The organism is Ruegeria denitrificans (assembly GCF_001458295.1).
Classification (GTDB): domain Bacteria; phylum Pseudomonadota; class Alphaproteobacteria; order Rhodobacterales; family Rhodobacteraceae; genus Ruegeria; species Ruegeria denitrificans.
The window spans coordinates 1-57,671 of sequence record NZ_CYUD01000018.1 but is presented as its reverse complement, the minus strand read 5'-3'; the positions used below and the strand labels follow the sequence as shown (position 1 = coordinate 57,671).

The 57,671-nt window shown below is 57.2% G+C and carries 33 protein-coding genes, 1 pseudogene and 1 riboswitch (1 of these 35 running past the window's edge); of the genes and pseudogenes, 15 read left to right on the top strand and 19 right to left on the bottom strand.

Annotation, left to right across the window (positions count from 1 at the left end):
- From RUE5091_RS22760 to RUE5091_RS20435, 8 genes and pseudogenes are all read right to left on the bottom strand, one after another.
- A pseudogene (locus RUE5091_RS22760) lies at positions 1 to 318 on the bottom strand (integrase core domain-containing protein) (its annotated part extends 446 nt beyond the left edge of the window); the annotation flags it as partial.
- Between the two features lie 244 nt (positions 319 to 562).
- Positions 563 to 2,446, bottom strand: coding sequence for an SLC13 family permease (locus tag RUE5091_RS20465; protein WP_370732536.1), 1,884 nt, complete (start codon positions 2,444 to 2,446; stop codon positions 563 to 565).
- A gap of 134 nt (positions 2,447 to 2,580) precedes the next feature.
- The gene (locus RUE5091_RS20460) at positions 2,581 to 4,638 is read right to left on the bottom strand and encodes an adenylate/guanylate cyclase domain-containing protein (RefSeq protein WP_058283800.1); all 2,058 of its coding nucleotides are present in this window, start codon (positions 4,636 to 4,638) and stop codon (positions 2,581 to 2,583) included.
- Positions 4,639 to 4,941: 303 nt separating this feature from the next.
- Complete coding sequence (locus tag RUE5091_RS20455) at positions 4,942 to 5,682, bottom strand: maleate cis-trans isomerase family protein (RefSeq protein ID WP_058283799.1); 741 nt, start codon at positions 5,680 to 5,682, stop codon at positions 4,942 to 4,944.
- Positions 5,679 to 6,746, bottom strand: a complete 1,068-nt coding sequence (locus tag RUE5091_RS20450; protein ID WP_058283798.1) for a pyridoxal phosphate-dependent aminotransferase — start codon at positions 6,744 to 6,746, stop codon at positions 5,679 to 5,681. Before RUE5091_RS20450 ends, RUE5091_RS20455 begins: the two co-directional genes overlap by 4 nt.
- A complete protein-coding gene (locus tag RUE5091_RS20445; RefSeq protein WP_207383755.1) occupies positions 6,743 to 8,395 on the bottom strand; it encodes a hydantoinase B/oxoprolinase family protein in 1,653 nt (550 codons plus the stop codon). Before RUE5091_RS20445 ends, RUE5091_RS20450 begins: the two co-directional genes overlap by 4 nt.
- Positions 8,395 to 10,488 (bottom strand): hydantoinase/oxoprolinase family protein, encoded by a 2,094-nt coding sequence (locus RUE5091_RS20440; RefSeq protein ID WP_058283796.1) that lies wholly within the window; start codon positions 10,486 to 10,488, stop codon positions 8,395 to 8,397. The genes RUE5091_RS20445 and RUE5091_RS20440 overlap by 1 nt, the downstream gene beginning before the upstream one ends.
- A gap of 262 nt (positions 10,489 to 10,750) precedes the next feature.
- Positions 10,751 to 11,665, bottom strand: coding sequence for a LysR family transcriptional regulator (locus tag RUE5091_RS20435; RefSeq protein ID WP_058283795.1), 915 nt, complete (start codon positions 11,663 to 11,665; stop codon positions 10,751 to 10,753).
- Between the two features lie 115 nt (positions 11,666 to 11,780).
- On the opposite strand from RUE5091_RS20435, the gene RUE5091_RS20430 reads away from it, so the two are divergent.
- From RUE5091_RS20430 to queF, 5 genes are all read left to right on the top strand, one after another.
- The gene (locus tag RUE5091_RS20430) at positions 11,781 to 12,674 is read left to right on the top strand and encodes a dimethylarginine dimethylaminohydrolase family protein (protein ID WP_058283794.1); all 894 of its coding nucleotides are present in this window, start codon (positions 11,781 to 11,783) and stop codon (positions 12,672 to 12,674) included.
- Positions 12,675 to 12,925: 251 nt separating this feature from the next.
- Positions 12,926 to 13,627: a 7-cyano-7-deazaguanine synthase QueC gene (gene queC / locus RUE5091_RS20425; RefSeq protein ID WP_058283793.1), complete on the top strand. Its 702-nt coding sequence runs from the start codon at positions 12,926 to 12,928 to the stop codon at positions 13,625 to 13,627.
- Positions 13,627 to 13,980: a 6-carboxytetrahydropterin synthase QueD gene (gene queD, locus RUE5091_RS20420; RefSeq protein ID WP_058283792.1), complete on the top strand. Its 354-nt coding sequence runs from the start codon at positions 13,627 to 13,629 to the stop codon at positions 13,978 to 13,980. The genes queC and queD overlap by 1 nt, the downstream gene beginning before the upstream one ends.
- Positions 13,977 to 14,687, top strand: coding sequence for a 7-carboxy-7-deazaguanine synthase QueE (queE, locus tag RUE5091_RS20415; protein ID WP_058283791.1), 711 nt, complete (start codon positions 13,977 to 13,979; stop codon positions 14,685 to 14,687). Before queD ends, queE begins: the two co-directional genes overlap by 4 nt.
- Before the next feature lie 16 nt (positions 14,688 to 14,703).
- On the top strand, positions 14,704 to 15,168 hold the full coding sequence (queF, locus tag RUE5091_RS20410; protein ID WP_058283790.1) for a preQ(1) synthase: 465 nt from the start codon (positions 14,704 to 14,706) through the stop codon (positions 15,166 to 15,168).
- A 60-nt stretch (positions 15,169 to 15,228) separates the two neighbouring features.
- Here the strand turns inward: queF and RUE5091_RS20405 are convergent, their stop codons facing one another.
- The gene (locus RUE5091_RS20405; protein WP_058283789.1) at positions 15,229 to 18,795 is read right to left on the bottom strand and encodes a PA14 domain-containing protein; all 3,567 of its coding nucleotides are present in this window, start codon (positions 18,793 to 18,795) and stop codon (positions 15,229 to 15,231) included.
- 174 nt (positions 18,796 to 18,969) lie between these two features.
- Here RUE5091_RS20405 and RUE5091_RS20400 point away from each other — a divergent pair, with 174 nt between their 5' ends.
- The 3 genes from RUE5091_RS20400 to RUE5091_RS20390 are packed head-to-tail and all read left to right on the top strand — an operon-like array spanning position 18,970 to position 24,092.
- Positions 18,970 to 20,673 carry an ABC transporter transmembrane domain-containing protein gene (locus RUE5091_RS20400; RefSeq protein ID WP_165590810.1) on the top strand — a complete coding sequence of 568 codons (1,704 nt, stop codon included), beginning with the start codon at positions 18,970 to 18,972 and terminating at the stop codon, positions 20,671 to 20,673.
- Positions 20,670 to 22,760, top strand: a complete 2,091-nt coding sequence (locus tag RUE5091_RS20395; protein ID WP_058283787.1) for an ABC transporter transmembrane domain-containing protein — start codon at positions 20,670 to 20,672, stop codon at positions 22,758 to 22,760. The genes RUE5091_RS20400 and RUE5091_RS20395 overlap by 4 nt, the downstream gene beginning before the upstream one ends.
- A gap of 3 nt (positions 22,761 to 22,763) precedes the next feature.
- Positions 22,764 to 24,092, top strand: coding sequence for an HlyD family type I secretion periplasmic adaptor subunit (locus RUE5091_RS20390; protein ID WP_058283786.1), 1,329 nt, complete (start codon positions 22,764 to 22,766; stop codon positions 24,090 to 24,092).
- A gap of 18 nt (positions 24,093 to 24,110) precedes the next feature.
- On the opposite strand, the gene RUE5091_RS20385 is transcribed toward RUE5091_RS20390, so the two are convergent.
- Together RUE5091_RS20385 and RUE5091_RS20380 are read right to left on the bottom strand one after the other, a co-directional pair.
- On the bottom strand, positions 24,111 to 26,579 hold the full coding sequence (locus RUE5091_RS20385) for a GcvT family protein (RefSeq protein ID WP_058283785.1): 2,469 nt from the start codon (positions 26,577 to 26,579) through the stop codon (positions 24,111 to 24,113).
- Between the two features lie 45 nt (positions 26,580 to 26,624).
- Complete coding sequence (locus RUE5091_RS20380; protein WP_058283784.1) at positions 26,625 to 28,145, bottom strand: trimethylamine methyltransferase family protein; 1,521 nt, start codon at positions 28,143 to 28,145, stop codon at positions 26,625 to 26,627.
- 95 nt (positions 28,146 to 28,240) lie between these two features.
- On the opposite strand from RUE5091_RS20380, the gene RUE5091_RS20375 reads away from it, so the two are divergent.
- Positions 28,241 to 29,149 carry a LysR substrate-binding domain-containing protein gene (locus RUE5091_RS20375; RefSeq protein ID WP_058283783.1) on the top strand — a complete coding sequence of 303 codons (909 nt, stop codon included), beginning with the start codon at positions 28,241 to 28,243 and terminating at the stop codon, positions 29,147 to 29,149.
- A 130-nt stretch (positions 29,150 to 29,279) separates the two neighbouring features.
- Here the strand turns inward: RUE5091_RS20375 and RUE5091_RS20370 are convergent, their stop codons facing one another.
- The 4 genes from RUE5091_RS20370 to RUE5091_RS20355 form a co-directional block, all read right to left on the bottom strand.
- Positions 29,280 to 30,059, bottom strand: coding sequence for a hypothetical protein (locus RUE5091_RS20370; RefSeq protein ID WP_131726348.1), 780 nt, complete (start codon positions 30,057 to 30,059; stop codon positions 29,280 to 29,282).
- Entirely contained in the window at positions 29,971 to 31,275 is a 1,305-nt protein-coding gene (locus RUE5091_RS20365) for a hypothetical protein (protein ID WP_058283781.1), read from the bottom strand. Before RUE5091_RS20365 ends, RUE5091_RS20370 begins: the two co-directional genes overlap by 89 nt.
- Before the next feature lie 355 nt (positions 31,276 to 31,630).
- Positions 31,631 to 31,807 (bottom strand): hypothetical protein, encoded by a 177-nt coding sequence (locus tag RUE5091_RS20360; protein WP_306347879.1) that lies wholly within the window; start codon positions 31,805 to 31,807, stop codon positions 31,631 to 31,633.
- A 242-nt stretch (positions 31,808 to 32,049) separates the two neighbouring features.
- The gene (locus tag RUE5091_RS20355) at positions 32,050 to 34,836 is read right to left on the bottom strand and encodes a bifunctional aconitate hydratase 2/2-methylisocitrate dehydratase (protein ID WP_058283779.1); all 2,787 of its coding nucleotides are present in this window, start codon (positions 34,834 to 34,836) and stop codon (positions 32,050 to 32,052) included.
- A 312-nt stretch (positions 34,837 to 35,148) separates the two neighbouring features.
- Here RUE5091_RS20355 and RUE5091_RS23450 point away from each other — a divergent pair, with 312 nt between their 5' ends.
- Both RUE5091_RS23450 and thiC read left to right on the top strand, forming a co-directional pair.
- Positions 35,149 to 35,292, top strand: a complete 144-nt coding sequence (locus tag RUE5091_RS23450; protein ID WP_207383756.1) for a hypothetical protein — start codon at positions 35,149 to 35,151, stop codon at positions 35,290 to 35,292.
- Positions 35,293 to 35,544: 252 nt separating this feature from the next.
- Positions 35,545 to 35,664: riboswitch (TPP riboswitch) on the top strand.
- Positions 35,665 to 35,772: 108 nt separating this feature from the next.
- Positions 35,773 to 37,563 carry a phosphomethylpyrimidine synthase ThiC gene (gene thiC, locus RUE5091_RS20350; protein ID WP_058283778.1) on the top strand — a complete coding sequence of 597 codons (1,791 nt, stop codon included), beginning with the start codon at positions 35,773 to 35,775 and terminating at the stop codon, positions 37,561 to 37,563.
- A 92-nt stretch (positions 37,564 to 37,655) separates the two neighbouring features.
- On the opposite strand, the gene RUE5091_RS20345 is transcribed toward thiC, so the two are convergent.
- The 4 genes from RUE5091_RS20345 to RUE5091_RS20330 form a co-directional block, all read right to left on the bottom strand.
- Complete coding sequence (locus RUE5091_RS20345; protein ID WP_058283777.1) at positions 37,656 to 38,135, bottom strand: invasion associated locus B family protein; 480 nt, start codon at positions 38,133 to 38,135, stop codon at positions 37,656 to 37,658.
- Between the two features lie 18 nt (positions 38,136 to 38,153).
- Positions 38,154 to 51,035, bottom strand: coding sequence for an autotransporter outer membrane beta-barrel domain-containing protein (locus tag RUE5091_RS20340; protein WP_131726347.1), 12,882 nt, complete (start codon positions 51,033 to 51,035; stop codon positions 38,154 to 38,156).
- Between the two features lie 715 nt (positions 51,036 to 51,750).
- Complete coding sequence (thpR, locus tag RUE5091_RS23880) at positions 51,751 to 52,233, bottom strand: RNA 2',3'-cyclic phosphodiesterase (protein WP_058283775.1); 483 nt, start codon at positions 52,231 to 52,233, stop codon at positions 51,751 to 51,753.
- A gap of 157 nt (positions 52,234 to 52,390) precedes the next feature.
- Positions 52,391 to 53,020, bottom strand: coding sequence for a response regulator transcription factor (locus RUE5091_RS20330; RefSeq protein ID WP_243470834.1), 630 nt, complete (start codon positions 53,018 to 53,020; stop codon positions 52,391 to 52,393).
- A 220-nt stretch (positions 53,021 to 53,240) separates the two neighbouring features.
- Between RUE5091_RS20330 and RUE5091_RS20325 the strand changes: the two genes are divergently transcribed.
- The 4 genes from RUE5091_RS20325 to RUE5091_RS20310 are packed head-to-tail and all read left to right on the top strand — an operon-like array spanning position 53,241 to position 57,552.
- Complete coding sequence (locus RUE5091_RS20325; protein WP_058283774.1) at positions 53,241 to 54,482, top strand: pyridoxal-phosphate-dependent aminotransferase family protein; 1,242 nt, start codon at positions 53,241 to 53,243, stop codon at positions 54,480 to 54,482.
- A gap of 15 nt (positions 54,483 to 54,497) precedes the next feature.
- Positions 54,498 to 55,694: a malate--CoA ligase subunit beta gene (locus tag RUE5091_RS20320; RefSeq protein WP_058283773.1), complete on the top strand. Its 1,197-nt coding sequence runs from the start codon at positions 54,498 to 54,500 to the stop codon at positions 55,692 to 55,694.
- Positions 55,694 to 56,581: a succinate--CoA ligase subunit alpha gene (gene sucD / locus RUE5091_RS20315; RefSeq protein WP_058283772.1), complete on the top strand. Its 888-nt coding sequence runs from the start codon at positions 55,694 to 55,696 to the stop codon at positions 56,579 to 56,581. The genes RUE5091_RS20320 and sucD overlap by 1 nt, the downstream gene beginning before the upstream one ends.
- A complete protein-coding gene (locus tag RUE5091_RS20310; protein WP_058283771.1) occupies positions 56,581 to 57,552 on the top strand; it encodes a 2-hydroxyacid dehydrogenase in 972 nt (323 codons plus the stop codon). The genes sucD and RUE5091_RS20310 overlap by 1 nt, the downstream gene beginning before the upstream one ends.
- Positions 57,553 to 57,671: the final 119 nt, after the last annotated feature.

The window sequence follows — 57,671 nt, the reverse complement described above, 5'->3', positions numbered from 1 at the left end:
AACCGCAGTTCAAGAGCATGTTCGGCAATCGCGTCCTTCAGATAGCGCGCCTCGCGGCGCAGACCTCTGACCTCGGTTGGTGCCGCCGCGAGCGGTTTCACCGGCAAGGCGCTTCTTAGCGGCTTCAGGGAACTCTTTGGACCAATTGTCGTACAAACTCTGTGCAGTACCTTCACGGCGGCACCGCTCTGCAATGCTGTCCTCGCCCTTCAGGCCGTCCAGCACAATCCTGATGTTCTCTTCTGCTGAATATTGCTTGTACGTGGCCCGGTGGAGGTCTTTTGCAACTTTCGCACCGCGGCTCCGCTTGGTTCCGGTCCTGCGCTACGTTTGATCCGCTGGATCAACGCTTAACGCTTTGACCAATCTCATCTCCACTCCTTGGCGTTTACGATGAGCCAGAAACCCTCCCTTATCAATTCGGTCTAAGCTGTCTCAATGGCGCTGACAGCAGAAACGTTGCACGGGAGCGGGATAGAAAACCAGCGAAAGTTTGATACATCCATCATGCCGCGCGTCACGTCGGTCAACACGAATTCACTGCCATCAGCCAGCGAGCAAATCAGTAGATTGCGTTCAGCATCACCAATGAAACAACCAGGAACAGAATTGTCATAACCCCGCCCGAGCGCACAAAATCCATAACCTTGTAACCCGCAGGGCCCATGATCAGCGCGTTGACCTGATGGGTTGGAATAATAAAGCTGTTCGAAGTTGAAATTGCCACGGTAAGCGCAAAAACAGCCGGGTTGCCACCAGCCGCAACAGCGATTGAAATCGCAAGCGGTACAAGCAGAACGGTTGCCCCGACATTTGACATCACTAGCGAAAAGGCAGTGGCCAGTATCGCAACCCCGGCCTGTAGCGCCCAAATCGGCCAGCCGTTCAAAAGGACCATGATCTGCTGCGCTATCCATGCCGCAGTTCCGGTGTTTTGCACCGCCTGCCCCAGAGGGATGAGACAGGCCAACAGAAACACCGTGTTCCATCCGACTGCGCGATACGCCTCGTCGACGCTTAGCACCTGCGTGAGCATCATTCCGGCCGCTCCGGTCAGCAGGCACAGCGACAATCTAACGTCGGTGAACAAAATCAACGATAGGGAAATGGCGAAAAAGGCCAAGGCCCAGCCGACTTTCTGTGGGCGTAATTCATCCTGCGGAAAATCAGTTGTGACGACAACAAAGTCCGGATCTCGCTTGATCCGCATCAGGTTGTCCCAACGTGTGTGGGCAACCAGCATGTCACCTGCGTGAAATTCCTCGAGCCCGATTTGGGTGGATTCGTGCGTGTCAGTCTCAACATGGCTGAGCGTTTCTTCGCCTCGGTGAATGGCCAGCAATGACATGCCATAGGTTTTGCGGAACAAAAGCTCGCGCGGGCATTTTCCGATCAGTTTGCTGTCGGGGGTCACAACAACCTCGGCAATCCCGGCATTAGTCGGGGCGAATTCTTCTACAAAGATGTCCAATTGCGGTAGAACGGTCAGCCCGTATTTTTCCGCAAATTGCTCGACCACAAAGCGATTTCCTATGATAGCCAGCCTGCAGGGCGCAGCGATTTCGGCGGTCAGAACCTGAACCATCGAGGTTTTGCCACGATAGAAGGTCGAGATGATGTAAAGATGGCTTTCGTGGTTGATATCAGCCAGAATCTGCCCCACAAGCGGGCTTTTCTCTGGTACGATCACCTCAAAAACATCTGCCTGAAGCCCATACACCCGTTGCAAGTACTCCTGCGTACCTTGCCCTGTGCCAGTGCTGTCAGATCCGGTAACACCCGGAAGTACCCACCGCCCAAGCAACAGAAAGTACGCGATCCCGGTCAGGATCAATGCCGCACCAATTGGTGTGACCGAGAAAAGACCAAAGGGTTCGATTTTCTGGCCTTCGGGCAGCCCTTCATTCGCAGTCAGGATCAGGTCGTTAAGCAAAATCAGCGGTGATGAGCCAACCATGGTCATGGTGCCACCCAAGATTGCACAAAACCCCATAGGCATCAGCAGGCGCGACAGCGGAATGCCGGATCTTGACGAAATGCGGCTGACAACGGGTAAAAACAGGGCCGCCGCGCCGACATTTTGCATGAATGATGAAATAACACCGACAGTGCCCGAAATGATCGGCAGCACCCGGCCCTCGGCAGAGCCGCCATATTTCAGGATGACCGCCGCGACTTTGTTCATGATGCCGGTTTTATCCAACCCGGCACCTACGATCATAACGGCGATAATTGAAATAACCGCGTTTGACGCAAACCCGTCAAACAATTGCGAAACGTTTGCAAGGTTCTCCAGGCCTGGCGCATAGCTGAGCAGACCAACAAGAACCAGGACTACTATGGCAGAAAGGTCAATTCTTACGATTTCAGATACGAACAGGAAGACGGTAAAAGCCAACAGAGCGCAAACCACTCCCATCTCAAAAGTAAAGGTCACATGTTCCACAAATTCACCGAGGCATTGTCTTATTTTTAAAGTAAATTACTAGACCATCCCGTTCTCGCTGTCATGATGTTTCAGCAGTTGACCGAAAAACGAAACAAAGTTTCGCGCACTGTTTTCCAATGACGCAACAAATCCTATTTTTCATCCATGTATGCGACACCTGACCAATCGTCTGATATCGGGCTCTCCTGCGCTACAGTAGCCCTTTCTATCATCAATGCAGACGCAAGATCACCACCCCGGATTTTGTCTGCAGTCTCAAAGGCCGCTATAGCCTCGGGCATTCGTCTGGCCCGGTAATGAGCAAGCCCCGTCTCATACTTCTCAATCCATGGTGGCGCCTCACCAATGCTATCGGCCATGGCGATCAGTTCAAAAACAATCAGCTCTTCGGACCGGCCCGCGATTTCAAGCGTGTCCAGTTCCCGCACGATAATCGCATCCCCTGCTTCCCGCCGGGTTTCGGGGCCAATCAGGATCGCACTGCCATAGGCTTTGTTGGCCACCTCCAGACGGCTTGCCACGTTCACGACGTCCCCAATCGCAGTGTAATTCAATCGCTGCTCAGAGCCGATATTGCCAACCAGCGCCTCACCACTGTTCAGACCGACCCGGACATGCAGGGTATCGTTAGTCTCGCTGTGCAGGCCGGCGCTTTCAACCATATCCACCAGCTCCAGCGCAGCGCGACAGGCATCTTCAGCGTGGTTAGGGTTCTCTCGTGGTGCCCCCCAGAACGCCATCACCGCATCACCGATAAACTTGTCGATTGTTCCATGATGCCGTTCAATGGTCGACGACGCGGCGCTAAAGAATGGTGCCATCAACTCGACAATCTTCGGGCCATGCTTTTCAGTCAAGCCGGTGAAACCTGAGACATCACAAAACAATACAGAGATTGTCTTTGTTTCCCCTCCGGGCTGTGTCTTGATGCCTGCCGCAACCAGCATTCTAACCAGATCGGTTGGCACGTATTTGCGAAAAGCTGACAAACCTGCCGCCATATTCGCCGTCGCGGCAGACAGATTGTTGAGCTCTTTCAACCGCGAGGGGCGACTTGAAACCTGCTCGACGTCAAAGCGCTCGATCCGACTCAGGTCCTCGGCGACGCGCGCCAAGGGATTTGCAACCACCCTGCGCACAAACCAGATAGCAAGACCGGTTGCCACCACCACCACCGCAAGAAGCGCGTAAAGAAGATTGACCAGGGTTTTGTCGATACTCGACAGGAAGGCAGACTCGGGGATAACCGTAGCAACCCGCCAACCGTAAAACCCAAGTGGGGTCAATGCCACTGCATAAGGCACGTCGTCATACACCACACGGGTTGTCAAAGTACCCGCGACATTCGTATCAGAGACAGCCAGTAAGGTTTCCCCCGACATCTTTGCCACATCATATAATTCTCCCTCGCCCATCCGCGCCGGAGTGACCTCATCGGCTTCGGGGTCTGGCACGGCGATCACCTTGCCATCCGCGCTCAGAACAAAGGCCGCACCAAACTCACCTGGCCGCAATGACCCCAGAAACCGAGACAACCGGTCTGTTTCGATGGCCACAGTCAGCACGCCCTGCCGTCGACGGTTCACGTCAATTGCACCGGCAAAGGCGTAAACTGTTTTATCACTGCCCGGTAGATCACGAACTTCAATCCAGTCCGGCGTATCGCGGTGAATGAAGTTCTCGTACCACGCATGGTCCCGCGGGTCATATTCTGTTGGAAAAAACGACCGGTTTTCGAATTGGATGTCTCCGGGGATAAATTTGTATCGGTCCTTGCGCAGGCTCCGATCCTGAATCTCGTCGTTGATTTCCATCATCTCCAACCCGTTGTCACCCAGCCGGTGTGCGGCAAAGAAATTACCGTCGGGCCACCCAAAGGTAATCCACGAGATGTTAGGTTGAGCCTGCAACTGCGACAGGAAAACGAACTCACGCTTGTCGGCTTGCCGAGTCTGAATGACATTCTGGATAAAGATCGTCCTGACCGCAGCCCAGGCCGCTTCGGCGGACCTAAGGGTCACGCCCACCTCGATCCGGACTGTGTTAGCGATCTGGCTGTTGATCTCGGCCGCCAGCATACGGCTGTTTTCCCGCGCGGTCGTCCACCACAGTGAATGCACCACAAAGGTCGACACGCCGATCGAAAGCGCGACAAGTATTGAAACGGCAATTCCTACGCTGACTCGCACTTGTGTTCCAAAACGGCTGTTGGCGGCAAAAACTCGGGTCTGACCGGCCAGAGCTTAGAGTGTGCAATTCCTTGTTTCCAGATGGTTGCAAGAAACATCCCAATTTGTTTACCCGGATTTGAATACAAACGAAGGTCGCTCGCCTACCAAGCCACACCGCCGTGGCGCAACAGTGATCACGCGTGGACAAACATAGAGATTCAAAAAACCGCTGTTGGACGGGCAACTGCGATGCAGCAGCAAGACCTGCAAGACCATGAAGTATTGTAGAAAACAAGTCGGGCCACGAACCCCGGCCTTTACTTACAGAAATTCAAACAGCCGCCCAGGCACATTGCCCTGCCAAGATAGACCCAAAGCCCGCATCAGCGCAAACATCATCGCCTGATTGGATGTCACCACAGGTTTGCCCAGGGCAGCTTCGATCCGGTCGATGGCTTCGACCGCGCGCATGTCGGTACAGCTAAGGACAATGGCTTCGGCTTCGGGGTGGTCGGCCCGACATGCAAGGTCGAAAACCTCATCCGGGGTCAGTTCGCCTTGCCCGTAATTCCCCAGCTCACGACCGATATCAGCACATTTGACCGTTGTGATCTGGTTTTGAGCCAGGAAATCGACGGCCTGCGTGTTGATTTCACCCAGATAGGGTGAAGAAAACCCGATCTTGGTCACACCCAGAACCTTGATCGCACCCACCAACGCCCCAGCAGCAGTGATAGACAACGCGCCTGAACCGGCCTTGATGTCCTGTGCCAGCTGTTCGTCAAACGACGGACCATGCGTCAAGGTCGCCGAAGTGCAGCCATACAACACCACATCAGGACGTATGCCCGAGATCATCTTCAGGTCGTGACTGATATCAGATGCTCCAAGGCCCGCCATCTGGTCAGAGCCCGGGATTTCATCCACATCATATCCGCCCATACGCTGGAAATGCACCGTCGTGTCAGGACATCGCATCAGTATCATGTCTGCTTCGAGATTGGTGTTGGTAAAAGGCACCAAGACGCCAATTTTTGCCCGTCTGCGGGTTTCATAGATCATGATGTCACCTCTTTCAGAACGGCCAGACAGCGATCCATGATGTCTTGCGCACAGATCGTGGCACGCAGGCAATCAGCCAAGCCATATCCACCCATACCGCGCATCAGAAGCCCTTGGGCACGCAGGGCAGTATCCGCCTTTTGTGCCGCTTCAACATTGGCGAAGCGGATCAGCACAAAGTTGGTGTGGCTGGGCGCAACCGTCAGCCCCAGCGCGCGGCATTCCTCGGCAAACTGATCGCGGATGACAGCTGTTTTTGTCACCGTATCGCACATATGAGCCTGATCCTGCATCGCGGCGGTTGCCATGGCTTGCGACGGGATCGAAACATTGTTGGGGTTTAGGATCTTGCGCACCTCTCGTTCAATTACAGGCGGGAACAGGCCCCAACCCACGCGTGCACCGGCCAGACCAAAAGCCTTGGAAAAGGTGCGCATGACCACCGTATCGCCCCGATCCACCAGCTCAAAGATTTCAGTGGGGTTCTGATCCTGATCTGCGAATTCCGCATAGGCCTGATCAACCACCAACAGGACGCCCTCGGGCAGAGCGTCTTGCAGACGGATGACCTCGGTATTCGGGATCAGGGTCCCCGTCGGGTTGCCCGGGTTGCAGACAAATACGATCCGTGTTTGGGGCGTGACGGCGGTTAGAATGTCATCAACCGATACTGACAGATCAACTTCACGCGCCTTGACGTAGTCCGCCTGCACCTGCGCCGTGGCTGAGGCCACATAGGCGTAGCCGTAATCCGTACCCAAAACCCGATCGCCAGGCCCGGAAAAAGCGCGGATGAGACAGCCGATCAGCTCCATCGAACCCGCACCACACAGGATATTTTCAGCCTTCACGCCATGCGTTTCGGCAATCGCCGCGCGTAGTTCGGGCCAGTCAGGATCAGGATAGAGAGGCATCTGCGTCAAGGCCGCCTGCCCCGCGGCGATTGCTGCCGGACTGGCTGGAAAGGCGCTTTCGTTCTGGGCCAACGAAACGGTCTCTGACCCGCCCAAATCAGCCAAAGCATAGGCCGCCATGGACCGAACGTGATCGACCGCCCGGATCATGACGCACCGCCATACGCTTTTGCGCCAGATTCAGTGACCAGTCCGCGTCTCAGGTCCAGTTCCAGCGCCTCGGGGTCTCGTTCTGCCGGATCGCCAAATCCGCCGCCGCCGGGCGTGTCGAAAATCAGATAGTCACCACCTTCAACCCGCAGTTCGCCCTTGCCCGGGATGTCGCTGTCACCATCGCGGAACCGGATGCGCCCCGGCGCTCCGGGCTGCCCGCCCATTCGACCCAGAGCCGGGAATTTTAGCCGCTCGACCGACAGGAAAACGATAAACGGCGCGTCGTTCGACGAGGTCATCTCGATCCTCTGCCCAAGCCCGCCGCGATACTTGCCCGCCCCACCGGAATCCGGCAGCAACTCGCGCCGCCACATCACCACAGGCGCAACGCTTTCGGTGATTTCAACCTGAGACCCGAAGACGCCCGAAGGATAGGCCGTCGCCGACAACCCATCCGCATGGGGCCGCGCACCGGTGCCGCCGTTATGGACAGGTTCAATAGCAAACTCACGCCCACCATTGGCCGCAACTTCCGGCGCATGACGCATGGGCAGGTCGAACATGCACGAGGCACCCTCGGCCGGGACTTGATCCGGCAGCGCCTGATGCAGGCAACCCAGCACAAGATCGGGGGTCACCTGCCCCAGCGTATGTCGCATTGCCACCGGCACCGGACGTTGGGCGTTTAGGATACAGCCCTTGGGGCCGTCAACTGTGAACGGTTCCAGCGAGCCCGCGTTATTGGGAATGTCCGGCCCGACGATGCAGCGCAATGCGAAAACCGTATAAGCGGTGGCATAGTTGAGGGGCACGTTGATGCCCTTTTTCGAACAGCCTGATGTTCCGGTGAAATCCACATGCATCCCGTCTTTGGTTACGGTCAGGGTCGCGTGCAATTCCAGCTCATTCTCATAGCCGTCCATGCGCAGCACGTTCTTGAAGACGCCTTCAGGCACCTCGGCGATGGCCTGTAACGCCCCTTTGCGCGAGGTGTCGATGATATAGCTGCCCAGCATATCCAGATCGTCGATCCCGAACTCGTCCATCATCGCCACCAGACGGGTTACCCCGGCCTCGCAACAGGCGATCAGAGCGTAAATGTCACCCTCATTGGCGATCGGCTCGCGCGAGTTGGCACGGATGATATCCATCAGCAGCGCATTGGGTGTTCCGGCCTCAACCAATTTACATGGCGGAATCAAAAGCCCTTCGTCATAAATGTCCGATCCTTCGGGTCCCATGCCCAAACCGCCCAGATCCACCAGATGCGACGTACAAGAAGTAAAGCCCACCACCTTGCCATCCTTGAAAGCGGGCATCATCAACAGGAAGTCATTCAAATGACCCGAGGCCAGCCATGGGTCATTGGTCATGTAGATGTCGCCGGGCTTCATGTCCTGCAGCGAGAATTGCCCACGCAGATACAGCACAGCCTCGGCCATGGTGTTGATATGACCGGGCGTGCCGGTTACGGCCTGCGCCAGCATCCGGCCATTCACGTCAAAAATTCCGGCCGAGATATCACCGCATTCACGCACGATGGGTGAAAATGCGGCGCGGATCAGGGTCTGACCCTGTTCCTCGACCACCGCCAGCAGACGGTTCCACATCACTTGCAGGCGGGCGGGGGAAAGCTCACCGGTCATCATGCGCCTCCTTTCTGGTCTTGGGTCAGGACAAGGTTGCCGATGGCATCCATATGGGCCGAGAAATCAGCGGATACGAGCGTGGTGGTCTGAGGTTCATGGATCAGCGCAGGCCCCGGTACATGGTCTCCGGGTTTCATATCGGCGCGGGCAACAAAAGCCGCGTCCCTCGCTTTGCCGTCCACATCACAGATGATGGGGCGCGTCTCGGTAACGTTGAACACTGTGTGCTCACGGGTTTCGGGCACAGACGGAATCGCCTCATCCAGCGTCGCCACGCGCACGGCCCAGTTCAGGATCTCGATCTCCATCCCTGGCACAGGTCGCGAGAATTGCTTACGGTATTCCTCTTCAAACGCAGCGGTCAGAGGGGCAATATCTTCGGCAGTCAACGCGCGATCCGGCAGAGAGATCTCGATCTCATGCCCCTGCCCGTTATAGCGCATGAAGGCAGTGCGGAGGGTTTCGGTCAGCGCACCGTCCGCGCCTTGCGCCACAACTTGTTTCGCCTCGGCGATCATGGCGCCGAACAACCCGTTCACGCCGTTCATATCCATAGTTTCCAACAGCGAATAGCGCGAGCGGACGATCTCGAACGACACTGGCGCGAACAGGAACCCTACCGCCGATCCAACGCCCGGATTGGGCGGGATCACGATCCGCGACACTCCGGCCGAGCGGGCAACCCGGCTGGCATGCAACGGTCCGTTACCCCCAAAGGCGATCATCGTACGCGAACCCAGATCCTTGCCCGATTCAACAGCGTGCATCCGCCCGGCGCTGGCCATGCTTTCATCCACGATCCGGCTGATCCCGTCTGCCGATCCTACCGCGTCCAGGGCCAACCTTTCACCGATTACACGGGTCAACGCGGTCTTGGAGTCTTCGGGGTTCAGCTTAATATGCCCTTCGGCAAAAGTATCCGGTACGATATAGCCCAGCGTGATATCGCTGTCCGTCACGGTGGGTTCAGTGCCGCCGCGCATAAAGGCCACCGGCCCCGGCTCGGACCCTGCGGATTTCGGTCCAACGGTCAGGCGGCCCAAACGGTCCACGCCCGCAATTGAACCACCGCCTGCGCCTATCTCGATCATCTCAATCACCGGGATGCGCACCGGCATGCCCGAGCCTTTTATGAACCGTGCCGCGCGAGCGATTTCAAACGCACGAGAGGTTTGTGGGCGCGCGTTGTTAATCAAGCACAGCTTGGCCGTGGTGCCGCCCACATCGAAAGACAGCACCTCATCCAGCCCTGCCCGTGCAGCGATACGAGCGGCCAGAATCGCGCCGCCCGCCGGGCCGGATTCGACCAAACGGATTGGGAAGCGCGCCGCAGTTTCAACCGTGCACATGCCACCCCCTGCGGTCATCATCAGAATCGGGCAGGTCACACCTTGGGCTGCAAACTGATCCACGAACCGCGTCAGATAGCTTTCCATCAACGGTTGGATATAGGCGTTCGCAACCGTCGTGCAGAGCCGATCGAATTCACGCGCTTCGGGGCTGACGTCGGAGGAGATCGAAACCGTAAGGTCAGGGCGATGTTCAGCCAGCAGATCACGCAGCCGACACTCGTGCGCCGGGTTGGCATAAGCGTGCATCAGGCCGATCGCCACCGCCTCGGCCCCGCTGGCATCTAGCTGAGCCAACAGATTGTCAATCTGCGCCTCATCCAATGGGATCAGAACAGCACCCTCGGCCGACATGCGTTCACGGATGACGAAGGACCGTTCGCGCGGCACCAGAAGGTCCGGCTTTTCCAGATTGATATCGTATTGGGAATAGCGCCGCTCGTACCCGATATCGAGGATATCGCGAAACCCTTCAGTGCAGATGGTGGCGACATCAGCGCCTCGCCGTTCGATCAGCGCATTGGTGGCAAGGGTTGTGCCATGGATGAAACCCGTAACCTCGGACAGCGCGCGCCCGGTTTCGGCGGTCACGCGCAGCGCACCCTCCATAGCGCCATCTGCCGGGTTTTGATGGGTCGTCAAAGTTTTGGTCGAGGCCAAAATCTGGGCTTCACCGGAAACCAATACGGTGTCGGTAAAAGTGCCACCAATATCAATGGCAAGTCGTAGCGCGGTTGTCATGTATCATCCCGTGGTCGTCTGAATGTAAGCAGGCAAAACACCCCAAAGGGCGGTTACCGAAACATCGGGACGAGATCACACCCGGTCGACCGGCGATCCATGGGATTAGGGATACACAGACAGCTCATACGGATTTCCATACTCACTAAGAATAAGGGGCGCTAGCAAGTTTGCGACAAAACGGCCTGCAAGCGACAACGTCCTGATATCACCTCTTGTGGGCTATTCAGAACTTCTTGCGTCAGAGACGAGCCTCCCGCGGTCAATTAGAAAAGGGTGTGGTGCCCTTCAGAAGCTGTATGAAGGTTTTGCCAACCAGATTTGGCTCCTCTCCTCGTTTTCTGACCAGCTCGATCTCTGACTTAAGATCGAACCTGCCATCCCCGACAGATCGCAATCGGTCTTCGCGGACCCATGTATCCGCAAAACCTTCCGGTAGGTAGCCAATGTAATTGCCTGTCAAAACCAGCATGGCCACACCTTCAATCTGGTGCGCGCTTGCGTTCGATTGAAGCCCGCTCGAAATCGGGGCCACCTGATCCTCGTTCAGATAGGCACGTTTGCAGTAATTTGCCGTGGGCAACAGTTTTTCGACATCTGTCAAAGTGGTTGCATCAAACAAGGGATGCCCTCGACCGCAGTACAAACCAATATTCTCTGTCTCCAAAGGTTCATAAATCAGGCCGGGTTTGTGCTTGTGAAACACCCCGACACCGACTGACACTTGCCCGTCCTGAACCGCGATTTCGATATTGTCCGGCGGTAACGAATGCAGCTCAAGGGACACTTCCGGGGCGATTTGAGTAAATTTTGTAAGCGCCCTCATAACTGGTGTGTTGTCGCTATGGACCCAGTTGTCTATGGCGGCCACGGACAAACGGCCCACAAGCTTTCCGCGTGTTTCGGCGACGACCTCACCAAAATGCTCCAGCGACGCAAATAGATTTTGCGATGCGGAATAGACGATCTCGCCCTTGTCTGTCAGGCGAAACCCTTTGCGCCCCCGCTGACACAATCTTATGCCCAGTCGCGTTTCCAGATCGGAAATCTGCCGCGATATTGTCGACGCAGACACATTCAACGCAATCTGTGCTGCTGAAAATCCGCGGGATTCAACCACAACGGAAAACACATAAAGCAAGTGCACATCAGACTTGGACAAACTTGGGGGCAGCATGACAAAACAATACTTGTAAAGTTATGCAAGTATAGTCTCTGAATTTGCTATTTACTCAAACTATAGCGCGCGACACCCTTTGATGTGACACAACCTTTGCCCGGAGATCGCACATATGGACAGCAGCACCGTCGCAACCCGCAAATGGGGGATCAATAACGACTATGCCAAACTGACGGATGTTTTGTTGGGCAAGCCTGAGTATTTCAAATGGGTCGAAGCCGGGCCATTGATCGGGCGCACGCTTGCCAATGCAGAAAAGACCGGCCACTCGTTCGATTTGCAGCTGGCGATGAAGCAGCATTCCGAAATGGTCTCGATCTACGAGGAGAATGACGTCACATGCCATTACCTCGACAGTGATGAGGTGTTGCATCGCAATTTCTTTGCGCGCGACAGTTCGGCAATGACGCCGTGGGGTGCCCTTATCTGCCATATGCAGCTGAAATGCCGCCGCGCCGATTATGCCACCGCCATTAAGTTCTATCAGGAAAACGATATTCCAATCTGGAAATTTGCCACTGCCGGTCATTTTGAAGGCGGTGACTTCAATATCATTGAACCCGGCCGGGTGCTGATCGGCTATTGCGGTGAACGGTCCGAGAAAGAGGGCTCTGAACAGGTCGCGGAATTCGTCCGCGCCGAAGGGTGGGAGGCTGTGGTTGCCCCGATCAGCCGCGAGTTCGTTCACATGGACGGCTTGATCGTGCCACTGGCGGAAAAACTTGCGGTGGCCTGTATCGACGCGATGGAACCCTGGCTGGTGGATATCGTCAGAGGTTGGGGAATTGAGATTGTCGATGTCTCGTATCGTGAGGCAAAGAACCTGGGCGTTAACCTTGTCGCGCTTGGCGAAGGCAAGGTTCTGTCCATGGCCGGGGCCACCGACCTGAACGCCAAGATGCGCGCCATGGGTTTCGAGGTTTACGACCCGGACATGTCCATGTTCACATTGGGCGGCGGTGGCGTGCATTGCCTCAGTCAGGCTCTGTGCCGCGAGGACGCATAACCAATATTCGCTGATCGGCATAAGGCAAAGCTCGAGACTGCGCCTGATCTCCCGCTCCACACGGTCGATACAGGAGAGGCTGCTACCTGTCCGCGAAAGTATCGCGGATGCACAGACATTTTGACCTAGATAGAAGAAGGGAACCATGAGACCGCATTGAAACCAATTGGGGTTGGCACCCGCCGTCCCCACGTGTAACAGGGCGCATCCCGGTCGCAGCCTACCCGGGTAACAAAACAAGGGTTCAAAATATGAAAACGATCGTAATCTGCTCGGGCGGGCTGGATTCGGTGTCGCTGGCGCATATGGTGGCCCGCGATCACCAGCTGACGGGCCTAATTTCCTTTGACTACGGCCAGCGTCACAGGAAAGAGCTGGACTATGCCGCACTCTGCGCAAAACGGCTGGGTGTCCCCCATGACATCATCGACCTGCGCCCGGTCGGGGCCGTTCTGACCGGATCGGCGCTGACCGATGATGTTGACGTACCAGACGGGCATTATGCCGAAGACAGCATGCGTGTTACCGTGGTGCCCAATCGGAACGCCATCATGCTGACCGTAGCGTTTGGCGCGGCGGCAGCGAGCGGGGCGAATGCAGTGGCAACGGCTGTGCATGGCGGGGATCACTTTATCTATCCCGATTGCCGCCCGGAATTTACGCAAGCCTTTGAGACCATGCAGAAACACGCATTGGATGGCTACGCCGACGTGTCCTTGTTCACCCCGTTTGTGCATCGCAGCAAAGCCGATATCGTCACCGAAGGGGCGCGATGCGAAACACCCTTTTCGCAGACATGGTCCTGCTACAAAGGGGGTGAATACCATTGCGGCCGTTGCGGCACCTGTGTCGAACGGCGCGAAGCGTTCCACTTTGCCAATGTCAAAGACCCAACCATCTATGAAGACCCCGAGTTCTGGGTCGTAGCCACGGCGCATAAGGAACCCGCCTGATGTACCGGATCACCAAGGAATTCCACTTTTCCGCCTCGCATCAACTGACCCACCTGCCTGACGATCATCAATGCGCCCGAATGCACGGGCACAACTATATCGTCGAGATTGAACTGGCTGCGGTCGACCTGAACACCGACGGTTTCGTGCGCGATTATGGCGAGCTGAAGCCGCTCAAAACCTATATCGATGAAACCTTCGATCACCGGCACTTGAACGACGTGATGAACATCCTGACCACGGCGGAAAACATGGCGCGTCATTTCTATGACTGGTGTGCTGCGCGCCGGCCGGAAACCGCGGCCGTCCGGGTCAGTGAAACGCCAAAAACCTGGGCCGAGTACCGCCCATGACCCGCCTGCGCATTGCCGAAATTTTCGGCCCCACGATCCAGGGCGAAGGCGCGCTGATCGGGGAGCCCACTGTTTTTGTCCGTACCGGCGGCTGCGATTATCGCTGCAGCTGGTGTGACAGCATGCATGCGGTCGACACGGCTTTTCGTCATGACTGGGCTTCAATGTCCACCGATGCTGTTTGGGATCGGGTGCATACCCTGTCGGGCGGGCGACCCTTGACTGTTTCACTGTCGGGCGGAAACCCGGCCATTCAAAATTTTGGCCCCCTGATCGCGCGGGGTCGGGCCGAAGGGTATCGTTTTGCCTGCGAAACCCAAGGCTCGATTGCGAAACCGTGGTTCAGCAATCTGGACACGCTGGTTCTGAGCCCGAAACCACCCACAAGCGGAGAATCCGTGGATTGGAGCGCATTCGCGGCCTGTATCGACGCCGCGCAACCTGGTCCGAAGGTGGTGATGAAAATCGTGATCTTTGATGAGGCCGACTATGACTGGGCCCGTTCCGTGGCTGACCGCTATCCGACGCTGCCGCTCTATCTGCAACCGGGCAATGCCGAGGTCGATCCCGAGCTGCCGGTCGACCCGAAAACCCTGTCGGACCGCTTGTTGTGGCTGGTCGAGAAGGTAACCGCCGATGGCTGGTTCACGCCTCGGGTTCTGCCGCAACTGCACGTCCTGCTGTGGGGAAACAAACGCGGGGTCTGACCCCATAAAGGAGCATATGATGGAAACCATTTACAGCGACCTGACCCAATTGGGCGGAAAAACCGAACTACCGACATCGCCCGAAGCGGCCGAGCTGGAGCGGGTCCAGAATCCGCAGGCTGATATCGACTATTGCGTGCGGTTCACCGCGCCCGAGTTCACCTCGCTCTGCCCGATGACCGGACAGCCTGATTTTGCCCATCTGGTCATCGACTATGTGCCCGATGACTGGCTGGTTGAATCGAAATCCCTAAAACTGTTTCTGGGTTCATTCCGCAATCACGGTGCATTTCACGAGGACTGCACCGTGTCCATTGCCCGCCGTCTGGTAGAATTCCTGTCGCCCCGCTGGTTGCGGATCGGTGGCTACTGGTATCCGCGTGGCGGCATCCCGATCGACGTTTTCTGGCAAACTGGCGCCACACCCGAGCAAGTCTGGATACCCGATCAAGGTGTCCCCCCCTATCGCGGGCGCGGTTAGGGTCTTGGGACTTTCCGGGGACGGCACCCGTGCAAGTACGTAATCGCGTCAGCCGTTCCCTCACCAATCCAGACGTTCGTAGGTTTCTGTGCCGATTTGGGAAATCTCGTCGGTATTCTGGATCAGAACAGTTTCGGCCATGACATCCGTCTGCGAACCACTCGGTACATCGCTGTCCCCAGCCCCGTCATAATCTGCCAAGCCATCCCATCCCACATCCGTATGCTCTGACACCTCAGTGCTGTCACTACCGGAAACAACCATGTCTTCCTCGGGGCCTACGGATGCCGAGACACTGTCTATATCGCCAACGGCAATTGTGAATTCGCTGCTGGATGTCACCGGCGCACCGTTAAATGCGGTGTCGTAAAGGACAATCTCTCCGTTTATCGCCCCCTCGTATCCTGACGGCGGTGAGATCTCCAACGCATCGATATTCCAACTGGAAAGATCTACGGTGCCCCCATCCGCAACAATGGCATTGTCACCGCTAGTCAGAATTGTGTTACGTGGTAAACCTTCAATGGCGACACTTGCCCCTGCGCCGACACCATCCAGCGCGATCCCCACATCCAGCGTGCCGTTCACATCAACTGCAACCTCCTGATCTGCCTGTACCGTGCGGCGGCCATCTACATCAGGGCCTTCCCATTCAAGCTTTAACCCTGCGCGACCGAAATTTTCAAAATATCGCACTTCGATATCATGTGTACCGGGCTCCAATTCGATCTGACCCGAGGCCCCACGGTAACCGTGATTGCCATCGTCTTTGACGACTTCCTGCCCATTGACATAGATTACGACGCCATCATCAGCGGACGTGTGGAACGTATACTGGCCGCCTTCCTCAACCGTGACCTGCCCTTGAACTCGGGTTGCAAAAGTGTCTTTGGAACCGCCCTCCCAAAACGAGTCCCGGCTGTTCTCATAATCAATCTCGGCCCTATGCTCTTGGTAATCAGGAGCGGATTCCCAGTCCACATCATCCAATTTCCCGATGCGGTGATCCATGTCGATATAATCGACGCGAAAGCCCTTGTTCAGTCCGGCAGTGGGGACGGTGATCTGCGGCTCATCTACGTTGATGGTGATAGGTTGGCTGATCTCTGCGCCGCCCTCGGATATGCCAAGGGTGGCTTTGATCTCTCCGATAAAATTATGTGGCGGCGTGATCGTCAGCAAGTCGGAATCAAAACCCGCTATGTCAGCACTTCCGTCACCATCCGCCTGCACAAACTGGCCGCCTGCCTCTACAACTGTGCCCGGCGGCAAACCTTTCACAACAAGACTCGTGGCTTCGCTGAGCTCGGCCTCTGGATGGGCAACATTCATCGCGAGGGACATACCAGATACGGTTTGCGCGACGGACATGTCAGGGGCAGTGACAAGCTCTGGCCCGTCCATGCCCGGACCTTCCCATTCCAGTTTCAAACCGGCATGGCCGTAATTTTCGAAATAGCGCACTTCGATATGGTGTGTGCCGGGGTCCAGATGCACCTCGCCCGATTTGGTCTGATAGGCATGTAACCCGTCATTCGCTACCACAACCTCCCCATTGATGACCAACTGCGCACCGTCATCCCCACCAAGGTCGAACCGGTAAATGCCGCCTTCATCCACTTGCACCGCACCGGTAATCTCAACGCCAAACGTGTCTTTTGACCCCCCTTCCCAAAACGAGTCCCGACCGTTTTCATAGTCGACCTGAGAAACCAGCTCCTGATGTGTGGGCTTTGCGTTCCAATCAATGTCATCCAGCGACGTCAGCCGCTGGTCCATATCGAAATACTGCGCTTGAAACCCCGTCGACACTATCAAATCAGGGGTGTCAGCTACGTCAACCGTAAATGTTTCAGACGTACTGAGCCCGCCGGCATCCGTTACAGTGACCGAGACTTCGACCGTGCTGGCATCCTCAAAATCAAGAGCTGTTGTCTCTTTCAGACGCAAGATTCCGTCGACGACTTCGAACCGGTCATCCGAGATCTCGATAACATGGCTATCGTTTCCATCCGGATCTTCGAAACTCAGCTGTCCAACAATGGCCCCGCTGACATTTTCGGCAATCACATTGGGCGCTGCGGTCAGAGTGATATTATCCACCAGTGCGCCGTACGAGTCATTCTCATCCGCCGCCTCGCGCAACTCCAACTTGTCTTCACCTGTACCCACCACCTGCATTTCAAACGTGGTCCAATCCGTGCTGTCCGGATTCAGGTCTCCAACCAGTTTGTCGTTCCAATAAACTTCGACTGTGTCCGTTCCGTTCGCCAGCCGCTCGCGCAGATCAAGTCCAAGATCATAGACCTGGCCTTTGCTCGTCTGGATTGTCTGACTGAAACTGTCGACACCGTGCCCGGCATCCATTTCCAGATGCTGCTGGCCATCCGAGGCATTAGTATTGCCCAGATTGTCCCAGATTTCCATGCCGCTGTCGGTTTCCCACGCGCCGGATTCGTCATCGCGAAAAACGTTCCATCCACCTGAACCAACCTCAAAGTTTTCGTAGCTGCCATTGAGGACAAGATTGTCTGATTCCGTGCTCAGTCTCAGACCCGACGGCAACTCGTTCTGATCCGTGACCTCGATGGAGAAACCTTCCGCATGCGCGGTTCCCGCCGCATCGGTTACAGTCACCTGAACCTCAATCTGCTGCTCGGGTTCATAGTCCAGCGTGACGCCGTCTTTCAGCTTCAGCTCACCATCCACAACCTCGAACCGGTCATCCGAGACGGAATAACTGTGGCTGTCACCCGAATCCTGATCCTGAACAGATAAAGTGCCCACCACAGCACCGTCCGCGTTTTCAGAAACGGACGTACCAGATAGATCCATACCGGTAACAGCATCGTTCCGGTCGGTGACCTCGATGGAGAAACCTTCGGTATACTCTTCCCCCGCCGCATCGGTGACCGTCACCTGGACCTCAATCTGCTGATTGGATTCATGGTCCAGCGTGACGCCGTCTTTCAGCTTCAGCTCACCCTCCACAACCTCGAACCGGTCATCCGAGACAGAATAACTGTGGCCGTCGCCCGAATCCTGATCCTGAGCAGATAAAGTGCCCACTATAGCACCGTCCGAATTTTCGGCGACAGATGTGCTGGTCAACGAAACATCTTCCGGCGCATGATTTGACTGCGTCGTTTCTTCGACCTGCCTTTCAGCGTTATTTGTGTTCTCAAAATTTGACTGTCGAACCGATGGTGCGGGGATGCCAGAAAACTCCACCGGTGTTGTAATTGTTGGGTGCAGTTGAATTGTTTCATCGCTGTTGTGCCGAAAAACCGTCGTTGCATTCTGGGAAAATTCGGCAGTACCCTCCTCTAATGCAGCAAGTGCCGATGGTTCGATTGAGCTGTCAGCACTTCGGTTGCTGGCCTCCTGGGTTTTTTCAACCGACAAAGCGGCGGGCTCAGCATCTGGACGCACTTGCCCGGCGTCCGAAGATTCCCTGACGATGGCGCTGCCTTCCTTCTGTTCTCCGGTGTGAAGGGCGCTGCGGCTCTGATCCTCGGGGGAGATCTGCGCCCCTTTCGATAATTCGGAAGCAAAGGCTTCTTTTTCGCGTTGCTCTTTAGGCAGGCCAGAACCCAGGCTCGGTCCACTTTTATCAAACTCACCCATCACACATCCCCGCATTCAAAAGGTCAGACCCGAAGTGTAGTGATCAATCGTTAAGCCAGCCTTTCCGTTTTCAAGTGCATTTGACTCAATTTCTCTCATCTTGAACCCGACAAGTTCATGAAAGAGAAAGATATTCTGGCGTCTGTTCGAAAGAAGTTACCGAACGGGGCAGACATGAAAGAACAGGTTTTCAAGGGGCGCGACAGTACCGTTGCTCCGAAGGTGCCCATTCTGGCCGCATCATTGTCATTGAACATTGTGGCACTGATCATGCCGATCGTCATTCTGTTGATCTTTGACCGTGTCATCCCCTTTCAGTCGACTGACACATTGCGAATGCTGACGCTTCTGCTGCTGATGAGCGTCGTGATCGAACTGCTTCTGCGATGGGCCCGCTCGACATTGCTGAATATCACGTCCGAACGGGCGGCGGTCTCAAACTACCACCGCTTTGCCAACCGAATACTGCATGCGGATGTCACGGCATTCTTACAACAGCCCGCATCAACCTATCTGGATCGTTTTGCAGCCATTGCTCAGTTGCGCGATCACCATGCAGGGCAAAACCACGCGTTGTTGATCGATTTACCATTTACCTTGGTTTTTGCGGTTATGGTGGCCCTTATCGGGGGATGGCTGGTGCTAGTTCCTGTGGCTGGGTTGTGTGCGGTTCTGGTCTTTTCTCTGGTGATGAAGCGGGCGCAATGGTCCTTGTTTGACAGACGCAAGTCACTGGATAGCCGGCGCTATGCTTTTCTGTCCGAAGTGCTTTCGGGCATCCAGACTATCAAAGCGAACCGGATGGAACGTCAAATGACGCGCCGGTTCGAAATGTTAGAGGATCAAACGGTTGAGATCAGCCAACGCTTGATTAGGTTTTCGGGTCTCGCACAAACCTTTGGTGCAATATTTGGTCAGGTCTCCGTAGCCGCAATGGGCTTGCTGGGCGCCTATCTTGTAATTCAACACCATATAGGCATTGCCGAGATGGCTGCTTGCATGTTGTTGAACGGGCGCATCGTACAGCCGTTAACCAAACTGATGACATTGTGGGTTCAGTCCGAAAACGTGGCTTTTGCCTGGGGTAAACTGCGTGAAATTGATGCCTTGCCGACCAGCAAGTCTGTTCCTGAAATCGCCACTCCGATCAATGGCAACATTTCCTTGCGCGACCTCAGGTTTGAGCGCGACGGTTCACCAACTGAGCATATGGTGCTGAAAGCTCTGACGTTAACCCAAGGTCAGATTGCTTTGATCAAGGGCGAAGCGCGTTGGCAGGTGCAGGCATTTTATGATGTGATGACTGGCCTGAACAAACCGATCAAAGGCGAAGCGTTGATCGACGGGGTTCCGATCCACTCCCTCAAGTCCTGGCGCGGACCGGGTGCTATCATCGTGCTCGAAGACAATCCAGCCATCTTTTCCGGAACCTTGTTGCAGAACCTCAGCGCCTTTGGCGATGAAGATCAGATCACCCGCGCCAAAAAATTTGCTGCCCGGCTGGGGATGGAACAAAGGATTTATCGCCTGCCAATGGGCTATAATACACTAATGGGATCAGGCAGCGTGTTCGAAAACGACCCCGTTAACCGCCAATTGATTGCATTGGTTCGTGTTCTAGCTCTGCGACCAAAAGTATTGATTATGACCGAACCTACGTCGGTTTTGGACACTGCTGAACGTGAGGCCTTGTCAGACTGCCTTACCCACCTGAGCCCACGACCGACCATCCTCATGGATAGCCCCGACCCACGCATGGCGCGTCTTGCGGATGTGATCTGCGAACTAACGCCGCTGACGGGCGATAAAGTTGCAGATTGGGTGGCTGACGCAAACGAAGAACAGACAACTGCGCGACAAAGAAAGGATGTGGCATGAGCCTGGTTAACACTCAGGATGCCAGTGCATTGCTGATGCGACTTTTGCTGGTCGGCGGCTGGCAAAACAATGCTGATGCAATTGCCGAAGCTTTTCCCCATCTTTCTGAAACGCTTGATCCCGCTGATCTAATCCAGACACTTGAGAATCTGGAAGTCCCTCATGTGCATACAACCTGCCTTGAAAGCGACATAAAAGAAGCGGAATGCCCCGCTTTGGTTATCCCGACACAAGGAGAGAGCTACGTGGTTCTGGGCCGCGAGGGGGGTATGTTGCACATTGCCGATCTGACAACCGGCAACCCAAACCATTTTCAGGTGCGCCGGAGGACCTGCACGGTAATCCGCGTTGAAAAATATACCTTCCAGCCGTCGCGACGGGACCTCAGAACTGTCCGAGGCTCCTTCGAGGTTTTGCGAAAAATGATCCCCGGGTTATTTTTGGCGGCCTTTCTGACCAACCTTCTGGGCCTGCTTGCACCGCTTTTGATCATGGCAATCTATGACCGGGTGATCCCCTCCGGCTCAGTGGATCTTTTACTGGCGCTGACCCTCGGGGTGGCCATTCTGACGACGTCAGATTTTACGTTCCGTACGATCCGCAGCAGGGCATTGGCCCATGTCGGCCAGACCGGAGAGCGCACTCTGGCCGTGGGTCTGTTTTCAAAGCTGATGAGCCTGCCACTGTCGCAGCTGCAAAAATCTAGTGTGACCCAGCAGATAGCCCGTTTTCGCCAGTTTGAATCCCTTCGGGAATTTTTCACTGGTCAGATAATGACCACACTAATTGACCTTCCATTTGCCCTGATATTCCTGGCAGTGCTTACATATCTGGCCCCTTCGGTAGGGCTCTTGACGCTTGGGCTTGCGGCTTTGCTGTTAAGCATCGGGTTTCTGGCCCTGCCCTTCCAGCAACAGTTGGATCAGGCCGCAAGTAAAGCCGCCCAGGCCAGCACAATGGTCATTCAGGATGCTATCGAGCATCAGCGTACTCTTGCAAATCTGGGAATGCAGGATCGATGGTTGCGCCATTGTATGCCACTGGCCGAAAAGACAGAGGCTGCAACTGCCCGAGCGCGCCAACTGCGCAATCTGACGCAATCCATGTCACAAACCATCGTTACGCTTGGCTCAGTCGGTGCCATCATTCTCAGCGCTCTTGGCGCAATTGCAGGCAGCATGAGCTTTGGCGCCTTGATCGCTTCTATCGCGCTGGTCTCCAAAGTGCTGGCCCCTGTTCAGGCCTTTCAATCGTCGCTTGGTCAACTTGTCGGATATAGCAATAGCCAGAAACAAGCGGATCAGGTTTTGGCATTGACGGAAGAGCTGGAATTGGGTCTGGGCCGGTCGCATCAGAAAACTTTACGCGGTGCGATTGCGTTTCAGGGGGTAAGCTATCGGCCCGACCCGCTGAACCCTGCACTGTTGACGGCAGCCAGTTTCCGCTGCACGCCGGGGGAACTGGTCGTAATCCTCAGCCGGGATGTCGCCAGCCGAACGGCGGTTCTGGACCTGATCAGCGGGCTTGCCTCACCGTTGGCGGGCGTAATCGAACATGATGGGATCGACATACGGCAGATCGCCCGGGATGAGCTGCGAAAATCCGTAACTTATGCCACATATAATTCCCATTTGTTCCACGGGACGGTGAAGCAGAATTTCCGCCTGGCCGCACCCACATTAGATAGCCAAGATATCCATGTCGCACTGGACAGTCTTGGAATCCGAAAGGAAATCGAGGCCCTGCCCGAAGGCTGCGACACACGCTTGAACAATAGGCTTTTGTCTAACCTGTCAGGCGAACTGCTCAAGTCGCTGGTGCTGGCTCGCAGCATGGCCCGACCGTCCTCTGTCTATCTGTTTTCGGAACCGACCAATGGCCTGTCCCATGCACGACGTGCCGGGTTCAAGGCCTGGCTGACCACTCAAAGAGGCAGAAAGACCATTCTGATATCCACCGCCGACCGCTCGTTCATGCAGATGGCAGATCGGTTGATTTACGTGAACGGGGATCGAATCGTCGTTGATGATACCGGTCCTGCTGCCATCAGGAAGGTTGAGGCCGTTATGAAAGCAGTAGGAGCCTGAACAATGCATAAATCTGCAAAAAAGCAGCGGAAAAATGGACCGATTGCAAAGGCCAGAAACAGGGACAAAGCCCGCCTGGCCCGATTTGCCACCCTAATTGCCCTTGTCTTTTCCGGCATGGTAGCCGCGCTGATCGGTCTAGCTGGCTATACTGACGTGCCCCAGATCACCCGCGCGCCGGGTACTGTCGTGCCGATGGGCGACTATACCCAGATCGAAGTCATGGAAGGCGGCATCGTCGAGCGCGTATTTGTTCAAGACGGCGACCGGGTGCAGGCGGGTGACGTGCTGGTCGAATTGCGCCACCCCGATCTCAGTAAAGAGCAGAAAAAGCTGGGCGAGCAAATCGCCACGATGGATCGAAAGCTGTTGCAGGCACAGACCGTATTGAACACTCTGGCTGATGGCGGCGCAATCACCAGGGCCTGGTTGGACTCGTTGCGCGACCGAAATCTGCATCGCGCGGCAGCGACGCTGGAAGTCCACGCAGAAAGTCAACGTGTGAAACAGCTGGCGATTCTCCAGCAACAAGAGACACTTAAGATCCTCCAGGCCTCACAGCAATTCACGTTGGAACGGGTCGAACGCAAAAGGGTCGAACTGGACCGCGCGCGTCGGCTGCATGATCAGGGATTGACCACGTCACGCGATCTTGCGCGTGATGCAGACCAATTGGACGCCCTACGCACTGCGGCATCTGATGGCGAGGTCCGCCTGGCCCAAGCACGCAGCGCTTTAACGCTAGCTCAGGCGGAACTTGCCGAACAATTCCTGACCTTACGGCAAGAGATGCTGAACCAGATCGAAGACCTGAGTGACATGCGAAGCGAGCAGCTGGTGTCATTGCACATTGTGGACCGCAAGCTAAACGAGCTTAGGATCGTCGCGCCCAACAGGGGGATCGTACAATCCGTTGCCTTCCCAAACCCAGGCGAGGTTATTGCACCGGGCGAGACGATTTTTGAACTACTGCCTTCGCAACTTGACCTGATGGTCGAGGCCCGTATTCCAAATGGAGACATCGGACATATTGGTGCAGAGCAACCTGTAAACCTGACTGTCGACACCTATGATGTGCGCCGTTTTGGCAAAGTGCGGGGCCGGATCGCGGCGGTGTCTCCGGTGCCGCTTGTTGATGAGCAAACCGGCGACACCTATTTCCGGGCTTCGATACAATTGACCGAAAAGTCCGTTGGCAGCGGTGCATATGAACGCCCGCTTCAGGCCGGAATGACAGTGGTGGCGGAAATGACCACGGGCGAAAACACTCTGCTCGCCTATATGCTGAAACCGGTTCATCAGACCCTGAACAACGCCTTTGACGAGCGCTAGTAGAAGGCGACCGCCAAGTCAGGCGCGCATATTGGCACCGTTGGCGTCATAAATCGGCGCGCCCAGAACTGTGGCGTCGTAAAAATCACCCAGAATTTCCACCTGCAGGATTGTGCCCGGCGCGGCATTTTCTGCGGCTACATAACCCATCGCCATAGACGCCCCAACCCGGTGCGCATAGCCTCCTGACGAAACATATCCGACGGCAACGCTATCCTTCAGGATTGCCTCGTCATTGGACACATCAATTCCGTCGACGTCGATTGTCATTGTCACAAGTTTCTGTTTGGCGCCCTCTGTGCGGACCGCCTCGGTTTCGGCCTTGCCGACAAATTCCTTATTCCAGTTGATAAAGGCGTCCATACCGCTTTCCACTGCGTTGAAATCCGGGCGGAATTCCAGCGTCCAGACGCCCCATCCTTTTTCCAGCCGCATCGACATCAGCGCACGGGCCCCATACCAGCGATAGCCCAGATCATTACCGGCCTCTTCAATGGCTTCGGCCAGTCGCAGCAGGTATTGCGACTTGCAGTAGATCTCGTAGCCCAGTTCGCCGCTGAACGAGATGCGATTCAGGATCACCGGCACCCCGGCCACAAAGGTCTGCCGCAGATCTCGGAATTTGAAAGCCCCGGCCGAGACATCCTCGCGCGTCAGTCGCGCCAGCAGCTCACGAGATTTGGGGCCAGACAGGGCGATGCCGTGCCAGTCATCTGACACATTGGCATAGGTCAAATCGCCCGGCAGGTCTTTCTCGAACCAACGGCGGTGCGCCTCTTGCATAGCACCGGAACCGAACAGGATAAAGTGATCTTCGGCCAGACAAGCCACGGTCAAATCGCCATACAGTTTACCCTTGGGCGTCAACATCGGCGTCAGCGTCAAGCGGCCCGGTTTAGGCACAAACCCGGCCAGCACGTGATCCAGATAGGCCCGCGCGCCTGCGCCTTTGAACTCATGTTTGGCAAAATTGGCAATCTCAATCCCACCAACAGCTTCTTGCACCGCTTTCACCTCGCGCGCGACATAGTCGTGACTTCGGTTGCGCTCGAATGTCGGGTCTTCATGCGCGTCCTCGGGGCCATCAGCGAACCACAGCGCGTTTTCCAGACCAAAGCCTTGTCCCATCAGAGCACCTTTGGCGACCAACCGATCATAGAGCGCCGTAGTCTTCTGCATCCGACCCTTGGGCAGCGTTTCGTTCGGGAATGTCATCACAAAACGGCGTTCGTAGTTTTCCGAGGATTTAATCGTGCCCCACTCGGGCGTCGCGAACTCGCCAAACCGGGCCACATCCATGGCCCAGACGTCGATCGAGGGTTCGCCCTCGATCATCCACTCAGCCATCGTCAGGCCCACGCCGCCACCCTGGCAGAAGCCCGCCATGACACCCACGGCGACCCAGTAATTCTTCATCCCTGGCACCGGGCCGATCATCGGGTTGCCATCGGGGCCAAAGGTAAACGGGCCGTTGATCATGTCCTTGATACCAGCCTCACCAATGGTGGGAATACGTTCAAACGACATCTCCAAACGGTCGGCAATGCGGTCAAGGTCAGGTTGCAACAGTTCATGCCCGAAATCCCACGGTGTGCCACCGATCTTCCATGGGGTCGATTTCGGCTCATACGTGCCCAGCAGCATCCCCTGACGTTCCTGCCGGAAATAAATGTTGGCCTCATAATCAATCCCCGCCGGCAAACGCCCGGCTTCACCCATGGCTTCCATACGCTCGGCGATCTGAGGGATTTTCTCGGTGATCAGATAATGGTGTTCCATCGGTTGCACCGGCAAGTGAATACCGGACATACGCCCCACCTCCCGCGCCCAGAGTCCCCCACAATTCACCACATATTCGGCATTGATCTGACCTTTGGGCGTGGTCAGATCCCACGAGCCGTCAGAACGTTGCGACATCGCGGTGACACCACAATGGGTGAAATACTGCGCGCCGTGTACACGCGCCGATTTGGCAAAGGCATAAGTCGCGCCGGATGGATCGAGATCGCCATCCTGATCATCCCACAGCGCCGCATAGTAATGTTTCGGGTCGACCAACGGGTGCCGTTCGGCCAACTCGGACGGAGAAATGAACTCCTGATGCAGACCCATATAGCGCGCCTTCGATCGTTCGCGCTTTAGGTAATCGTACCACTCTTTGGTCGACGCCGCGTAGAATCCGCCAGTGATATGCAAGCCAACCGAATGCCCCGAGGTCTCTTCGATCTCTTTATACAGATCAATGGTGTAACTCTGCAGGCGGCTGATATTTGGGTCCGAGCTGATCGTATGAATCTGCCCCGCCGCATGCCAGCTAGAGCCCGAGGTCAGCTCATCACGTTCCAGCAGCACCACATCCTTCCAGCCGAACTTGGCCAGATGAAACAGGATCGAGCATCCAACGACGCCACCACCGATGACAACGACCTTGGCATGGGATGGCAGCGGTTTGCCGGAGGCTGTTTCGTCTTTTTGAATCTCAGGCATGCGTGTTTTCCTTTATTGACCGGCATCGGTGAATTGTCGGAGGATTTAATACCAGGCGTCGGGCAGACTCTCTTTGCGCTTGGCGACAAAAGCCTCCAGCTCTTCTCTCAACGCCACATCTATGGGGGGCGCCTCATAGTCTTTCAGCATCTGGGTCCAGCGTTCATAAGCGCGGGTGCGCATGTCCTTGGCGCCTTCATCCTCCCAGCTTTCGACATTTTCGCTGTGGCTCAGTGCGGGTTCGTAAAACGCGCTTTGATAGTGGCGCATGGTATGGCCGCAGCCCAAAAAATGACCTCCCGGACCAACTTCTTCATAAGCGTCGCGGGCCAGAGCTTCGTCTGATGTGTCCAGCCCAAGGTCCAACACCTTTTGATAAGACCCAAGCCGATCCGCATCCATGATCAGCTTTTCGAACCCTGTACACAGACCACCTTCCAGCCAACCCGCTGAATGAAGAACGAAATTTGCCCCGGCCAGCATGGTTGAATGCATCGTATCCGCGCTTTCATAAGCAGCTTGCGCATCCTCGATTTTTGAGGCCGTCAACGAACCACCGCAACGCAGGGGCAGGCCCACGCGGCGCGCCAGTTGCCCGATCGCGTAGTTTGAAATCACCGGTTCGGGCATGCCAAAAGTTGGTGCACCGGATTTCAGCGACATCGACGACAGGAAGTTCCCCAGAACAAATGGTGCACCCGGGCGGATAAGCTGAACATATGCACAGACCATCATCGCCTCGGCCATCGCCTGCGCAACTGAGGCCGCGGTCGACACCGGCCCCATCGCCCCGGATAAGATAAACGGCACCACAATCATACCCTGACCCCGGCTGCTGTAGACACGGGCAGCTTCGGTCACCACCCGATCCACCAACAGCGGAGAGTTGGTGTTCACGTTGCCCATGATGACACAGTTTTCCGCCATCACATCCGCGCCAAATACGATCTCGGCCATGTCGACACTGTCCTGAGCGCGACTCATCTCGGTGATGGCGCCCAGATGCGGTTTGTCGCTCAGCGTTAAGTGGGCCAGCAACATATCCAGATGCCGCTTGCTGACCGGAACATCACACGGCTCGCAGGTCACAAAACCCCCGTGATGCAGGTTCGGGTGCAGATAGGTCAGGCGGACAAGGTCCTCAAAAGATTTCAGATCGCCATAACGCCGCCCACCTTTCAGATCACGCACGAAAGGGGCACCATAGATCGGGGCGAAAACCTGATTTCGACCACCGATGACCACGGACCGATCCCGATTGCGCGCCAACTGAGTAAATTCACTCGGAGCCTTGGCACAGAGGGCGCGGATCCAATCTGCAGGGGCCCGTACGATATCGCCGTCAACCCTTGCCCCTTCACGTTTCCATAGTGCAAGCGCCTCGGGATCGTCGCGAAAGGCAATGCCCACGTCCTGCAAAATCCAATCCACCTGCTGTTCCAGACGGACGGCCTGTTCCTCATCCAGTAGATCGTAAAACGGGGCCTGACGCTGAATTTGTGGTGAGGCGGGTACAGCCGTGCCCGTGCCCTGCCGTTTTCTGGATGCCCGAGCGCGACGTGCCATTGGAGCCCTCACCGTCTTGTTTCACCTTGAGTCATAGCGCCGAACTGCACCTTTGTGACGGTTGAAAATTTTGATGTTTAGCATAATCTGAATTTATGCAAAAACTCTGGTCCCTTCTGTCCTCACCCCGCCATCTGGTCGTTTTCGAAGCTGCTGCGCGCACGGGGTCTTTCACCAAAGCGGCAGAAGAATTGAACGTTCAGCAACCCGCGGTCAGTGCCTCGATCAAGCAATTGGAGACTACTCTGGGGGTCGTTCTATTCCGGCGCAGCCATCGTAAGATCACTTTGACCAATGCAGGAGACCGCCTGTTTTCAGATGTCACACGTTCGTTTGAGATATTGTCGCATTCCGCAGCCTCGATCCGGCAATTTGCTAGCAATGATCACGTGACACTCAGCGCGTCCTCGGCTTTCAACAACTATTGGCTCATGCCCCGTATCGCATCGTTCCAACAAAACCATCCCGATATCGAGTTGCGCCTGCAATCCAGCGATCGCGAGCCGGACTTGAACGTGGAAACCATCAGCCTCGCCGTACGGCTTGGCGATGGCGATTGGCCCGGTTGTGACGCGCAGTTGATATCAAACGAGATTATCTATCCCGTCGCCGCACCAAGGGTCATGGCTGCTGCCGTAAACCTTAAAAATGTGCCTGGTCTTTTAAACCAGCGGCTTATTCACCTAGAGGAACCTATCCGCGAACGCCCCACGTGGGAGCAATGGTTTCGCACTTTTGGCATTACCGAAGTCACTCCGCGGACCGGGCTACGGTTAAACGATTATGCGCTGGTTCTTCAGGCCGCGATGGCCGGCGAAGGATTTGCATTTGGCTGGCATCACGTCGTTGCTCCGCTGGTGCGGCAGGGCATGCTGGCGGCACGCACGGACTGGGCGTGGAAGACAGGAAAAGGGTTCTATCTGGTCTGGTCGAGAACCCGCCCCCTTACCCCTGAGGCCGAGATTGTGCGCGATTGGATTTTGTCCGCCCGACAGCATGATTAGAAAAGTTCGGGCTTCAGCCTTCTCCTGCGTCCATCTTTGCGCGGCTGGCTGCGACTTCGGTCTGGACACCGTGGCGGAAAATTAACTTTATTAACAGAGAGACCATTAGAAGCAGCGGGAAAACCGCCAACTATGTTGCATTCAGACTCAGGTAAACCGGCTCATCCATCACCTGACCGAACAGGTTTTGATGTAAGTTGACGTTGAAATAGTCATGATCGTCGGCGTAACCCGCACCCGCCCGCCAGGCGTCTTCGTCTCCTAGCTTAAAAGTGGTTGCTTTGGTTTTCAAGCACAGACCGCTCTCTTCTGCGCTCCAATCCCCTTTGGTTTCAAAGTCGGAAAAGCGGTTTTCGAAGCTGTGGCCAACCGGTTGCCGCAATGGCGCGGGCACGTTGCGCATGACCACTTTGTGCACAGCGTGGATCGGGTCGTTGACCCGTGATTGTCCCACGAGCACTTTGTCGTCGTCAAATTCGTACAATTCACCCGAAACCGCAGAGCCAAAGTGACCAAGCGCGTCCCACAGACCGTCTTCCTCGAACCCGACGCGCGGAGGGGAATAGCGCTGCACCAACCTTATGACGTTGGCATCCAGATCATCCTCAACGACCATCACGTCGGGATGCGAGGCACCGGGAAAGCGTTTGGCGTACCATTCCTCATAGTTTTTGCACCGCTCTTCCCCATGCTGACCGTAGTAGCGCCATCGTTTGTTATCTGCGTTCACACCCCGCCAGGTTTCAGTGACATACAATATGGCAGCCACCGGCCCTGTATCCACAAAGGTGTATTCCTGCAGAACCTCAAATGTGGGTTTGTCAGGAAGCTGCCGTACGATTTCGACCAGCTCGGTGCTGTCCGTGGACAGCGGCAGGCCCCATGCGAAGTCGGATAGCTGCACGTTCAAAATTTGGGTCCACTGTCAGGCGAATTTCATCGAAATCCTCAAGACTTGTTCGATCATGCACGACGAAAAATCCCTGCCTGACGGTCTGATACCCGTCCTCTTCAACCCGTATTTTTTCATCAAAAAGTGGATGGTTCACTGGTCTGTGCACAGCCAACGCGGCTTTGCGTTCCTGAGGAGAGACCTCTTTGTACCAGACCGGCAGGGTTGATTCCCGCAACATTTCGGCTGCGGCAGGTTTGGCCTGAAGCAATCCGATCAATCCAAAAACAACGACAAAAATAATGAACCAAACCAGGCCATTGATCAGGAACGACGACCAGCGTTTCCGTTTCCCCTGTTTCGGCAGCGACGCGCGCCTGGTTTCATTCCTCGGGCCCAGCCCCCGCGCCGTACGATGGGCAGCCAGCAAACTTGCCGCGGTGGGGATTTCTGGGACGACAAAAACCTGATCGTCCGTCATCTCGATTACAGTCAGATAGTTTTCACTGTGCACCGCACGGACCATGGGCCAGCCAATGCACAAGACTTTGCCTTCTCGCCAGATCTCCATGCCGGACGCATCGCAGGTCACCGCGGTCGGGGCCCAATCGATACCGCGTTCTAGCCTATAGCCCACAAAGTGAAGGTGACGCAGTCGGGGCAGGTGTTTTCGGAGATGCGTTGCCTGAGCCAGCAAAGCCGTAACGAACAGCACAACGAAAGGGTGATTTAACAGTGGAACGCCCGTCTTCAACGTTCCGCCTGAAACGATGGACCACAGGCCAAGCGCGGTAAATCCGACAAGCGCCAGAAAGGGCAAATTTCTGGAAACGACGCTTAACCTGTCTGGGCATGGCGTTCCCATTTTCTTTGAAATGTCTTCAAGCGCCGAAAACGCATCGCGGGCCGAGATATTCTGAACCAGAGCCGCGTCCGGCACGTCCTGCAGTGCGAAGCCACGCTTGTCCGAGCGGTATTCCTTTTTGAGTTTTCGCAGCAGATGCTGGCCGTCTTGTTTGGTCGCCAGAGGCACATAAAACAGCCTCATGTCGGGGCTGCGCCATATAACGAACCGCCCCTGACGTTCGGGTTTGGAGATGTACACGAAATGCCAGGACACGGTGAAATCTGGCTCTTGCGCGCTGACATGGTCCTGTACAATCAAATAGAACACGTACTCGGCCATACGCTCGCCCCGGGCCAGGATGACAGGTGCTTCGTCCTGCGAGATCACCAAGAAGTCCGATCAACAATGCGGACCATGGTTGTTCACCGGCGGCAGAAAGACCCAACCCTGAATTCCACGACACGAAGAAAAAGCTGACGGAATCGGCAAGGAAAATAGCGGCCCAGATGCATCAGGCCAAAGTCAGCAACAAGCTCAGTCCAAACAGCTTGCGGGCCTCAACCCGGTGCAGTTTTGGTTGAACGTCGCGAATTAGCTCAGTTTCAACGCTGAAAATGAGCGTTTTGACAGGTGCAGCCGAATGTCGTCAAAAGAGCGTTTACAACAAATAGAATCCTCAAGAACCAATACTCGCCAATAGATTGAACCATCACTGCAGAATTATGGTTCCCGTGCGGAGCCATCAGGTCAGAGTGATTTTCACTTTGACTTTCTTTTTCTTGAGTTTTTTCAGATAGGCCGGTCCCCAATGGCTGTACCGGCCCAATTTTTTCTGCTGGCTGACAAGCAACTTCAGAAACGCCTGTTGCTGGCTGGCGCGTTTGATCGTTTTGAACAGCTTTTTCTGACTTTTGGTCATAGAACAGCCAATGCAATGACCCGCACGACTGAATTTGCAGACGTCAATACAAGGCGAAGGGACTTTCTTGCCCATGAAAGTATCTCACGGAGGCGTCCACCAGACCTGTTTTGGCTTGATGAACGTGTCACAGTGCAATCAGTCTACACTGTCAAGGCGGTCAAGCCCAGCATCCCGGACATCACATCTGGTAGGAAAGCGAGCCGGCCCATCCTGCGTCGGATGAACCGGCCCTGCAGGTCTTAGAAATGGGCCGACTTGGTCCTTTCCGGCGCTACGGGCGGCGCGAATTTGGTCAGGTCGATGCCTTCGACGGCGGATTTGTACTCTTCGATCCTTGGCGTCCGGCCCAGAATCGCAGACAGCACGACAACCGGGGTCGACGCCAGCAGGCTTTCGCCCTTCTTGTCCGGGGCATCCCCCACAACACGGCCCTGGAACAGACGTGTCGACGTGGCCAGAACCGTGTCGCCCTTGGCTGCCTTTTCCTGGTTGCCCATGCAGAGGTTACAGCCGGGGCGTTCGAGGTACAGAATATTCTCGTACTCGGTGCGTGCCTTCTGTTTCGGGAACAGGTCGTCGAATTCGAAGCCCGAGTATTTCTCGAGCACTTCCCAGTCACCCTCTTCCTTCAACTCGTCGATGATGTTGTAGGTCGGAGCCGCGACCACCAGCGGAGCTTTGAATTCGACCTTACCGGTTTCCTTTTCAAGATTTTTCAACATCTGGGCGACGATCTTGATGTCACCCTTATGCACCATGCACGACCCGACAAAGCCCAAATCTACATGTTTTTCGGCATTGTAGTACGAAATCGGACGGATCGTATCGTGCGTATAGCGCTTTGACACGTCAGCATTGTTGACATCCGGGTCGGCGATCATCGGCTCGACGATCTGATCCAGATCGACGACAACCTCGGCGAAGTATTCCGCGTTGTTATCAGGCGTCAGAGCAGGTTTTTCACCGGACTTGATCTCGGCGATGCGTGCATCAGCGATGTCGATCAACTTCTGCAGCATCCCATTTTCATGCTCCATGCCCTTATCGATCATGATCTGGATGCGCGACTTGGCCAGCTCCAGCGATCCGATCAGGGTCTCGTCATTCGAGATACAGACCGACGCCTTGGCCTTCATCTCGGCTGTCCAGTCGGTGAAGGTAAAGGCCTGATCCGCCAACAGCGTGCCAATGTGTACTTCGATCACACGGCCCTGGAACACGTTGTCGCCATGCTGCTCCAGCATCTGCGCCTGGGTGGCGTGCACCACGTCGCGGAAATCCATATGCTCGGCCATCTTGCCCTTGAAAGTTACCTTGACCGATTCCGGAACCGGCATCGAGGCTTCACCCGTTGCCAGCGCCAGCGCCACGGTGCCCGAGTCGGCCCCAAAGGCCACGCCTTTGGACATGCGGGTATGGCTGTCGCCGCCAATGATCACCGACCAGTCATCCACGGTGATATCGTTCAGCACCTTGTGGATTACGTCCGTCATAGAGTGATAAACCCCTTTCGGGTCACGACCAGTGACAAGGCCGAAGTCGTTCATGAACTTCATCAGACGAGGCGTATTTGCCTGAGCTTTGGCATCCCAGACCGACGCGGTATGGCAACCCGACTGATAGGCTCCATCAACGCTGGGTGCCACGACGGTGGCGGCCATCGCCTCAAGTTCTTGCATGGTCATCAGGCCGGTGGTGTCCTGCGAACCGACGATGTTGACCTTCACACGTACGTCCGAACCGGCGTGCAGGGTCTTGCCTGGGGTTGAGCCCACGGCATTCTTGTTAAAGATCTTCTCGACCGCGGTCAGGCCCTGACCTTCGTGGCTGACTTCTTTCGACGGTGCAAACACCAGAGGTGCCTCAACACCCAGCGTCTCGGCCGCAAGTGCCTGCAGTTTCTTGCCGAAGACGATGGCGTAGGATCCGCCGGCCTTCATGAACTCTACTTTTTGCGGAGTGAAGGACGAAGGCACGTCAACCAGTTCTTCGCCATCTTCACTCAGAAGCTTGTGCGTTTTGGTGTTGATCTTCAGAACCGTGCCGGTTGCGACCGAATACTTCTCTTCAAGGATCGGGTTGCCGTCATTGTTCAGGATCGGGTTGCCGTCTTCATCCACCTTCTTGACCCAGTTTTTCAGGTCCAGACCGATACCGCCGGTCACGCCCACGGTGGTCAGAAAAATCGGTGAGATGCCGTTGGTACCCGCAACGATCGGCGCGAAATTGACGAATGGCACATAGGGGCTGGCCTGCTTACCGGTCCACAGCGCCACGTTGTTCACGCCCGACATCCGGGACGAGCCCACACCCATGGTGCCTTTTTCCGCGATCAGCATGACACGTTTGTTGGGGTGCTGCAGCTTCAGTGCTTCGACCTCCTGCTGCGCCTTATCCGAGATAAAGCACTTGCCGTGCAACTCCCGGTCAGCCCGCGAGTGCGCCTGATTGCCCGGTGACAGCAAGTCGGTCGAGATGTCACCTTCGGCCGCGACATAGGTTACAACTTCGATTTCTTCGTCGATCTCGGGCAGCTTGGTAAAGAACTCCGCTTTTGCATAGCTCTGCAGAACGTCTTTCGCGACTGTATTCCCAGCTTCATAGGCTGCCTTCAGACGGTCGGTATCGGCGTCGTACAGGAAGACCTGCGATTTCAGCACCTCGGCGGCCTGATCCGCAATCGCGGCATCCTCACCTAGCACCAGGTCCAGCAGAACATCAACCGAAGGACCACCTTTCATGTGCGACAGAAGTTCGAACGCAAAAGGAACCGATATCTCTTCTACCTCAGCTTCGCCGAGAATAACCTCTTTCAGGAATTTGGCCTTTTCACCGGCGGCGCTGGTTGTGCCTGGCAGCGTGTTATAGATGAAAAAGTTCAGCGCCCCGTCCCGATGTTCGCTTGCCGCATCCTTGATGTGGGCGACGATCTCTTTCACCAAGGCGCCGTCGTCGATGGGCTTGGGGTGCAGCCCTTGCCCTTTGCGGGTTTCGATCTCGCTGAGGTAGTCTGTATATAGGCTCATGGCTGTTCCCGCTGCTAGCGTTGGATGGTGTGGCGTGTCGGATTCGCGGCCGTCTGACCCGGTCCGGAACTCAATTGTATGCGGCGGTATACTAATTCATTGAGAGTTTCAAGACCTGATCTGATGTGTCGCAGACTTTGAGGGTTTAATGGACGAGCTTACGTAATCTGACGTTTGTTCTCGGCGAATAGTTTCCGAACAGGTTTCAGCATGATCTCATTGGAAGGCTGCCATTTTCCCAAGGATACAGTTCTGTAAGCTGTATTCTTCTACCTGCGGCACACGGTGTCTTATCGTGATTTGGAAGAGATCATGGCCGAACGCGGTGTGCGCGGTGTGGTGTCGCCGGTGATGCGTATGGCAATGAAGTTCGCAGACCCTACCGTGTGCCCCACATACTATTATCATTATGTACATCTGCGTTTATTGAAACAGGATTTGCAAGATGGATGGTGACGTGAAGATCGTTGCTCTCGCATGAATATTGAAAACCTTCGGAAGATCGACAAAAGGCTTCTGGTCAAAATTTCTGTCTTCATGTCACGGGCTGGCCTTGCGACGCGTTTCCAGGCCTGGCCAAAGCGCTAAGTCATTTGTTGTTCATACTGAAATGAATGGTCGAACTGTCTGATGCAAATTGCGGGGCTACAACAAAATTTGAAAAGAAAAATTTGGCGCTTGTCTCAATGATGCCCTTCAAGCTAAATCACCAGCACGCAGGGGAGTCCCACCGAGGGGACTGAGAGGCTGACAGGGCAATGCCCGGTGACGCGACCCTTTGAACCTGACCCAGTTGATACTGGCGTAGGAAGCTAGGGTGCGCAGGCCAAAAAACCGGGCGGTCGCACTCCGAACAGGGGGCTTTCGCCTTCTCGTTTCCCCAAGCCAAAACTCATCTGGTGTCTTTTTGAGTTAAACTGCTTGAGGAGCACCAACATGAATGTCCCCAATCCCAAGATCACCACGGGCGAATTGCCTGCATCGCGCAAGATTTACGTGAATGGCACCTTGCACCCGGATGTACGCGTGCCCATGCGCGAAATCTCGGTCCACCCCACCGCCGGGGAACCGCCCCTACCCGTCTATGACAGTTCGGGGCCTTATACTGATCCGCAAGTGAAAACGGATATTCGGCAGGGATTGAACCCGCTGCGCCGTAATTGGATCGAAGAACGGGCGGATGTTGAAGAATATGATGGTCGTCAGATTAAACCCGAGGACAACGGCTTTGTCGAAGGTGACCGGTTGACGCCCGAATTCCCTGTGCGTCCGCGACCGCTGCGTGCCAAGGACGGAAAGGCTGTGACGCAGCTGGCCTATGCCCGCGCTGGTATCGTAACTCCGGAAATGGAATTCATCGCCATCCGCGAAAACCAACTGCGCGAAGCCGTCGCCGAACAGCGTGAGGGCAATGACTGGGGTGCAAGCATTCCCGACTATGTGACCCCGGAATTTGTCCGTGATGAGGTCGCCGCTGGTCGCGCCATTATCCCGGCGAATATCAACCACCCAGAAAGTGAGCCGATGATCATCGGGCGCAATTTCCTGGTCAAGATCAACGCCAATATGGGCACCTCGGCCGTGACCTCTTCGATGGCAGAGGAAGTCGACAAGATGGTCTGGTCGATCCGTTGGGGTGCTGACACCGTCATGGACCTGTCGACCGGTCGCAACATCCACAACACTCGTGAATGGATCATCCGCAACAGCCCTGTGCCGATCGGTACAGTGCCTCTGTATCAGGCGCTGGAAAAGGTCAACGGCATTGCCGAGGACCTGACATGGGAGGTGTTTCGTGACACGCTGATCGAGCAGGCCGAGCAAGGCGTCGATTATTTCACCATCCACGCGGGCGTCCGCCTGCACATGGTGCCGATGACGGTAAAACGGGTCACTGGCATCGTGTCACGCGGCGGCTCGATCATGGCCAAGTGGTGCCTGCATCACCACAAGGAGAGCTTCCTGTATGAGCACTTCGACGAGATCTGCGATATCTGTCGCGCATATGACGTATCCTTCAGCCTTGGCGACGGTCTGCGCCCCGGTTCGATTGCCGATGCCAACGACGAGGCTCAATTCGCCGAGCTGGAGACGCTGGGTGAGTTGACCAAAATCGCGTGGGCCAAGGATTGCCAAGTGATGATCGAAGGCCCGGGCCATGTGGCCATGCACAAGATCAAGGAAAATATGGACAAGCAATTGGAATGTTGCCACGAAGCGCCCTTTTATACGCTTGGGCCCCTAACCACCGACATTGCGCCTGGGTATGACCACATCACCAGCGGCATTGGCGCGGCTATGATTGGTTGGTTTGGTTGCGCAATGCTCTGCTACGTCACACCCAAGGAACACTTGGGGCTGCCCGACCGGGATGATGTGAAAACCGGGGTTATCACCTATAAGATTGCCGCTCATGCAGCCGATTTGGCCAAGGGTTTGCCGGGCGCGCAACGCCGCGACGATGCGCTGTCCCGCGCCCGGTTCGAGTTCCGCTGGGAAGATCAGTTCAACCTGTCACTGGACCCTGAAACAGCGCGTGAATTCCACGATCAAACCCTGCCTAAACAAGCGCACAAAGTGGCGCATTTCTGTTCGATGTGCGGGCCTAAATTCTGCTCAATGCGGATTAGCCACGACATTCGAACTGAGGCGCAGAAAGAAGGCATGGAAGCTATGGCCGCCAAGTTCCGCGAAGGCGGCGACCTCTATATGCCTGTAGAAGACTGAATTCGCTGCGGAGCCGATCTTTTCGGCTCCGCACTATCACGCATTTCTAAAAAGCTACCACCCAGTAGGTTCTGCTTTGAATTGCCGGGGTGTCAGGGCAAAAGGCCCGATACTTTGCTGAATCCGGTCAGATCGAAGCCAAACGATATCGGCTCTCCGATCCTGTTTGTGGCGTCGATTTGCAACTGTTTGCCCGCCCGCATCGCCGATATCCATTCCGGGGACACCGGTGAACGGGCAAAGCAGCCTTGTGCCTCGCATGTCAGGAACTCAAGGCGGGCGACCTCAGTATCATCGACCTTTGCAACCAGACCTTCCGAAAACAGCAAGCCGAATGGCAGAGTTAGCACGGTCTCGATCTCGTCATTACCTGCGGCTTTAATGAAAGCGATGGATGTAAGCCGCTGATTATTTTCGGTTAACACGATGCTTTGGGTCATCTCGCAAATCAGCTCAGATCCATTCACCAGATTGCTGCAATTGACGGACCATGGCGGCGCAGCACCTTCCTGCGCGGAAAGCGGGAGTGCCAAGCCCAGTGTAACCCCCAGAGCGCCTATCCAAGTATTCATTCTGCTGTTCCTCATAAATTAGAATTGTAGTCCAACGCCAAGGCCGACCTGCAGGGCCCTCGTCGAGTCACCGAACATATGATCGAGGCTCAGGTTGATAAAGCTGCTGTCATCCAGTGCGAACAGCCCCAACCGGGCCGAGACCAACCCATGCGCATCACCGATAAAGCTGGTGTTGGAAAACCCGCCATCGGCCGAGCTGGCACCATTGAATCCAGCTGTAACCGACACCGTATCATCCGACGAGAGGATGGCACCGGCCCGCAGGCTTACGCGCAGTTTCTGCGAGGCACTCAGGGTCTGTTCCGTTCCGATCTCCAGCGATGGCGTGAACGAATAGATCATCTCGCTATCGTCCTGCAGAACAACCCCCGCAAGGGTTGCATCGCCATTGCTTTCGGTTGCCAGACGCGTGGCGTCAACAGCAACCTCGGGGCGCAGGTACGCGCTGCCGCCAGCGAACCTGTAGTCATAGGCAAAGCTGAGCCGCAGGTTTTGATGGTTCATCTTGTGCTTGATCTCACTGACACCCACGGTATTCACGATTTGACCGTTGGGCAGGACGCCAGCGATCCCGCCCGCACTGAGCGTGTCATAATCAGACCAACCGGCGGAGAGTTGGGCAGCGAACTGCCAAGCACCAGTGTATTTGGTCAGCGAGGCACCCAGATTGAACCGGTCACCGGTCGCATTGTAATTCGACCCGTCCCGCAGGCTCATCTCGTCATAGCCCAACGCAAATCCGGCAAACAGCTCATCCCCAACCGGCAAACGAACACCGGCCGAAAGGTTCGTGTTGTTGATGTCCAACTCGTCGTAAATGCCGGTCTGATCGCGGTCATAGAAGGAACGCCCACCAGAGAACCAGACGCAATTCCGCTGGTCGTCCCCGAACTGATAGTCGGTGAATCGCTCGCAGTTGTGCAGCGTATCCGCAAAGACCCGGGTGCCGTAGAAGGCATCCACGGCGTCCGCGGCGTAGCCCGCTGTTGACAGGCTCTCGATTGCGGCAATGACATCAGCCTCTGAAAGCATGTTACCGATCAAGGCAAACAACTGGCCCTGAGCTGCCGATCCCTGACCGTTCAGCACCTGGTTGATATAGTCCCCGATGGCCTCCTGATTGGCGTTCATGCCTTGGGTCGAGTAATCCGGGGCAATCACCAGATCAACCGAACTGCCGTCAGAAGTGGAACCGTTCAGGCCGATGGAATAGTCCAACACCACGGTATCCTCGATCGTCGTGCCTGCATCCGCTGCGGTTTCATCAGGATTGATGATGACAAGGGGCAACGCCCGTTCCAGCGTGTTCAGCTGCGGCAACAGCGTGCCGCCCATGGTGGCGTCGCCGGATACATTGACCAGGTCGCTGTTCCCGCCCGACGCACCCGAGGTCAGGAAATACACGTCGAAGGTTGATGTTGCCGTATCGCCAAAGGCCAGGCTTCCGGTCACGTCTAGGGTCTGGCTGACGTTTCCGCTGAAGGTAAAGTCGTCAGCTTGCACTGTAGCGGTCAAATCCCCCTCAAGGCCAATATTGGCCCCCAGAACAAAATCGCCGTCTACCTGCATAAACCCGTCGGCACCCAGATTGACCGTATCCAGCGCATAGAAGGCGGCACCGTCTTCAACAGTGAAGCCATTTGTGCCAGCGCCAAGATTCATGTTGCCAAGAGCCGTACCCGCAAGTGAGATCTGGTCGTTGCCGTTGCCGCCGTTTACCAACTGATCGTTTCCGGCAATCAACAGGGAGTCTTCGGACAAGGTCAGCACATTGTCGGCGCCACCCTCTACCACGATAGACGCAACAGCGTCTGTCTCACCCGAGCCACCCATGACAACACCATCGAACCCAAGCGTGATCGCGTCCGCGCCATCTCGTCCTTCGGATTGGGCAAAGACGCCGATGCCGCCGTCGCCAACTGACAGGATGTTACCCTCGAAAGCCATGTCGATGGCGCCCCCGGAACCCGCACCGCCCGCAGAGCCGCGGAAGACCGAATCCACCATTCCGCCGCCGCCGCCCAGCGACTGGGCCACGACACCGATCGCGTTTTCACCCGTGGTGACGATGTTTCCGGATTGAGTGAACTGGATATCACCCCCGTCTCCGCCATTGGCATCAGACAAATCGACAGTGATCCGGCTGGCCTCCATATCGGTCGAAACAAGGCCGCCGCCGCCGCCAATGCTCTGGATGACAAACCCATGCGACCCCGTACCGCTTGTCGTGATGTCTCCAACATTTGCGAAGTCAATATTACCACCGTCACCGGTTGAATCGTCCTGCGCGCCCAGAGTTATATCTGCACGCCCAAGCCCCGAGATGACAACTTCGCCGCCACCCGCGCCAATACTTTGGACGGTCTGACCAAAGGAACGGTCACCACTAGTGAAAACGTTGCCGTCCAGCGACAGGTTGATGTCACCGCCGTCGTTGTCAAAGCTGGGATCAGCGCCCAGGATCACCGAAGCAGCCTTTTCAGTACCAGCTTCGCCTTCGGTGTTGCTGGTCAGAACTAGCTTACCACCGCCGCCGCCGATGGACTGTGCCGAACCCGCAGAGGAAAACGCGCCATCGGTGCCAACATCACCGGTTCGGCTGCCATCCACATCACCACCGCTGGCATCATTCGTGTTGATGGCCCCCAGACGCGCGGTAATGTCGATGCCGTCACCGTCCTGGACATCGACCGTGGTTGCGGATGTACCACCGCCCCCCCCGACGCTCTGCAACATCAGGCCGGTCGACCGGTCGCTGGTCGTGGCGATGTTACCGTTATGTGCCTGCGTGATCTGGTTGCCCGCCATGCCCGACACATTGTCGCCCCCAAGGGCGATATCGCTGCTGACGACAGACCCGGTCGCGCCAGCCGTTGTCGTAGTGAAATCGACAGACGTATCAACGTTGCCGCCTCCGCCATTCACCGATTGGACAAACACCGCTTCACTGTCCGTGCCATTAACCAGAATGTCTCCGGTCGAATTGACGGTTACTGTTCCTACTGAACCGGTGGACCCTTCACGAGCGCCAAGCACCTGCGAGATTGTGTAATCCAAAGCCGAGACCAGCGGCGAAGACACCGAATACCCGACATTGCCGCCGCCGCCGCCAACAGATTGGGCGTAGATACCAAACCCATTATCTGCGTTCACGATGATGGTGCCGGTGTGATTGACCGTGACATCACCTCCATCGGCACCCGATCCGCCTGAACCACCAATGGCGATCTTCGAATAAGATTTACCAGTCATGGTGTTCTTGAGGTCATTTACGTCCATTGCAACGGCCAATCCGCCATTACCACCGCCGCCGCCGACAGATTGCGCCAGGATGCCATAGGCACCTGCGCCATCAACCTGGATATCCCCGCTGTTGTTGACGGTTACATTGCCTGCAACATTACCGCTGCCACCCGAACCCCCAATGTTCAGCTGTGCCGTTGGCGAGCTGCTGTCCCCGGTCTTGAGACGTACTGTCCCTGTGATCGAGCTGCCGCCATTGCCGCCGCCCCCGCCGATGGACTGGGCAAAGATGCCATGCGCGCCCGCGCCAGTTGTCAAGATTGTTCCGGCATTAGTCACCGTAACGTTGCCGCCGGTACCGCCTGTACCGCCCGATCCGCCCAAGCCGAATTGCAGCGCCCGGCGCGTGCTGGCCTCGGCCCCGCCATAGCGCCCGTCAACCGAAATGGTCGAGCCGCCATTGCCGCCGCCGCCGCCAACAGATTGAGCTAAGATGCCATGACTTTCCGTACCGGAGGTCAGGATCGTCGCATCCGCTTCGTTGACCACAGTCACCGTGCTGCCAGCCCCGCCGGTACCGCCAGATCCACCGATCAGAATGGCGTTTGTCGTCGATCCTTCCGAAGAGCGACCCAAAATGATGTTCCGTACCTCTTGCGCATCACCACCGCCACCGCCGACGGACTGCGCATAGATGCCAACGGACTTGTCACCAATGGTCTGGATCACATCCTGGTTGGTGACGGAAACTGCTGCAGACATTGCCCCGGTGCCACCGTTGCCACCGATGGACAGCGTCGCCGTGTTGCCGATGTCCTTGCGCAGACTGATGATCCGGTTTTCCACCACACCACCCATACCGCCACCGCCGCCAACGGATTGCGCGAAAATACCATGAGACATTGTGCCTGCGGTGCTGATCACCCCATCGCTAACCACGGTCACTGTGTCCGAAGTCATTCCGTCCCCGCCGGTACCACCGATGTTAATTGACGCTGCCGTGCCAACCGTCGACGGGTTGACCACCGCCTTGATAGTGTCAAGGTTCGACTGGCCTGCCTGCACCATGCCGCCAGTGCCGCCTGCACCGCCAATGGATTGCGCCATCAGGCCGATCGAACGGTCCCCCAGTGTCACAATTGTCGCGGTAGTGGACACATCGACTTTGCCGCCAACGCCACCAGTGCCGCCCGTGCCGCCGATGGACAACGCGATCGAGGTCCCCTTACCGGCCGAGTTGCTGGCCTTGCCACCATTGCCACCGCCGCCGCCAACAGATTGCGCAAACACGCCATGCGCATCTGTGCCTTGCGTAACCACGGTTCCGGCCACTACGGCTGTCACATCGCCTGCTGCGCCGCCGGTGCCACCTTCCAGCCCGACTGACAGGCTGGCTTTGTTGCCTTTACTGTCGCCGGTCTTGGGCGTGCCGATGCTGACTGAGGTCGACGAAGAATTGCCTCCACCGTTGCCGATGGACTGAGCAAGGAACCCGTAAGAACCGTTGCCTGCTGTGCTTATGATACCGTTCGAGCTGGCATAGACATCTCCGCCGGTGCCGCCGGTGCCGCCCGTCCGGCCTATCTGAATGTTGACATTGCCGCCATCAACCGAAGTCGAGGCCGAGTTGTAGCCCGCATTACCGCCACCGCCGCCAACAGACTGGGCGAACAAGCCATGGGAATTCGCGCCAAGCGTGAAGATATTGCCGGTATTGCGCACATCGACCAAACCGCCAATGCCGCCCTCACCTGCGCCGCCACCGATGGCCAGGCCAAAGCCCTTATTTGTGGCATCCGAGGCCAACTCGTAGGTCATGCCAAGGTTCAGGGCTGCGTTGCCGCCGCCGCCGCCAATGGATTGGCCAAATACCCCATGGCTGCTGTCCTGCTTGGTTAGGATGTCACCGTAGTGATCAATATCAACCGTACCGCCATCGCCTGCGGTTCCCGCAGCTCCGCCGATAGCGATTACAGCCGAAACACCGGTCTTATTGCCAGATGAATCCGCCGGATTCACCTTGCCTTCAAGCTCATCCAAAACTGTATTGTAATTGGCAAGCACCGAGTCATCCACGCCCGTATTGGTCGGCGTCTTACGGTCAGTTGAATCGCCTGTGCCGCCGTTGCTCTGGTTGCCGGTTGTCTTGCTGATGCCCACAACCGCGTTGATACCGGCATCGCCGCCGCCGCCACCGATGCTCGACGCCTCGATTCCGTGCGAGCCGACGCCGTCGGTTACAATGGTACCCGCTGCCGCCAGGGCGGTTCCGCTCGCGACGGTCACATCGCCGGCATCGCCGCCGCCACCACCAAAGCCGCCGATACCCATGGCGATCGGTGAGCTGTCTTTGGTTCCGACAAAGGTTGCGTTGATCCCACCTGTACCGCCACCGCCACCAATGCTTTGGGCAAAGATACCGCGCGCATGATAGCCATTGGTCGAAATATCCCCGGTTTGTGTGACCGTTACGTCGCCCGCATCTGCGCCAGTTCCGCCGTGTCCGCCCAAGCCACCTACGATGCTCAGGTCGGTTTTCCCGTCGGAATTGTTGGAATCGCCATAGTTCAGCTGCCCGGTCACATTCAGCGCACCGTTGCCGCCGCCACCCGCGATGGATTGTGCCAGAACTCCGTGTTTCCAGTTGCCTGCCACCGAAATGATGCCCGCATGATCAACAGTTACATCGCCGGACACATTGCCGTCTCCGCCAAAACCGCCGACCCCGAAGGTGACCGAGGGGATCTTGCCGTCTTTGCTCAGCGCGATACCGCCTGAGACGTTCAGACCACCATTACCGCCGCCTCCACCAATGGATTGCGCCATCAGACCAGCCGAACCATCGGTGTCAGGCTTTTCTTCATTGAAAACACCCATGTCGATGAAAAGACGCTCTAACCCAAAGTTCGAGGCCAGTTCTTCGGTTTCATCAACGATCGTGTCGCCCAGGAATTCCCGTAGTTTGTCCTCAAAGGTTGTGGTGTCAGGGATCGAGATATCATCCGGGTTTGTTGTAACCGTAATGTCGGCCTGTGACGTGACCACGACGTCACCCGCCTGACCACCGTCACCTGCGAAACCACCTACACCGACGATCAGTGAACTGTCAGATACGATCCCGCCAGAGACGTTCATACCGCCATTGCCACCGCCGCCGCCGACGGATTGGGCCAGCAGACCGGACTGTCCGGTTCCGTGTGCCATGATCGAGCTGCCTGCGCCAATGTTGACAGTTACGTCACCCGCGTCGCCGCCGCCGCCGCCAAAGCCGCCAACACCCACGACAACGGCATAGGATTTGCTGCTGTCCGTTTGACCTGCGCCCGGTTTGCCACTGATCGCGATGCCGCCGGACACATTGGTGCCGCCGTAACCGCCGCCGCCGCCCAGCGATTGCGCGATAATGCCGCTTGCACCCTTGCTTTCATCGACGGCGAAAGTGCCGTCGGATTGTTGCACCATTGGCACCGCTTGCAGATTTCCGGTGTAATCCAGATCGACATCGCTGGCGTCGCCGCCTGATCCGCCAAAGCCGCCAACGCCGGCTGCGACCGAAAAGATCGTGTCCGACCCCGAAGGTTTGGTCAGCGCAAGGGAGCCCGAGATGTTCACGCCTCCGGTGCCGCCACCGCCGCCGAGGCTCTGCGCGAACAGGCCGTGCGACCCGTCGCCTGCAGTCACAACGTCGCTTTCAACATCCAGCGTCACCGCCCCGGCATCGCCACCACCGCCGCCAAAGCCGCCAAGACCCAGGGCAACCGCTGCTCCGGACTTGCCGGTCAGGTTCACCGCCCCCGATACGTTCAGACCGCCATTGCCGCCACCACCGCCGACGGATTGGGCCATGACGCCGATGCTATCCGCACCCGTCGTGACCACCGAGGTTGTGCCGCTGCTGCCTGTGCTAGATTGCAAGGTGCTGATCACGTCACCGGCATTACCGGCCCCACCCCCAAAGCCGCCCACACCCAGACTGACCGAGCCGCCATTTTCTTGGCTAATGCCCAGCGAGGCCGAGATGTTCGTGCCGCCATTGCCGCCACCGCCGCCAAGGCTTTGCGTCAGGATGGCCGTGCTGCGATCACCGGTGGTCAGAACGCCGCCGTTGATGGTCGATTGAACCAGTGCACCAGCATCTGCGCCGCCACCGCCGAAACCGCCCACACCGATACCTATCGCGGCATTGGTCGATCGAGACAGGGACAACGCGGCCGAGATGTTGGTGCCGCCATTGCCACCGCCACCACCAAGGCTCTGCGTTAGTATGCCGACCGAGTCATCGCCTGTCGTGGTGACATTACCCGTGACGTCCTGCGTAACGCTATCCGCCGCTCCGCCGCTGCCACCAAATCCACCTACGCCGATCCCGAGACCACCAGAGTAATTACTTGCCAGAGAGATTGCCCCAGAGATATTCGTGGCTCCATTGCCGCCACCGCCACCAAGGCTTTGTGCGACGATCCCGGCTGCGCGGGTGCCCGAGGTGCTGACATTGCCTGCGAAAGTACTATCGACTACGCCGCTGGTGCCACCACTGCCACCAAAACCGCCAACACCGATACCCGCGGCACCCGAACCAGTGCGCGCAATACTGAGCGCGCCCGAGATATTCACGCCCCCATTGCCACCGCCGCCGCCAACGGATTGAACCAGAACGCCAGCTGCGTTTTCACCCGCCGTGACGATGTCGCCGGTAACCGACCCAGTGGCCGTGCTTGCATTGCCGCCGCTGCCTCCGGATCCTCCAATGCCGACACCAACTGCGCCGCCACCGGTGCCCGAGATGTTCACGGCAGCCGAGACATTCAGCCCTCCGTTACCGCCTCCGCCCGCTGCGGATTGCACAATAACACCGCCGGAATTGTCGCCTGCTGTGGTGACGTTGCCCACCACCGTGCCGGTCGCGGTGTCTGCGTTACCGCCATCGCCGCCGCTGCCGCCAAGCCCGACCGAGGCACCGCCGCTGCCGGTTCCGGCAACCGTGACCGTTGCATTAACATTCATTCCGCCGTTGCCGCCGCCACCACCAAGGCTCTGCACGACAACGCCGCCGGATTCACTCCCTCGGGTGAATACATTTCCGGTCAGCGTCGCTTCGGCTGTGCCACCGTTTCCGCCGGTGCCAGACGCACCGCCAAGGCCGACAGATGCGCCACCTGAACCCGTCCCTGCAGCTGCAACCGCGACCGAGATATTCATGGCACCATTTCCGCCGCCGCCGCCAACGGACTGCGCCAACAATCCAGTCGAGATGTTACCTCGTGTCACCAAATTGCCTGTGACATTTGCCGTTACCGCCGATGCATCACCGCCACCGGTTCCCTGACCACCCAGGCCCACGGTCGCCGCGCCGGATCCGGTGCCCGCACCGCCTACGGAGGCCGAAACATTGAACCCGCCATTTCCACCGCCGCCGCCAATGGATTGGGCAACGACCGCACTGGATTGAATGCCCTTCGTCAGGACACTGTTTGCAACAGTCAGGTCGACGATACCACCATTGCCGCCGCTACCGCCCGAACCTCCGAGGCCAACGCTGATCGCACCTGACCCGGTGCCCGCACCCGCCAGCGCCGGCGCAACATTGAAGCCTCCGTTGCCGCCACCACCGCCAACGGATTGCGCCAGAATTCCGACTGAAATGTTGCCCTTGGTCACCACATTGGCCGTGGTGCTTGCCGTGACCTGGCTGCCATCACCGCCGCCTGCACCCGAGCCGCCCAGCCCGACAGAGACCGATCCCGCGCCAGTGCCCGCGCCAGACACTGTTGGCGAGACGTTAAATCCACCATTGCCGCCACCGCCGCCTATAGACTGCGCAACAAAACCGCTTGAGGCAAAACCGTCAGTCAGAATGGTGCCGTTCGATGTCAGAGTGACGTTGCCACCCTGCCCGCCCGTGTCACCAGAACCGCCAAGGCCGACGCTGACCGCACCGCTGGCTGTGCCCGCGCCGGATAGAACCGGGGCCACGTTGAAGCCACCATTGCCGCCACCGCCGCCTATGGACTGCGCGACCACACCTGAAGAGGCATGACCTTGGGTTTCAACATCATTGTTGGAAGTCGCGATGACAGTGTTACCGTCGCCGCCGCCTGCACCGTCGCCGCCAAGACCAACGGATACTCCGCCGCCCGCTGTGCCCGATCCCTGAACCGCCGCGCTGACGTTAAAGCCACCGTTGCCACCGCCGCCGCCGACGGATTGTGCCAGAAACGCTGTCGCCGATTCTCCCTGCGTCAGGATTGTCCCATCCGAAGTCAGGGTGACCGCGCCGCCGTTGCCACCGCCATCGCCGGTTCCGCCCAATCCAACACTAACCGCGCCCGAGCCAACACCCGCGCCTGATCCGGTACCGGAGACGTTAAAGCCGCCATTACCGCCACCGCCACCGATGGATTGCGCGACCACGCCGGATGATCGGTCACCAGCAGTCACAATGGCTTGGGTTGTGATCAGGTTGACTGTTCCACCATCCGCGCCACTACCACCGTCGCCGCCAAGCCCAACGCTGACAGCTCCACTGCCAACACCGGCTCCGGCCAGCGATGCACTGACATTGAAGCCGCCGTTACCGCCCCCACCGCCAACGGACTGCGCCAGAACCGCTGTAGAATCCGCTCCGCTCGTGGTAACAGTGCCAGTGACAGTGCCGGTGACCGATTTTCCGATCCCGCCGCCCGAGCCACCACCACCCAGGCCAACCGTGACGGCACCGCCGCCTGCGCCTGCCCCAGCGACCCCGGCCGTGACGTTGAATCCGCCATTGCCACCACCGCCGCCAATCGACTGGAACACCACGCCGCTTGAATTGTCAGACAGAGTTGTGACGTTGCCAGCAACCTGGCCTTCCACTATGCCGCCATCGCCGCCAGTGGCCCCATTGCCACCCAACCCGACGCCGATCGTTCCGGCGCCTGCACCTGCTGCGGCAACACCTGCGGTGACGTTAAAGCCCCCATTACCGCCACCGCCACCGATGGACTGAATCACCACACCCGTGGACCGCAAACCTTCGGTACGAACGTCTCCGTTGATGCGAACTCCTGTAACAGTTCCGCCTTCGCCACCGCTGCCGCCGTCACCACCAAGGCCCACACCGATGGTACCGGCACCTGCGCCACCCGCTGCCAGCCCCGCCGCAACGCTGAAACCGCCATTGCCGCCACCACCGCCGATGGATTGCACGACGACAGCTCCGGAATCGTCTCCGCGTGTCGTGACGTCTGCGTCAACCTGAGCAGTAACGGTTCCTCCAGCCCCGCCGCCGCCGGATTTACCGCCAAGACCCACGCTGACAGAACCTGCTGCCGCGCCGCCGATATCGGCGCTGGCACCGATGCTGTAACCTCCATTGCCACCGCCACCGCCGACAGACTGCGCGACAACGCCACTGGAGAACGCACCGCTGGTCTCAATCGAATTGCCGCCTGCAACCAGAGTGACATCGCCCCCGATTCCCGCGCCACCCCCGTCTCCGCCGACGCCTACATTGATCCCAACTGCAGCGACCCCGCTTGCACTGACACCTGCAGCGATACTGCCGCCGCCGTTGCCGCCACCGCCGCCAACTGATTGCGCAATGATCGCGCTGGAATTCGTGCCTGTCGTGGTCACATCAGCATTGGTATAGACCTGCACGGTTCCGCCGTCGCCGGCGCTACCCGCCTGTCCACCGATCCCGACCGAAACATTGCCGGAAAACAGCGCCGAAGCACCCCCGGTTGCAGCAACCGCCAGGCCGCCATTACCGCCGCCGCCGCCGACGGATTGGAAAAGCATCCCGGTCGAGCGGTTTCCGGTCGTGACAACCGTGCCTTCGAACCCTGCGACTGTAGCGGCGCCGCTGCCATCGAACTGGCCGACCGTAACGTCGCCCCCTTTGCCACCCGCTCCGCCATCACCGCCAACGCCAACGGCCAACGAGCCGGACACCGGTCCGCCGGACACCGCGACCGAAACAGCATAACCACCGTTGCCGCCGCCGCCACCAACCGATTGCAGCATAACGCCAATGGAATCGTCGCCACTAGTTTCCACCGATGCCGAACCGCTGCCGTTCAATGTTACGTCGCCGCCATCACCGCCATTGCCCGCCGATCCGCCGACCGATACCGACGCCGCACCAAAAGCGCCCACAGCAACCGAGACAGCACCGCCACCATTGCCGCCGCCGCCACCAACGGATTGAGCAAACACTCCCGCCGAGCGGTCACCCGAGGTCCGGATTGCTGAAAGCTGGCTGCTGTCTGTGTCGGACAGGGTGACGTTGACATCTCCACCTGTGCCCCCGGAACCGCCGTCACCACCAACGGCAACCCCCACAAATGCACCAACGGCCCCGGATGAACCTCCATTACCGCCGCCGCCGCCGATGGATTGGGCCAGGATACCCATCGCGTCATCTCCGGTCGTGGTGATGATGCCGTCATTCACAATGGTCACGGTCGAACCGCTGCCACCGCCGTTGCCGTTGCCACCGACAGAGACCATACCGCCGGACGATCCACCGTCACCGCCGCCGCCGCCAATGGATTGCGCAATGATGCCGCGGGCCCCGTCTCCGCCGGTTACAATACTTCCGTAATTACTTACACTGACTGCAGCGCCAGTACCGCCTTGAGAGCCGGTGCCGCCAATGGCGACCAGACCATAGGAATCCGCACCGGTGCCTCCGCTGCCGCCGATGGACTGCGCCATCACCCCATCCGCGCCCGTACCGGAGGTCAGAATGGTGCCTGTGCCCTGGACCGTGACGTTGACTGTATCCCCGCTGCCGCCATTCGAACCAACGCCGCCCAAAGACAGAGCAACCAGCCCCCCTGCAGTACCACCGGACCCACCGCCGCCACCAATGGATTGAGCGACAATTCCGCGCGCGAAAGCGCCCTGCGTTTCAATTGCTCCACCATGCGAAACCGAAACCGCACCGCCATTGCCACCATTATCCGCGCCGCCGATCAATGACACCAAAAGGTTGCCGCTGGTTCCTGCAGAGCCGCCCGACCCGCCGATGGACTGGGCGTATATCCCGTTAGCGTAGTCGCCGGTCGTCAGAATGCTGCCGCTTGATGTTGTATTGACGGTAACCGTGCCGCCGCTCCCGCCATAGCCGCCATCCCCAGACGCCCCGACCAATCCCCATTGAGAACCGCCATTGCCGCCATTGTTCGACACACTCAGTGCATAGACGCCGTCGGCCGAGTCTCCGGTCGTCGAAATAGACCCGCTCTGGTTGACTGTTACATTGCCGCCGTCAGCCGAATGCCCACCTGTGCCGCCGCCGGGCGCGGCAAATCCGCTGCCGCCGTTGCCGGCCTCGCCGCTGCGGCTGAACGCAAAAATACCGTCATTGCCGCTGCCCGATGTCTGGATTGCGCTGCTTGAGGTTTGCGTCGCGGTGACCGTGCCACCCTTACCGCCATCGCCACCGTCGCGCCCGTCCCAGAAACTTAGATACGAATCGCCACCGTTGCCGCCATCGCCGCCGACGCTGCCAATTTCCCATCCGACATTGCTGGTGGCGTTGACATCGCTGGACAGAGACTGTGTCTGCGTCGGGCCATCATCACCATCACCGCCCGAGCTTGGCGGCACAAACAGTGCGCCGTCGCGCCCGTTGCTACCGTTGCTTCCGTAAACGACCTGATTCACGCCGTTAGGTCCCGAAACATTCACTGGTGGCGTTACAGTGCCCGGTGTGCCTGAGCTGTTGAAATTAGTGTTGTACTGAGACAGCGTCAGTTGTGTCGAAAGGCTGGACGTGCCGGACGCTCCTGAATTGCTGATTTGAGCCGTCGTGCCACTTATCGAAACAATACTAAATGCAAGCGGAGGATTGTCTGAATTGTAGATTGTATCGCCCGCACTTTTAACGAGAAAAACATATCCGTCAGCAGTTTCCACAAAGGCGGTTGTTCCCGCTGTTGGCGTTGAGGCCGGGTCGACAATCAGAGCATTTACGGTGGTATCAAGGCCAGTTACCGGATTGGTGACAGTGTCGCCAACTTTGGAAGTTGCAGTTGGTGCAGCAAGCAAAGGGCTTGAAATCAAAACACAAAAAGAAACTGTGAGCAGCAGATTTGATTTAATTGTCACCCTCGAACCTCGCAACCGATGCAATCTGAACACATGACAACCGGATGCTGCTCCGAAAAACAGAAGCCTGTATTTCGACGTATCCCCATCACCATTTCGGGTAGAATACGCAGAAGCTAAAGAAGATAAATTTTCTAAAATTCACTCGTTAACAGTTTCGTTACTGCTATTGCGCAAATGCCACATCTTGGACGCATCTTCAGGATGAGAAAGCGGTATGCAGGATGTAAAACAGAAATAGGTGGCGCACTCTTGCTGGCGAAAGAGATGACTAATTGAGCGTGTATTGCGCCAATACATGATGACGAGCCCCTTCAGGACGAAGGATGGATTCAAACAGGGCCAAGCTGGTCACCTGCATATCTGGTACGGCTGTTACCGGACAAAGGCCTGAAACGGGCTGAGCAGTCTCGTACCGAGAGGATTTTAAGCGGGCGATCGTCACATGTGGGCGAAAACGCCGTCGGGGCAACATGATCCCGGCACGGCGCGCTGCGGCTTTCACCTTGCGATGCAGAGCAAGCAGTGGTTCGCATTCATTTACCCCAACCGCGACAACACGCCCAAAGCGTTCGAGCCTTGTAAAGGTGATGACGAATGGCTCTGCAGAAAGCGCCAAAAGCTCATCATCCAGGGCTTGCAACACCTGTTCCGATTGATCATCCAGAAAAGCCAGTGTCAGATGCAGGTTTTCAGATGGCAACGGGCGACCAACTGGTATCGTGCGCTGCAAAGGTTGAAAAGCCGTCTGCACCTCTTGGTTGAGTGGTATGGCAACAAATGAGCGCAACTCTACCTCTTTCAATCCATTGTTAAGAGCGCATCACGGCAACCATCTAGACCAACGCTGTCTGTCCTACATTCAAGCCCCATGACCAGTTCGACATGGGGAATGACCGTGCCGAACCGACTTATTCCCCGGCAATCCGTGACGAGTAGAACTGGGCGATTGCCTGTGTTCTGTTCTTCACATTGAGTTTTTCATAGATGTTCGACATGTGAAACTTGACGGTGTTGGTCGAAATCTGAAGCTCTTTCGACAGGTCCCGGTTCGACATTCCTTGTGCCAGAGCCTCGAGAATTGCGCGCTCTTTGCGGGACAGAGTTTGAATCGGGTCCTGTTGCATCTTCCGAACGTCGACGAACGGAAAAACCATCTTGCCTGCCGCCAAATTGGCGCAGGTTTCCAGCAGGCCCTCGACCTCGCCGGACCGGGCTGCAAACCCTGCGGCCCCGGGCTGCATCGCCAGCCGCGGGATATCACCGGTCGCATCACCATAAACCACAAGTCGCGGGGCGTTGGCCTGTTCGCGCAGCACTTCAATTAACTTGGCCGCCCCGAGCACTGGCAGATTCCAGTCGATCACACCGACCTGAACAGGAGCCCGCATCACAGTTCCAAGAAACCCTTCGGCCGTGGAGGATGTCGCCATCAGAGAGAATCGCGAGTCGCGTTCGAAAATTTCGGACATGGCTGACAGGACCAGCGGATTGCTGTCTGCCAGCATGACATCAACCGGTGCGCCTGGGGTATCAACCATCTGTTTCTACCTTGTTTTCGTCCTTTCCTACCCTTTTAGGTAGGGCAAAATTCAGTATACTACGGTATTTTTACCAATATGGGTAGTAAACTCCCCATACATTTAGCCATCCTAAAGCAGTAGTAAGTTACGTTGCGCCGCAAGGCAAGCCATCGTTTTCTACTCGGCAACAAAACACGACGGGCCACAGAGCCCAGTCAACAGCCGAGGGTGTCAGACGATGACTTTTCAGATTTTTCCCCCGCTTGAGGTCCCTGAAACTCTGGCCGCCGGGCCCGGGCCGGGCAATACCGATGCCCGCGTCCTGCACGCCTTTGCCAATGCGGGTGTCGCCGATCACATGCAAGGCGACGTCCTGCGTGGTATGATTGAATGCAAGCATATGCTGCGCAATATCTGGGGAACCGACAACACCTATACCTTCGCGGTCGCTGGCACCGGCTGGAGCGCGCTGGACACCATGTTCTCGGCCGTTATGCCTGGCGACAAAGTGGTCGCATTCACCAATGGCACCTTTTCCGGCATTGACGCGCTGACCCTTCGGATCAAAGCGGCCACGCCCGAAGAACACGCCGCTGATCCGCTGGACCCCAAGGCGGCCAGTGTCACCGTGATCCAAATTCCCCATGGCCAGCCTGTTACAGGTAAAATGGTCGCAGCCGCTGTGGCCGAGCACAAACCCAAATGGGTCTTCATGGCGCATTGGGAAACCGGGTCAGGCCGCATCAATGACCTGCGCGGCTTCTCGGATGCCTGCGAACGCTACGGCGCAATGGGGTTGATTGATGCTGTCTCTTCCCTTGGCGTCGATGACTTCTCGATTGATGACTATCCAGGTGTCGTGGGCTGGGCCTCGTGTCCGCAGAAAGGTCTGTGCTGTCTGCCCCTGACCTATGCGCCGGTCAGCTTTACAGATGCCTATATCGAAACCTTGAAGACAACCGGGGCCTACACCTATGTGCACAACCCGATTTTCGAGGCGCGTCATTGGGGAATTGCCGACGGACAGGACGTTGAAAAGGGGACCTATCATCGGACCCATTCGGGATACGCGGTTGCCGCGTTTCATGAATCCCTGCGCCTGACCCTGCAGGAAGGTCTGGCACGGCGGTCGATGTCATACCGGACTCATGAAAAGGTGCTGCGGGACGCCGTAACCGAGATGGGATGTCAGGTCACCTCGGACATGCCAAGCCTTGTAGTCCTCAACCTGCCGCCGGAACTGGCAGGTCGCGAAATGGAGCTGGTGCAGAACTGCCGGGCGCAGGGGTTCGGCCTCTGGCCAACCCTCAGCGCCCCCGTGCAGGTGCGCATCGGAATTCTCAACCAACTCAACCGTGAGGCTGTCAGCCAGATTGTTCGCCTGTTTGCCCAAGCGCTGCGCGAGTTGGGCGCTGATGTTGATCAGGACGCAATCGAAACTTTGTTGGACAGCCGTTACGGCACTTCAATCGCTGCATAAACAGGAGCGGATCAAATGGATATCCACGAATATCAAGCGAAGGAAATCCTTTCGAACTTTGGCGTCGACGTGCCATCCGGCGCGCTGGCCTACAGCCCCGAACAAGCGGCCTATCGGGCCCGTGAGTTGGGTGGCGACAAGTGGATCGTCAAGGCACAAGTCCACGCAGGCGGGCGCGGCAAGGCCGGAGGGGTCAAGCTGTGCAACACCGAAAACGAGATTTATCAGGCCTGTGATGACCTGTTCGGACGCAAGCTGGTGACCCATCAGACCGGTCCTGAAGGCAAAGGCATCTATCGCGTCTACGTCGAATCTGCCGTGCCAATTGATCGCGAGATTTATCTTGGGTTCGTTCTGGATCGGTCTAGCCAACGCGTGATGATCGTTGCCTCATCCGAAGGCGGTATGGAAATCGAAGATATATCGGCCGACCGCCCCGATAGTATCGTCCGGTCGATTGTTGAGCCTGCGGTTGGTCTGCAGGAATTCCAGGCACGAGAAATTGCGTTCCAATTGGGTCTTGAGCCGAAGCTGGTGCAGCAGATGGTGCGCACGCTGCAAGGCTGTTACGCCGCCTTCAGCGATCTGGACGCCACGATGGTTGAAATCAATCCGCTGGTCATTACCGGCGACGACCGGGTGCTGGCGCTGGACGCGAAGATGAGCTTTGACGACAACGCGTTGTTCCGCCATCCGCAGATCGCAGAACTTCGGGACAAAAGCCAGGAAGATCCGCGTGAAAGCCGCGCGGCGGACCGTGGGCTGTCTTATGTGGGGCTGGACGGCAATATCGGCTGCATCGTCAACGGTGCCGGGCTGGCGATGGCCACGATGGACACCATCAAATTGGCCGGTGGCGAGCCCGCGAATTTCCTCGATATAGGCGGTGGCGCCTCGCCGGAACGTGTGGCCAAGGCGTTCCGGCTGGTTTTGTCGGACAACAACGTACAGGCCATTCTGGTCAACATTTTCGCAGGCATCAACCGCTGCGACTGGGTCGCCGAAGGCGTTGTGCAGGCGCTAAAGGAACTGGATCTGGACCTTCCGGTTGTCGTGCGTCTTGCGGGAACGAACGTGGAGGAAGGCCAGAAAATACTGGCGAAATCGGGCCTTCCCATCATTCGGGCCACAACACTGATGGAAGCCGCCGAACGCGTGGTCGGCGCATGGAAAAACGACCTTACTCAAGGCACCAAGATGAGGGCTGTGTAATGAGCATTCTTCTCGATCGTGACTCGCGTGTCATCGTACAAGGCATCACCGGGCGAATGGCCCGGTTCCATACCAAGGACATGCTGCGCTATGGGACCAATGTTGTCGGCGGCGTCGTACCCGGTAAAGGCGGTGAAACCGTCGAGGGCGTGCCGGTGTTTGACACCGTCAAGCAAGCCGTCGAGGCAACCGGCGCGGATGCCAGCCTTGTGTTCGTGCCCCCACCCTTCGCCGCCGATTCAATCATGGAGGCCGCAGACGCGGGTATCCGCTATTGTGTCTGCATCACCGACGGCATCCCGGCGCAGGATATGATCCGGGTTAAGCGGTACATGTACCGCTACCCGAAAGAAAAACGCATGGTTCTGACCGGGCCAAATTGCGCGGGTACGATTTCGCCCGGCAAGGCTCTACTAGGGATCATGCCCGGCCACATCTATCTGCCCGGTCATGTGGGCATCATCGGGCGCTCGGGGACCCTGGGCTACGAAGCCGCTGCGCAACTGAAAGAGCGTGGGATCGGCGTGTCAACCAGTGTTGGAATCGGTGGTGATCCGATCAACGGGTCCTCGTTCAAGGATATCCTGCAACGGTTTGAAGAAGACGAGGATACCCACATCATCGTAATGATCGGTGAAATCGGCGGCCCGCAAGAAGCCGAGGCTGCGGAGTATATCCGCAACCACATCACCAAACCGGTGGTCGCCTATGTTGCAGGCCTGACTGCCCCGAAGGGCCGCACCATGGGTCACGCCGGGGCGATCATCTCGGCCTTTGGCGAAAGCGCCAGCGAAAAGGTTGAGATCTTGTCTGCCGCGGGTGTGAACGTGGCTGAAAACCCTGCCGTGATTGGTGAGACAATCGCACGTGTGATGGAGGCTGCGTGATGGTCAATCCTTCGGTCCTTGTCACCCGTCGCTGGCCCGCCGCCGTCGAGGCGCAACTGGCCGAAAACTACAACGTCGTACTGAATACCGGGGACACGCCCATGTCCCCGGCTGATATCCGGCAGGCGCTGAAAACCTATGATGCCGTCCTGCCTACGGTCACCGACACACTCAGCGCCGAGGCGCTGGATGTGCCCGGGGCGCAGACCAAGATCATTGCCAATTACGGCGTCGGCTACAGCCATATCTGCGAGCCGTCTGCGCGCGAGTTGGGCATGACAGTAACGAATACGCCGGATGTCTTGTCCGAATGCACCGCCGATATCGCCATGACCCTTATGCTGATGGTGGCGCGCCGTGCCGGTGAGGGCGAGCGTGAATTGCGCGCAGGACATTGGACCGGATGGCGCCCCACGCATTTGGTTGGCACCAAGGTTAGCGGCAAAACACTGGGCATCGTCGGATACGGACGCATCGGGCAAGAAATGGCCCGCCGCGCCCATCACGGGTTCGGGATGGACGTTCTTGTCTACAACCGCAGTCAGATTTCACCCGATGTTTTGGCCCACTGCAACGCAACCCAAGTCGACACAATCGACGAGCTGTTGCCGCAGTGTGATTTCGTATCTCTCCACTGTCCCGGCGGCGCGGCAAACCGCCACCTGATCAATTCACGCCGACTGGACCTGATGAAACCCAACGCTTTCCTGATCAACACCGCACGCGGTGAAGTCATCGAAGAACGGGCCCTGATACAGGCGCTGATGTTTGACATGATTGGCGGCGCGGCTCTGGATGTGTTCGACGGCGAACCCCGGATCAGTCCGGACCTCTTGCAATGCGACAATCTGGTGATGTTACCGCATCTGGGCAGCGCGACGCGCGAGGCGCGCGAGGCGATGGGGTTTCGGGTTCTTGATAATCTGAGTGACTTTTTCCAGGGCCGCGAACCGCGCGACCGGGTGATCTGACACCCTGCTCAACCCGAACAATGACTGCTGATGCGGCCTCAACCGCTGCATCGGCCATCTTCCACAGGAGATTTGCCTCGTGAATGCCCCGCATCGTACAGACGATTTTTTCACCCAGT

What these genes read in the sequence shown, in the direction of transcription:
- RUE5091_RS20455 (WP_058283799.1), bottom strand. Translation starts at nt 5,682, where the DNA reads ATGATCTATGAAACCCGCAGACGGGCAAAAATTGGCGTCTTGGTGCCT.
- RUE5091_RS20450 (WP_058283798.1), bottom strand. Translation starts at nt 6,746, where the DNA reads ATGATCCGGGCGGTCGATCACGTTCGGTCCATGGCGGCCTATGCTTTG.
- RUE5091_RS20445 (WP_207383755.1), bottom strand. Translation starts at nt 8,395, where the DNA reads ATGACCGGTGAGCTTTCCCCCGCCCGCCTGCAAGTGATGTGGAACCGT.
- RUE5091_RS20440 (WP_058283796.1), bottom strand. Translation starts at nt 10,488, where the DNA reads ATGACAACCGCGCTACGACTTGCCATTGATATTGGTGGCACTTTTACC.
- RUE5091_RS20435 (WP_058283795.1), bottom strand. Translation starts at nt 11,665, where the DNA reads ATGCTGCCCCCAAGTTTGTCCAAGTCTGATGTGCACTTGCTTTATGTG.
- RUE5091_RS20430 (WP_058283794.1), top strand. Translation starts at nt 11,781, where the DNA reads ATGGACAGCAGCACCGTCGCAACCCGCAAATGGGGGATCAATAACGAC.
- queC (WP_058283793.1), top strand. Translation starts at nt 12,926, where the DNA reads ATGAAAACGATCGTAATCTGCTCGGGCGGGCTGGATTCGGTGTCGCTG.
- queD (WP_058283792.1), top strand. Translation starts at nt 13,627, where the DNA reads ATGTACCGGATCACCAAGGAATTCCACTTTTCCGCCTCGCATCAACTG.
- queE (WP_058283791.1), top strand. Translation starts at nt 13,977, where the DNA reads ATGACCCGCCTGCGCATTGCCGAAATTTTCGGCCCCACGATCCAGGGC.
- queF (WP_058283790.1), top strand. Translation starts at nt 14,704, where the DNA reads ATGATGGAAACCATTTACAGCGACCTGACCCAATTGGGCGGAAAAACC.
- RUE5091_RS20405 (WP_058283789.1), bottom strand. Translation starts at nt 18,795, where the DNA reads ATGGGTGAGTTTGATAAAAGTGGACCGAGCCTGGGTTCTGGCCTGCCT.
- RUE5091_RS20400 (WP_165590810.1), top strand. Translation starts at nt 18,970, where the DNA reads ATGAAAGAACAGGTTTTCAAGGGGCGCGACAGTACCGTTGCTCCGAAG.
- RUE5091_RS20395 (WP_058283787.1), top strand. Translation starts at nt 20,670, where the DNA reads ATGAGCCTGGTTAACACTCAGGATGCCAGTGCATTGCTGATGCGACTT.
- RUE5091_RS20390 (WP_058283786.1), top strand. Translation starts at nt 22,764, where the DNA reads ATGCATAAATCTGCAAAAAAGCAGCGGAAAAATGGACCGATTGCAAAG.
- RUE5091_RS20385 (WP_058283785.1), bottom strand. Translation starts at nt 26,579, where the DNA reads ATGCCTGAGATTCAAAAAGACGAAACAGCCTCCGGCAAACCGCTGCCA.
- RUE5091_RS20380 (WP_058283784.1), bottom strand. Translation starts at nt 28,145, where the DNA reads ATGGCACGTCGCGCTCGGGCATCCAGAAAACGGCAGGGCACGGGCACG.
- RUE5091_RS20375 (WP_058283783.1), top strand. Translation starts at nt 28,241, where the DNA reads ATGCAAAAACTCTGGTCCCTTCTGTCCTCACCCCGCCATCTGGTCGTT.
- RUE5091_RS20360 (WP_306347879.1), bottom strand. Translation starts at nt 31,807, where the DNA reads ATGACCAAAAGTCAGAAAAAGCTGTTCAAAACGATCAAACGCGCCAGC.
- RUE5091_RS20355 (WP_058283779.1), bottom strand. Translation starts at nt 34,836, where the DNA reads ATGAGCCTATATACAGACTACCTCAGCGAGATCGAAACCCGCAAAGGG.
- RUE5091_RS23450 (WP_207383756.1), top strand. Translation starts at nt 35,149, where the DNA reads ATGGCCGAACGCGGTGTGCGCGGTGTGGTGTCGCCGGTGATGCGTATG.
- thiC (WP_058283778.1), top strand. Translation starts at nt 35,773, where the DNA reads ATGAATGTCCCCAATCCCAAGATCACCACGGGCGAATTGCCTGCATCG.
- RUE5091_RS20345 (WP_058283777.1), bottom strand. Translation starts at nt 38,135, where the DNA reads ATGAATACTTGGATAGGCGCTCTGGGGGTTACACTGGGCTTGGCACTC.
- RUE5091_RS20330 (WP_243470834.1), bottom strand. Translation starts at nt 53,020, where the DNA reads ATGGTTGATACCCCAGGCGCACCGGTTGATGTCATGCTGGCAGACAGC.
- RUE5091_RS20325 (WP_058283774.1), top strand. Translation starts at nt 53,241, where the DNA reads ATGACTTTTCAGATTTTTCCCCCGCTTGAGGTCCCTGAAACTCTGGCC.
- RUE5091_RS20320 (WP_058283773.1), top strand. Translation starts at nt 54,498, where the DNA reads ATGGATATCCACGAATATCAAGCGAAGGAAATCCTTTCGAACTTTGGC.
- sucD (WP_058283772.1), top strand. Translation starts at nt 55,694, where the DNA reads ATGAGCATTCTTCTCGATCGTGACTCGCGTGTCATCGTACAAGGCATC.
- RUE5091_RS20310 (WP_058283771.1), top strand. Translation starts at nt 56,581, where the DNA reads ATGGTCAATCCTTCGGTCCTTGTCACCCGTCGCTGGCCCGCCGCCGTC.